The sequence below is a fragment of the Kitasatospora sp. NPDC058190 genome (assembly GCF_042883685.1).
Lineage (GTDB): Bacteria > Actinomycetota > Actinomycetes > Streptomycetales > Streptomycetaceae > Kitasatospora.
Genome location: NZ_JBHVVI010000060.1, coordinates 15,350 through 57,361, shown reverse-complemented (window position 1 = coordinate 57,361; position 42,012 = coordinate 15,350). Strand labels below are relative to the sequence as shown.

42 protein-coding genes and 1 pseudogene are annotated in these 42,012 nt (G+C 70.8%); 18 read left to right on the top strand and 25 right to left on the bottom strand.

Annotation, left to right across the window (positions count from 1 at the left end; genetic code table 11):
• Positions 1 to 160: 160 nt before the first annotated feature.
• The 4 genes from ACFVWU_RS25795 to ACFVWU_RS25780 form a co-directional block, all read right to left on the bottom strand.
• Positions 161 to 1,090, bottom strand: coding sequence for a proline dehydrogenase family protein (locus ACFVWU_RS25795; protein WP_387625225.1), 930 nt, complete (start codon positions 1,088 to 1,090; stop codon positions 161 to 163).
• Positions 1,091 to 1,248: 158 nt separating this feature from the next.
• Positions 1,249 to 2,877: an L-glutamate gamma-semialdehyde dehydrogenase gene (gene pruA / locus ACFVWU_RS25790; protein WP_380611009.1), complete on the bottom strand. Its 1,629-nt coding sequence runs from the start codon at positions 2,875 to 2,877 to the stop codon at positions 1,249 to 1,251.
• 176 nt (positions 2,878 to 3,053) lie between these two features.
• Complete coding sequence (locus ACFVWU_RS25785) at positions 3,054 to 4,307, bottom strand: FAD-dependent oxidoreductase (protein WP_387625223.1); 1,254 nt, start codon at positions 4,305 to 4,307, stop codon at positions 3,054 to 3,056.
• A complete protein-coding gene (locus tag ACFVWU_RS25780) occupies positions 4,304 to 4,900 on the bottom strand; it encodes a PadR family transcriptional regulator (RefSeq protein ID WP_387625221.1) in 597 nt (198 codons plus the stop codon). The genes ACFVWU_RS25785 and ACFVWU_RS25780 overlap by 4 nt, the downstream gene beginning before the upstream one ends.
• 146 nt (positions 4,901 to 5,046) lie before the next feature.
• Between ACFVWU_RS25780 and ACFVWU_RS25775 the strand changes: the two genes are divergently transcribed.
• Positions 5,047 to 6,648: a PucR family transcriptional regulator gene (locus tag ACFVWU_RS25775; protein WP_387625219.1), complete on the top strand. Its 1,602-nt coding sequence runs from the start codon at positions 5,047 to 5,049 to the stop codon at positions 6,646 to 6,648.
• A 36-nt stretch (positions 6,649 to 6,684) separates the two neighbouring features.
• Here the strand turns inward: ACFVWU_RS25775 and ACFVWU_RS25770 are convergent, their stop codons facing one another.
• Positions 6,685 to 7,854: a hypothetical protein gene (locus ACFVWU_RS25770; protein ID WP_387625217.1), complete on the bottom strand. Its 1,170-nt coding sequence runs from the start codon at positions 7,852 to 7,854 to the stop codon at positions 6,685 to 6,687.
• Positions 7,855 to 8,003: 149 nt separating this feature from the next.
• Between ACFVWU_RS25770 and ACFVWU_RS25765 the strand changes: the two genes are divergently transcribed.
• The gene (locus ACFVWU_RS25765; RefSeq protein ID WP_387625216.1) at positions 8,004 to 8,459 is read left to right on the top strand and encodes a VOC family protein; all 456 of its coding nucleotides are present in this window, start codon (positions 8,004 to 8,006) and stop codon (positions 8,457 to 8,459) included.
• Positions 8,460 to 8,484: 25 nt separating this feature from the next.
• On the opposite strand, the gene ACFVWU_RS25760 is transcribed toward ACFVWU_RS25765, so the two are convergent.
• A complete protein-coding gene (locus ACFVWU_RS25760) occupies positions 8,485 to 10,092 on the bottom strand; it encodes a hypothetical protein (protein WP_387625214.1) in 1,608 nt (535 codons plus the stop codon).
• 327 nt (positions 10,093 to 10,419) lie between these two features.
• On the opposite strand from ACFVWU_RS25760, the gene ACFVWU_RS25755 reads away from it, so the two are divergent.
• On the top strand, positions 10,420 to 11,751 hold the full coding sequence (locus ACFVWU_RS25755) for an MFS transporter (RefSeq protein ID WP_387625212.1): 1,332 nt from the start codon (positions 10,420 to 10,422) through the stop codon (positions 11,749 to 11,751).
• 177 nt (positions 11,752 to 11,928) lie between these two features.
• On the opposite strand, the gene ACFVWU_RS25750 is transcribed toward ACFVWU_RS25755, so the two are convergent.
• The gene (locus tag ACFVWU_RS25750; RefSeq protein ID WP_387625210.1) at positions 11,929 to 12,345 is read right to left on the bottom strand and encodes a hypothetical protein; all 417 of its coding nucleotides are present in this window, start codon (positions 12,343 to 12,345) and stop codon (positions 11,929 to 11,931) included.
• Between the two features lie 213 nt (positions 12,346 to 12,558).
• Here ACFVWU_RS25750 and ACFVWU_RS25745 point away from each other — a divergent pair, with 213 nt between their 5' ends.
• Positions 12,559 to 13,803 (top strand): MFS transporter, encoded by a 1,245-nt coding sequence (locus ACFVWU_RS25745; protein WP_387625209.1) that lies wholly within the window; start codon positions 12,559 to 12,561, stop codon positions 13,801 to 13,803.
• A 61-nt stretch (positions 13,804 to 13,864) separates the two neighbouring features.
• Here the strand turns inward: ACFVWU_RS25745 and ACFVWU_RS25740 are convergent, their stop codons facing one another.
• From ACFVWU_RS25740 to ACFVWU_RS25730, 3 genes are read right to left on the bottom strand one after another with little or no spacing between them, the layout of a single operon-like run.
• On the bottom strand, positions 13,865 to 14,296 hold the full coding sequence (locus ACFVWU_RS25740; RefSeq protein WP_387625207.1) for a hypothetical protein: 432 nt from the start codon (positions 14,294 to 14,296) through the stop codon (positions 13,865 to 13,867).
• A gap of 44 nt (positions 14,297 to 14,340) precedes the next feature.
• Positions 14,341 to 15,024 carry a phytanoyl-CoA dioxygenase family protein gene (locus tag ACFVWU_RS25735; protein ID WP_387625205.1) on the bottom strand — a complete coding sequence of 228 codons (684 nt, stop codon included), beginning with the start codon at positions 15,022 to 15,024 and terminating at the stop codon, positions 14,341 to 14,343.
• A 42-nt stretch (positions 15,025 to 15,066) separates the two neighbouring features.
• Positions 15,067 to 15,651: an ATP-binding protein gene (locus ACFVWU_RS25730; RefSeq protein ID WP_387625204.1), complete on the bottom strand. Its 585-nt coding sequence runs from the start codon at positions 15,649 to 15,651 to the stop codon at positions 15,067 to 15,069.
• 169 nt (positions 15,652 to 15,820) lie between these two features.
• Between ACFVWU_RS25730 and ACFVWU_RS25725 the strand changes: the two genes are divergently transcribed.
• Positions 15,821 to 17,164, top strand: a complete 1,344-nt coding sequence (locus tag ACFVWU_RS25725) for a tetratricopeptide repeat protein (protein ID WP_387625202.1) — start codon at positions 15,821 to 15,823, stop codon at positions 17,162 to 17,164.
• A gap of 244 nt (positions 17,165 to 17,408) precedes the next feature.
• Complete coding sequence (locus ACFVWU_RS25720; protein WP_387625200.1) at positions 17,409 to 18,308, top strand: hypothetical protein; 900 nt, start codon at positions 17,409 to 17,411, stop codon at positions 18,306 to 18,308.
• A 91-nt stretch (positions 18,309 to 18,399) separates the two neighbouring features.
• Here ACFVWU_RS25720 and ACFVWU_RS25715 read toward each other — a convergent pair whose 3' ends face one another.
• Complete coding sequence (locus tag ACFVWU_RS25715) at positions 18,400 to 19,140, bottom strand: BTAD domain-containing putative transcriptional regulator (RefSeq protein ID WP_355672575.1); 741 nt, start codon at positions 19,138 to 19,140, stop codon at positions 18,400 to 18,402.
• Between the two features lie 421 nt (positions 19,141 to 19,561).
• On the opposite strand from ACFVWU_RS25715, the gene ACFVWU_RS25710 reads away from it, so the two are divergent.
• The gene (locus ACFVWU_RS25710) at positions 19,562 to 20,065 is read left to right on the top strand and encodes a CAP domain-containing protein (protein WP_380610992.1); all 504 of its coding nucleotides are present in this window, start codon (positions 19,562 to 19,564) and stop codon (positions 20,063 to 20,065) included.
• Between the two features lie 122 nt (positions 20,066 to 20,187).
• On the opposite strand, the gene ACFVWU_RS25705 is transcribed toward ACFVWU_RS25710, so the two are convergent.
• From ACFVWU_RS25705 to ACFVWU_RS25670, 8 genes are read right to left on the bottom strand one after another with little or no spacing between them, the layout of a single operon-like run.
• Positions 20,188 to 20,583, bottom strand: coding sequence for a metal-sulfur cluster assembly factor (locus ACFVWU_RS25705; protein ID WP_380610991.1), 396 nt, complete (start codon positions 20,581 to 20,583; stop codon positions 20,188 to 20,190).
• Between the two features lie 21 nt (positions 20,584 to 20,604).
• Positions 20,605 to 21,051, bottom strand: coding sequence for a Fe-S cluster assembly sulfur transfer protein SufU (gene sufU, locus ACFVWU_RS25700; RefSeq protein WP_380610990.1), 447 nt, complete (start codon positions 21,049 to 21,051; stop codon positions 20,605 to 20,607).
• 15 nt (positions 21,052 to 21,066) lie between these two features.
• A complete protein-coding gene (locus ACFVWU_RS25695) occupies positions 21,067 to 22,326 on the bottom strand; it encodes a cysteine desulfurase (RefSeq protein ID WP_387625197.1) in 1,260 nt (419 codons plus the stop codon).
• Positions 22,323 to 23,087 carry a Fe-S cluster assembly ATPase SufC gene (gene sufC, locus ACFVWU_RS25690; RefSeq protein WP_387625195.1) on the bottom strand — a complete coding sequence of 255 codons (765 nt, stop codon included), beginning with the start codon at positions 23,085 to 23,087 and terminating at the stop codon, positions 22,323 to 22,325. The genes ACFVWU_RS25695 and sufC overlap by 4 nt, the downstream gene beginning before the upstream one ends.
• A gap of 6 nt (positions 23,088 to 23,093) precedes the next feature.
• Complete coding sequence (locus ACFVWU_RS25685; protein WP_063349526.1) at positions 23,094 to 23,411, bottom strand: bifunctional 3-phenylpropionate/cinnamic acid dioxygenase ferredoxin subunit; 318 nt, start codon at positions 23,409 to 23,411, stop codon at positions 23,094 to 23,096.
• A 5-nt stretch (positions 23,412 to 23,416) separates the two neighbouring features.
• Complete coding sequence (sufD, locus tag ACFVWU_RS25680) at positions 23,417 to 24,649, bottom strand: Fe-S cluster assembly protein SufD (protein ID WP_387625193.1); 1,233 nt, start codon at positions 24,647 to 24,649, stop codon at positions 23,417 to 23,419.
• Positions 24,650 to 24,706: 57 nt separating this feature from the next.
• Positions 24,707 to 26,122: a Fe-S cluster assembly protein SufB gene (sufB, locus tag ACFVWU_RS25675; protein WP_387625191.1), complete on the bottom strand. Its 1,416-nt coding sequence runs from the start codon at positions 26,120 to 26,122 to the stop codon at positions 24,707 to 24,709.
• 9 nt (positions 26,123 to 26,131) lie between these two features.
• A complete protein-coding gene (locus ACFVWU_RS25670; RefSeq protein ID WP_387625233.1) occupies positions 26,132 to 26,959 on the bottom strand; it encodes a helix-turn-helix transcriptional regulator in 828 nt (275 codons plus the stop codon).
• Between the two features lie 179 nt (positions 26,960 to 27,138).
• On the opposite strand from ACFVWU_RS25670, the gene ACFVWU_RS25665 reads away from it, so the two are divergent.
• The gene (locus ACFVWU_RS25665; RefSeq protein WP_387625189.1) at positions 27,139 to 28,065 is read left to right on the top strand and encodes an ABC transporter ATP-binding protein; all 927 of its coding nucleotides are present in this window, start codon (positions 27,139 to 27,141) and stop codon (positions 28,063 to 28,065) included.
• Positions 28,066 to 28,085: 20 nt separating this feature from the next.
• Complete coding sequence (locus ACFVWU_RS25660; RefSeq protein WP_387625187.1) at positions 28,086 to 28,862, top strand: ABC transporter permease; 777 nt, start codon at positions 28,086 to 28,088, stop codon at positions 28,860 to 28,862.
• Between the two features lie 75 nt (positions 28,863 to 28,937).
• Here ACFVWU_RS25660 and ACFVWU_RS25655 read toward each other — a convergent pair whose 3' ends face one another.
• On the bottom strand, positions 28,938 to 29,630 hold the full coding sequence (locus tag ACFVWU_RS25655; protein ID WP_387625185.1) for an LAETG motif-containing sortase-dependent surface protein: 693 nt from the start codon (positions 29,628 to 29,630) through the stop codon (positions 28,938 to 28,940).
• A 419-nt stretch (positions 29,631 to 30,049) separates the two neighbouring features.
• Here ACFVWU_RS25655 and ACFVWU_RS25650 point away from each other — a divergent pair, with 419 nt between their 5' ends.
• Positions 30,050 to 31,030 (top strand): heme A synthase, encoded by a 981-nt coding sequence (locus ACFVWU_RS25650; RefSeq protein WP_387625231.1) that lies wholly within the window; start codon positions 30,050 to 30,052, stop codon positions 31,028 to 31,030.
• A gap of 44 nt (positions 31,031 to 31,074) precedes the next feature.
• On the opposite strand, the pseudogene ACFVWU_RS25645 reads toward ACFVWU_RS25650, so the two are convergent.
• The 3 genes and pseudogenes from ACFVWU_RS25645 to ACFVWU_RS25635 form a co-directional block, all read right to left on the bottom strand.
• A pseudogene (locus ACFVWU_RS25645) lies at positions 31,075 to 31,272 on the bottom strand (NUDIX hydrolase); the annotation flags it as partial.
• Between the two features lie 58 nt (positions 31,273 to 31,330).
• Positions 31,331 to 31,843, bottom strand: a complete 513-nt coding sequence (locus ACFVWU_RS25640; protein WP_387625183.1) for an NUDIX domain-containing protein — start codon at positions 31,841 to 31,843, stop codon at positions 31,331 to 31,333.
• Entirely contained in the window at positions 31,840 to 33,105 is a 1,266-nt protein-coding gene (locus tag ACFVWU_RS25635) for an XRE family transcriptional regulator (protein WP_387625181.1), read from the bottom strand. The genes ACFVWU_RS25640 and ACFVWU_RS25635 overlap by 4 nt, the downstream gene beginning before the upstream one ends.
• Positions 33,106 to 33,215: 110 nt before the next feature.
• Between ACFVWU_RS25635 and ACFVWU_RS25630 the strand changes: the two genes are divergently transcribed.
• From ACFVWU_RS25630 to tgmC, 6 genes are all read left to right on the top strand, one after another.
• A complete protein-coding gene (locus tag ACFVWU_RS25630; RefSeq protein ID WP_387625179.1) occupies positions 33,216 to 33,731 on the top strand; it encodes an ATP-binding protein in 516 nt (171 codons plus the stop codon).
• Positions 33,728 to 33,886, top strand: coding sequence for a hypothetical protein (locus ACFVWU_RS25625; RefSeq protein WP_387625177.1), 159 nt, complete (start codon positions 33,728 to 33,730; stop codon positions 33,884 to 33,886). The genes ACFVWU_RS25630 and ACFVWU_RS25625 overlap by 4 nt, the downstream gene beginning before the upstream one ends.
• A gap of 205 nt (positions 33,887 to 34,091) precedes the next feature.
• Entirely contained in the window at positions 34,092 to 34,226 is a 135-nt protein-coding gene (locus ACFVWU_RS25620; protein ID WP_387625175.1) for a hypothetical protein, read from the top strand.
• Entirely contained in the window at positions 34,223 to 35,425 is a 1,203-nt protein-coding gene (locus tag ACFVWU_RS25615; protein ID WP_387625173.1) for a methyltransferase domain-containing protein, read from the top strand. Before ACFVWU_RS25620 ends, ACFVWU_RS25615 begins: the two co-directional genes overlap by 4 nt.
• Positions 35,426 to 35,686: 261 nt before the next feature.
• Entirely contained in the window at positions 35,687 to 36,040 is a 354-nt protein-coding gene (locus ACFVWU_RS25610; RefSeq protein WP_387625171.1) for a hypothetical protein, read from the top strand.
• A complete protein-coding gene (gene tgmC / locus ACFVWU_RS25605) occupies positions 36,037 to 37,179 on the top strand; it encodes an ATP-grasp peptide maturase system methyltransferase (protein WP_387625169.1) in 1,143 nt (380 codons plus the stop codon). Before ACFVWU_RS25610 ends, tgmC begins: the two co-directional genes overlap by 4 nt.
• 62 nt (positions 37,180 to 37,241) lie before the next feature.
• Here tgmC and ACFVWU_RS25600 read toward each other — a convergent pair whose 3' ends face one another.
• Positions 37,242 to 37,580, bottom strand: a complete 339-nt coding sequence (locus tag ACFVWU_RS25600; protein WP_380610967.1) for a hypothetical protein — start codon at positions 37,578 to 37,580, stop codon at positions 37,242 to 37,244.
• Between the two features lie 72 nt (positions 37,581 to 37,652).
• On the opposite strand from ACFVWU_RS25600, the gene ACFVWU_RS25595 reads away from it, so the two are divergent.
• Entirely contained in the window at positions 37,653 to 38,294 is a 642-nt protein-coding gene (locus ACFVWU_RS25595; protein WP_387625167.1) for a DUF2461 domain-containing protein, read from the top strand.
• Positions 38,295 to 38,385: 91 nt separating this feature from the next.
• Here the strand turns inward: ACFVWU_RS25595 and ACFVWU_RS25590 are convergent, their stop codons facing one another.
• Positions 38,386 to 39,336, bottom strand: a complete 951-nt coding sequence (locus ACFVWU_RS25590; RefSeq protein WP_387625165.1) for a heme o synthase — start codon at positions 39,334 to 39,336, stop codon at positions 38,386 to 38,388.
• Between the two features lie 464 nt (positions 39,337 to 39,800).
• Between ACFVWU_RS25590 and tkt the strand changes: the two genes are divergently transcribed.
• The gene (tkt, locus tag ACFVWU_RS25585) at positions 39,801 to 41,900 is read left to right on the top strand and encodes a transketolase (RefSeq protein ID WP_387625163.1); all 2,100 of its coding nucleotides are present in this window, start codon (positions 39,801 to 39,803) and stop codon (positions 41,898 to 41,900) included.
• The last annotated feature ends 112 nt before the right edge of the window (positions 41,901 to 42,012 follow it).

The following is a 42,012-nucleotide window of genomic DNA, read 5'->3' as shown; positions in this document are numbered from 1 at the left end:
CCGGAAGAAGCCCTCGACTGCGCGGGCGACCTCTACCTCAGTGGACTGGCCATCTAATCAACACCCCTCCACGAACTTCCGCGGAGCAGCACTAGACACACGAAACGGCCCGCACCCCTCCCACACAGGGGGTACGAGCCGTTCCGGCATGCGGAGCGCGCTAGTTGCGGGTGGCCATGGCGCGCAGGAAGAAGGTGAGGTTGGCCGGGCGCTCGGCGAGGCGGCGCATGAAGTAGCCGTACCACTCCTGGCCGTACGGCAGGTACACGCGCATGGTGTTGCCCTCGCCGACGAGGCGCAGCTGCTCCTCGGGGCGGATGCCGTACAGCATCTGGTACTCGAAGGAGTCCCGGGTGCGGTTGTTCCACTGGGCCAGCTGGCCGGCGATCTTGATCATGTTGGGGTCGTGCGAGGCGATCATCGGGTAGCCCTCGCCCGCCATCAGGATCTTCAGCGCGCGGACGTACGCGAGGTCGACCTCGTGCTTGCCCTGGAAGGCGACCGACTCGGGCTCCTTGTAGGCGCCCTTGCACAGCCGCACGCGCGAGCCCGGGCCGGAGAACTCGCGGCAGTCGGCCTCGGTGCGGCGCAGGTAGGCCTGGAGCACGACGCCCAGCCAGGGGAAGTCCGCCCGCAGCTCGCGCGCGATGGCGAGGGTGGAGTCGGTGGTGGTGTGGTCCTCCATGTCGAGGGTCACCGTGGTGCCGGCCTCGGCGGCGGCCTCGCAGATGCGGCGGGCGTTCTCCAGCGCGATCTTCTCGCCGTCCACCGGCAGGAACTGGCCGACGGCCGACAGCTTGACCGACACCTCGGCACCGGCGGCGAGGCCGGTCTCCTTGAGGGCCTTGAGCAGGTGCTCGTAGGCCTCGGCGGTGTCGGCGGCCTGGGCGGCGTCCTGGGTGTCCTCGCCGAGGTGGTCCAGGGTGACCTTGCGGCCGGTGGCGACCAGGTCGTCGCAGGCGGTGACGGCGTCGTCGAGGGCCTCGCCGGCGACGAAGCGCTCGACTATCGCGTGGGTCGGGGGGAACTTCTCGACCACGGTGCGGACCTGCGGGGACCGGGAGGCCGCGAGAAGGGCGGAACGGAGCATCGTGACTCCTGGAGCTGGTGTTTCCAAGGGTGGCAGAAAGGAGCCGGGGCGGCGGTACGGGGGTTGGACGCCGCCCCGGCGGGCGACGCCCGGCTGCGGGACCGGGCGTCGCGGGTGACCGATGGCTTCTACAGCGGACCGGTCGGCATCAGGACTGGTCAGCCCATGTGCGGGTAGCGGTAGTCGGTCGGCGGGACGAAGGTCTCCTTGACCGAGCGGGTCGAGGTCCAGCGCGCCAGGTTCTGCTTGGCGCCGGCCTTGTCGTTGGTGCCGGAGGCCCGGCCGCCGCCGAAGGGCTGCTGACCGACGACGGCGCCGGTCGGCTTGTCGTTGATGTAGAAGTTGCCGGCGGCGAAGCGCAGCTTGTGCATCGCGTCCTGGGCCGCCGCGCGGTCCTGGGCGATGATCGAGCCGGTCAGGCCGTAGGCCGACACGGACTCCATCTGCGCCAGCATCTCGTCGTACTTCTCGTCCTCGTAGACGTACACGGCGAGGATCGGGCCGAAGTACTCGTCGCGGAAGTACTCCGAGGCCGGGTCCTGGCAGACCAGGACGGTCGGGCGGACGAAGTAGCCGACCGAGTCGTCGTACGTGCCGCCGGCGAGGACCTCCACGGAGGCGTCCGCCTGGGCGCGGTCGATGGCGGCCTTGTTCTTGGCGAAGGCGCGCTCGTCGATGACCGCCGACATGAAGTTGGACAGGTCGGTGACGTCGCCCATGGTGAGGCCGTCGACCTCGGCGGCGAACTCGTCCTTCAGGCCGGCCCACAGCGAGGCCGGGACGTAGGCGCGGGACAGCGCCGAGCACTTCTGGCCCTGGAACTCGAAGGCGCCGCGGGTCATCGCGGTCTTCAGGACCTTGGGGTCGGCGGACGGGTGGGCGACCAGGAAGTCCTTGCCGCCGGTCTCGCCGACGATCCGCGGGTAGGTGCGGTAGCCGGCGATGTTCTCGCCCACGGAACGCCACAGGTGCTGGAAGGTGGCGGTGGAGCCGGTGAAGTGGATGCCGGCCAGCGCCGGGTGCTTGAGCGCCACGGCGGAGACGTCCAGGCCGTCACCGGTCACCATGTTGATGACGCCCTTGGGCAGGCCGGCCTCCTCCAGCAGCTGCATCAGCAGGTGCGCGGAGAACTGCTGGGTCGGGGACGGCTTCCACAGCACCACGTTGCCCATCAGCGCGGGCGCGGTCGGCAGGTTGCCGGCGATCGCGGTGAAGTTGAACGGGGTGATCGCGTAGACGAAGCCCTCCAGCGGGCGGTGGTCGCTGCGGTTCCACACGCCGTCCGAGGAGATCGGCTGCTCGGCCATGATCTGGCGGGCGAAGTGCACGTTGAAGCGCAGGAAGTCGACCAGCTCGCAGGGGGTGTCGATCTCGGCCTGCTGGGCGGTCTTGGACTGGCCGAGCATGGTGGCGGCGGCCAGGGTCTCGCGCCAGGGGCCGGCCAGCAGGTCGGCGGCCTTGAGGAAGATCGCGGCGCGGGAGTCGAAGGAGAGCGCCTGCCAGGCCGGAGCCGCGGCCAGGGCAGCGTCGATGGCGTCCTGCGCGTCGGCCTGGGTGGCGTTGCGCAGGGTACCGAGCCGAGCCGCGTGGTTGTGCGGCTGGACGACGTGGATCTCGGTGCCGCCGCCCATCCGGCGCTCACCGTTGATCGTCATGGTCAGCTGGACCGGCTCCTGGCCGCCCAGCTCCTTCAGCTTGGCCTCCAGACGGGCCCGTTCCGGGCTGCCGGGGGCGTAGCTGTGGACCGGCTCGTTCACCGGCGCGGGGACCTGGGTCACAGCGTCCATGAGGCGCACGCTCTCCTTCGTTCAGTGCGGGGGATTGCCGGCGCGGGTCGCACGCCGGCCACAGCACGAACGCTATTCCTGCCCGCCCGGCCACATGATTGGCCGGGCGGCTAAATTCCCCCGTACGGCGTTGTCCGGCCCGACGAAACCGGTCACGCGACGGTCACGACCGCCCGTCAGGCGGCCCGCCCCGCGCGCCTCACCGGCGCCACCGGCACCACCCGCCGCTCCCAGTCGATGCGGTAGCCGTGCACCGGACGGAGCATCTTCTCCGGGCTCATGAAGGTCCGCATCATGATCGGCGCGACCAGCCGGAACACCATCCGCCCCACCGCCCCGGAGGCCTTCTGGTTGTTGGTGCGCTCGGCGTCGGCGGCGATCTTCTCCACCCGGGGGCGGCGCATCGCCTCGTACGCGGCGAAGGCGGCGGTGTGGTCGGGCAGGTCACGCAGGCAGCGGGCGAGTTCGACGGCGCTCTCGACGGCCAGCGAGACGCCCTGTCCGGAGCTGTTGGACGGCGCGTGCACCGAGTCGCCGACCAGCACCATCCGGCCGCGGTACCAGTGCGGGACGGACGGCATGATCTCCAGCCGGGGGAAGGTCTCGATCGTGGCGGCGTCGGCGACCCGCAGCACCTCGCGGGCGGGCAGGTCGTCGGCGTGCAGCTCGCGGCACCGGCGCAGCCAGTCCTCCCGGCTGACCGCGCGGGCCTGCTCCTGGCTCAGCTGCTCGGGCTGCGGGATGTTGCTGAACCAGGCGGTGCCGCTGCCGTCGGCCAGGCCCCAGTAGCCGAAGAACGCCCGGGCGCCGTTGGCGAAGTGCACGGTCTCGCCGCGTCCGGCCCGGCCGGGCAGCCGGTACGGGCTGTAGCCGCCGACGCCGAACAGGCCGGTGTACCGGGCGGCGGGCGCGGCCGGGTCGATCAGGGTGCGGACGGTCGATCCGGTGCCGTCGGTGCCGATCAGCAGGTCGCCGGTGGCGCTGGTGCCGTCGGCGAAGTGCGCGGTGATGCCGTCGGCGGTCTCCTCGGCGCCCACCAGCCGTTTGCCGTACCGGACTTCGAGGCCGGTCTCGCGCAGCCGCCGCTGCAGCACCTCGTACATCTCGGCGCGGCGCATCAGCCGTCCACGCGGCAGGTCGGGGAGGCCGGCGAACTCGGCCAGCGCCCCGCCCTTGCCGTCCTCGATCACCATCGGCCCGACCGGCTGCCCGATCCGGTCGACCTCCGCCTCCAGCCCGACGACGGCCAGCGCGCCGAGCCCGTTGGGGGCGATCATGAAGGTTCCGCCGATGCCCTCGGCGGAGGTCTCGTAGGCCTCGTAGATCTCCGCCTCGATGCCGGCCCTGCGCAGCGCCAGCGCCATCACCGGACCGGCGATGCCGCCGCCGATGATCAGGGCCTTCTTCTTCGACGTACGCGTGGTGCTCATTCCAGGCTCCTCATGAACTCCCGCAGGGTCCGGTTGAACTCCGGCTCCCCGATCTGTCGGATGAGGTTCTCGGTGTAGCGGTGCTCGGCCTCCAGCAGCGCGAGGGCGTACTCCTCCTCGACGACGAACATCGGGTGGACGTCCATGTCGCCGGCCTTGCGCAGCATGGCGCGCGAGGCGTCGATCCGCGCGTCCAGCGCCTCCAGCCGACGGCCGAGCAGGTCGGCCGACTCTTCGGTCGGAAGCACCACGAGCAGGCAGAGTGCGACCCCGAAGGCCGGGTACTCCTCCTGCGGTTCGGCGATCCACTCGCGCATCCAGTCGAGGAGCTCCGCCTGGCCCTCGGGCGTGAGGGCGTAGACGGTGCGCTCCGGTCGCTGGGTGTCGCGGACGGTCTCCTGCTCGGCGACGAACCCGGCCTTCCGCAACTGCTCCACGACCATGTAGAGCGAGCTGCGGTTGTACTTGATGTTGCGGTCCTTGCCGTGCTCCTTGAGCCGACGACCCATCTCGTACGGATGCATCGGTTCGGCTCCGAGTTCGGCCAGGACCGCGAGGGCCAGCGGGTTCGAGACCTTGCGTCGCTTCGCCATGAGAACGTTCCTCATCACTTGGTCAGTACTGACTATCCATTCTCAAATAGTCAGAGTCAACTATTCAGGAGTGACGAACCAGAACTCTGTCCGTCCGGCTAAAATCAACCACACACCGTTGTCCGAGCGGATGAAGGAGGCCCGGAGTGACCACCCCCGGTCTCCCGCTCCGCCGGCTGCTGATGTCCCTGGGCGAGCCGCTGGTCGAACTCCAGGCCGCCCCACAGGGGTTGGACGTCCCCGTCCGCGACGTCGCGATCCTCGACCCGGAGGACCCGCCCACCGCCGCCCCCGGCGAACTCGTCCTCGCGATCGGCGCGCGCGGCCGCGCCGCCCTCCCCGCCCTGCGCGCCGCCGGCCGGGCCGGTGCCGCCGCCGTCGCGGTCAAGCTGGACGGCCCCGGCCAGGCCGACGCCCTGCGCGAGGCCGCCACCGACGCCGGCGTCGCCCTGCTGTCGGTCCGCCGGGAGACCCGCTGGGAGCACCTGGACTCGCTCGCCCGCGCGATCATCGCCGGCCCGGACGCCCCGGACGCGCCCGGCGCCCCCGAGCCCAACGCGGGCGACCTCTTCTCCCTCGCCCAGACCGTCGCCGTCCTCACCAACGGCATCGTCTCGATCGAGGACACCTCCAGCCGGGTGCTCGCCTACTCCCGCTCCTCCGACTCCGACGAGGTCGACGACCTGCGCCGGCTGTCCATCCTCGGCTGGCAGGGCCCGGAGCCGTACCTGTCCAAGCTGCGCGAGTGGGGCATCTTCCAGCACCTGCGCAGCTCGGACGCCCCGATCGCGGTCGAGCCGCACCCCGAGCTCGGCCTGCGCCGCCGGCTCGCGGTCGGCATCCGGGCCGGGGCGCAGCCGCTCGGCACCATCTGGGTCCAGGAGGGTGCCCAGCCGCTGGCCCCGCTCGCGGAACAGGCCCTGGTCGGCGCCGCCCGGGTGGCCGCCGCCCAACTGGTGCGCCGCCGCCGCGAGTTGTCCGCCGACGTCCGACTCACCCAGACCCTGCTGACCGGCCTGCTGGAGGGCTCCACCGGCCCCCAGTCGCTGGCCACCCACCTGGGCCTGGACCTGCGCCGCCCGGCCACCGTGCTGGCGTACGGCGCCCACACCACCGAGGCGCTGCACCGCTCCGACGTCACCGGCCTGATCTCGGTGCACACCGCCGCCCGGCACCGCACCGCACTGCTCGCCCCGATCGAGTCCCGGGTCTACGTGCTCCTGCCCGAACTCCCGCCCGGCCTGCCGATGGCGACCGTGCGCGACTGGGCGGCCGAGGTGGTCACGGCCGCCCGGGAGCACCTCGGCGTCCCCCTGCGCGCCGCGATCGGCTCCACCGTCGACGGCCTGTCCCAGGTGCCCGACTCCCGCGCCCAGGCGGACCGGATCCTGGACGCGATGGGTCGCGGCGGGGTGGACCTCGACGTCGCGGCACTGATCGACGTCCAGGCCGAGGTGCTGGTCAGCGAGATGCTGGCGCTGCTCCAGGACCGCACCGGCCTGCGCGACCCCCGGCTGACCGCGCTCACCGAGTACGACCGCCGGCACAACACCCGGCTCGCCGAGTCGGTGCTCGCCTGGCTGGACGCGCTCGGCGAGGTCCGGGTGGCCGCCGACGCCCTGCACATCCACCCCAACACCCTGCGCTACCGGGTGCGCCGCGCCGAGCAGTTGACCGGCATCGACCTCGCCCAGCCGCAGCAGCGACTGCTGGCGATGCTGCAACTGCGGCTGCCCGCCGACGAGTAGCCCGCCGCCGACCGGTTCGGGCGGGCCGTCAGGACGTCACCCGCGCCCCGCCCGCCACTGCTCCCAGGCCGACAACCACAGCTGCTCGGCCAGCAGGTGCTCCTCCCAGACGTCGGCCCCGCCACCCGGCCGCTCCCGCCACAGCTGCTCCCAGGCCCGCTGCGCCGACAGGCTGGCCACCTCGCTGGCGAACACCGTGTACCGCACGACCTCCTCCACGGCCGCCTCGCCCGCCGGTGTGCCGATCAGCCAATGCGTCTGCTGGGACAGTCGGTTGAGGTGGTTGACCATCGAGGTCACCGCCGCCACGGCCTCCTCCCGGGTCTCGGTGGCGAGCCGCATCTGCTGGCGCACCGCCGCCTCCCAGCGGACCGCGCAGGCGTCCCCGCGCAGTGCGCGCGGCAGCCTCGGCGTGCGCCCGACCCGCACCTGCGCCTCCATCGCGGCGCTCTCCGCGATGCCCTGCGCGATCAGCTCCCGGTGCGCCTCCAGCCCGGTCACGGGCGGCAGTTCGCGTTCCTCGACCGGCACCCACCGGGCCCGCCGGGAGGCGAGGTCGCGCAGCAGGTCGCTGCGCCCGCGCAGGTAGCACTCGAAGTCGCCGATACCGCCGAGCTCCACGCCGCCGGGGTCGACCCCGCGCCCACACACCGTGACGGTCAGCCCGCCGACCCGTAGCCGCCCGGCCCAGACCGGCCCGGCCGACTGCGCTCCACCCGGCTCGGCCCCGCCCAGCGCCATCGGCCGGTCCTCGTGCACCTCCACCGCGCAGGGCTCGCCGTCCACGGTGATCCACTCGCGCAGCGCCCGCACCCGGCCCGGACCGTCGCCCTCGTCGATGCCCAACTGCTCGTAGACGCGGTCCCGTTCGTCCTCGACCACGTCCTCCAGCTCGGGCAGCAGCTCGACCCGCTCGGCGCCCGGCCGGTAGGTGCGCACGGTCACGTACGGTCCGGCCGCGGAGGTCCAGTCGCCGCACTGCACCTCGACCCAGCGCAGCTCGCTGCCGCAGGTCTCGAAGGCGGCCAGCGCCTCGCCGCGGCGGGCCGGTCCGGCGGCCACGCCGTACACCGGGAAGTCGAGCGCGGCCAGGGTCCGGCGGGGGAACTCCTCCTGGTCGGCGAAACGATCCTGCCCGCCCAGCCGGGTCGGGCCAGGCCCTCCGTCGTTGCGCCCCTGGGGCCTTCCGCCGCTCTCCCGCGCCATCCTGTGCCGCACCCCCGAGTCCCTCGCGCCCGCACCGCTGACGCCACCTTACGTGCCCGGAGCTGCCGGGTCATCAGCTCGGCCACCGCTCACGGCCGGTGGTCGTGTCAGAGAGCCCGGTTGTCAGCCGCCCTCCCTACGCTGGCCGCATGACCGCACAGAGCACGCCGGAGCACGGCTTCCCCGCCCGGATCAGCATCGTCACCCTCGGGGTCTCCGACCTCGACCGCAGCGCCCGCTTCTACGAGGACCTCGGCTGGAAGCGCTCCACCGCCTCCAGCCCGGAGATCGTCTGGTTCCGCACCGCCGACTCGGTGCTCGGCCTCTTCCCCAGCGAGGAGCTGGCCGCCGATGCGGGCGTACCCGCGACCGGCGAGCCCTCCTTCCGCGGCGTCACCCTCGCGGTGAACCTGGAGTCCCCCGCGCTGGTCGACGCCGCACTGCGGACGGCGGTCGAGGCCGGCGCCGTGGTCGTCAAGCCGCCGGTCCCGACCAGCTGGGGCGGCTACTCCGGCTACTTCGAGGACCCGGACGGCCACCTGTGGGAGCTGGCCCACAACCCGTTCTTCCCCTTCACCGAGGACGGCTCGCTCGACCTCCCGTAAAAGGCCGTCGTTCCGGGAGCGCGCCCTACTTCCGGGAGCGCGCCTTGAAGGCCGCCTTGCGCGCCTCCTTGGCCAGCGCCCGGTCAGGGTGCAGCTCGCCGATCGCCTCCAGGACGTCCGCCGTGTACGGGTGGTCGACCCGCCACAGCTCGCCGAACCACGCCGCCGGATCGCCCTTCACCGGCAGGTCGGTGATCAAATCGCGCAGCAGCTCGGCGTCACCGCCGCTGTCCAGCAGCTGGGCGGCGAAGGTGTCGACCACCGTCCACAGCGCCATCGCCCGGTCCGGCACCGGCACGTCCGAGGCGCCCTGCGCGGCCAGCCAGGCCCGCGCCGCGCCGCCCAGCTCCGGGTCGTCCAGCACCTCCCGGACGGCGGGCTCGGCACCCGGCCCCAGCAGGTCGAGCGCCGAGACGGACAGCATCCGGCGCAGCGGCCCGTACCCGTCAGCGCCGCGGGCCGCCGCCAGCAGCTCGCGGGCCGCCGCGACCGGCTCCCGGCCTGCCACCCAGACCTTCAGCTCCTCCTCCGGCAGCACGTTGGCCGACTCGCACACCCCGCGCAGCAGCTCCGCCGCGTCCCCCTGGGCCAGCTCGCCGACCAGCGGCGCGTCGTAGCCGTCCTCCAGCAGCCACTGCCGGATGCCGTACTGGCCGAGCGGGGTGAGCCGGACCAGCCCGAAGCGGGCCGACTCCTCCTCGTCCAGCGGCGCCTCGCCGACGACGGCGGGCTCCTCGCCCTCCTCCTCGTCGAACAGCTCCGGGTCGATCGGGTGGTAGTCCAGCAGGCCCAGCTCGGCGAGGTCGCCCAGCATCGGGTCCAGGGCGACCATCACATCGGTGATGTCGCCGAGCAGCTCCTCGCTCGGCTCCTCGCCCTCCGGCACCACCAGCAGCGCGGCCAGCACGCCCAGCGGCACCGTCTCGTTGCCGGGCTCGGCGAAGGCGGTGGTCTCGTACAGCACCTGCAGCGCCTCGTCGAGCAGCTCGGCGGCGGCGTCCCGGGCCTCCTCGACCTCGTTCAGTCCGTCCTCGTCCTCGCCCTCCGCCTCGGTTTCGGCCTCCTCCTCCGGGAGCGAGTCCGCCTCCACCGCCAGCTCCCGGACGATCCCGGCCGCGGTCAGCCACAGCTCCAGGACGGTGTCCGGGTCCCCCTCCTCGGCGGGCTCCAGATCCGGCCCGGGCACCGCGACGTGCTCCCCGGCGGTGGTCGTCCCCAGCTCCACCAGGTCCAGGTCGCAGGCCAGCGACCAGGCCCGCAGCGCCTCGACCTCGGCCTCCTCGGGCACCTCGCCCTCGGCCGGGGCCAGGCCCAGCAGCCGCGTCGCCGCGGGGCGATCCTCTTCGACCAGGTCGCCGAACTCGTCCACCACCCGGTGCGGGGCGGCCCAGCGGGCCAGCGCCAGCGCGTAGCCGAGCATCGGCACGGCCTTCGCCTGCTCGGCCAGCTCACTCTCGGCCGGCAGCTTCACCGGCGGTACCAGGACGGCCGCGTCGTCCAGGTCCTCGTCGTCCAGACCGTGCGCGGCGAACGCCCCGTAGAGGTCCTGGAGCTCCATGTCAGCGGGCAGGACCGCCTCGGCCGCGCCCTCTCCCGCCGAAGTCCCAGCGTTCTTCCGACGTCGTCCGGCCATCGTTGTGCGCTCTCCCTCAGCCAGCGGTCCGCCCATCAGCGCCGCGTACCCGTCTACCACCTCAGCGTATAGGCCGGACACCCCCGATGCCCGGCCTCTAGGGGCGCACGCAGGGGCGCGCGCCGCAACCGTGCGCCCACCCCTTATCCTTCGCAGTGGTACCACGCACAACCCCGCGCGGGCCGTCGGGCAACGAAGCCCTCTTCTCTCAGCTCATCCGCTCCACCAGGGAGCCCCGCACCGCGGCCACCACCACAGCGCCTCAGGACGGGCGCGCCGGCACACCCCGCCGACCCCGGTGGTGCCCTGCCACAGGAGACCCCTCACATGGCGGACCTCTCCCCCGCCGGCGCCGGCCTGCGCACCGCGCAGCTCGACGGACGCCGACTGTCGGAGGCCCTGCTCCCCCTGGAGCTCGCGCCACGCGCCCAGCTCCAGCTCTCCGCGATCAGCCGCTGGAACGCGATGCGCGGCATCCGCGTCGGCCTGGTCTCGGCCGCCCTGCTGCTGATGCTGATCGGCGCCAACCTGGCGACGCCGATCTACCCGCTGCTCCAGCAGCGCCTCGGGCTCGGCCCGCTCGACACCACGATCCTTTTCACGATCTACGTGTTCGCGCTGGTTCCGGTGCTGGCCATCGTCGGCCACTGGTCCGACCACCTCGGCCGCCGCGCCCTCATCCTGCCCGCCGTCGCACTGGCCGCCGCCGGCGACGTCGTGTTCGCCACCTCCGGCAGCTTCTGGCAGCTGGCGATCGGCCGGGCCGTCCAGGGCATCGCCGTCGGCCTGTCCACTGGCGCCGCCGGGGCCGCCCTCGGCGACCTTCTGCCGGACCACCCGACGCTGGCCGCCAAGCTCACGCTGGCCTGTTCCGCCGGTGGCGTCGCGCTCGGCCCCGTGGTCGGCGCCCTGCTGTCCGGCGGCTCCGACCCGCTGCTGACGCCCTTCCTGCTGCACGCCATCGCCCTGCTGGCGCTCTGCGTGCCGCTCGCCGTGGTCCACCCCCGGATGCCCGGCCGCAACCGCCCGCCGGCCTCCCCGCCCCGGATCACCACCCCGGCCCACCTGCGCCCGCGTCGGCTCGCCCTGCCCCGCACCGGCCGCCGCGAGTTCCTGCTCGCCGCCGCTGCCGGGTTCATCTCGTACGGGGTCTTCGGCGTCTACCTGGCCCTAGCCCCGGCCTTCTCCGCCAAGCTGCTGCACACCCCCTCGCACCTGACCGGCGCGATCGTGGCCGCCCTGCTGCTCGGCTCCTCGGCCGCCGCCCAGCTGATCGTCCCGCCGACAGCCGACCGTACGGTTATCGCCCTCGGCATGACCGGCCTGGCCACCGGCCTCGGCCTGGTCGTCGCCGCTGGCTACACCGGCACCCCGGCGCTGCTCTTCATCGGCAGCGTCCTCGGCGGCATCTGCCAGGGCGTCGCCTTCCGCTCCCTGTTCACGACGGCGGTCGCCGCGATGAACCCGGAACGCCGGGGCTCCGAACTGAGCGCCCTCTGGATCATCGTCTACCTCGGCAGCTCCCTCCCCATCGTCGGTGTGGGCGCCCTGGTCCAGCAGTACGGCCTCCTCCCCGCCGTCAGCGGCTTCGCCGCCCTCGCGGCGCTCCTCTGCGCCGCCCTGGCCCTCGCCGTCGCCCGCAAGCCCAAGCAGGCCTGACCGCACCCACGCAAACGCCGCTGCCCGGGACTCCCCACGGAGTCCCGGGCAGCGGCGTTTTTCTGAAGCTACGCGTTCCAGGGATTCCATCCCTCGGTACTGATCTCAAAATCGAACGGCTTCGGCAACCGCACGAATTCGCCGAACTTCCACTCCCCAAGGACCTCGTACGTCCCCTCAGCCCTGTTCGGCTCGCCGAACAGCGTCACACCGGGCTGTCGCGGGTCGCGATCGACGAGCAGGTAATACGGAATCCCGATCCGCGCGTAGCCATTCCACTTGGTGGGCTTGACCTGCCGACCGAGAGCGGCGGGTGGTGGGGGTGTCGTCGCCGCGGTGGGCGGGTTCCAGGACGTCCCAGAGGCTGGTGCCGTCGATCCACCGCATGGTCAGCCAGGTGCCGTCTCCGTACCGGCCGTGGGCCAGGTAGTGGTCGGCTCCGAGGGCGGAGAGCACCTGGCCCTCGCGGCCTGCCATCAGCCCATCGGTGATCTTCAGGGCGGTGTCGCCGACCTTGATGAAGGTGGTGCCGCGTCGCTCGTGCAGGAGCTTCGGATCGCCGTCCAGGTCGAGCTCGGTGATCAGTGGGTGCACGGAAGTCCTTCCGGGATGGCCGCCGTCCGGGCTGTGTCCTGGCAGCCAGCCTGCCGGACTTCGAAGGCGAGTGCGAGTGGTGGATGTGGCCAACGGCGGGGTGCCACGCTCGGGGCGCTTACGTTGGTCGGGCTCCAAGTTGCCCTAGGGTGTGGGGAGTTCCCGGTGGCGGCTCGCTGCCGGGACTTCGTGCTTCCTGGGGCGGAGTGGATCATGCGATACGTGCGGTTGCTGCGGCGTGGGCCTGTGCTTCTGCTGTGGGGAGCGCAGACGGCGTCGGTGTTCGGCGACCGGCTGTACGCGATGGCCGTGATGTGGATGGCGTGGGAGCACGCGGGCGCCGGGGCGATGGGCCTGGTGGCCGTCGCCGAGTCGCTGCCGTACATCGTGCTGGGCACGGTGGGGCGGCGGGTGATGGACCGGTTCGCGTCGCTGCGGGCACTGGCGGCGGTGGACGCTGTACGGCTGGTCCTGGTCGCCGCGCTGCCGTGGGCGTGGGCCGAGTTCGGCACGGTGGGCCTGATCGCCTCGGCCGCTCTGCTGGGGGTCGGCGGGGCCCTGTTCGACCCGAACCTCGGCGCGATGGTGCCGGACTTGGTCAGGCCGGGCGAGGTCCAGGCCGTCAGCGGGCTGATGGATCTGACCAGCCGGATCGCCCGGATCGCCGGTCCTGGGGCGGCCGGGCTGATGCTGGTGGTGATGCCGCTGGCCGGGCTGTTCTGGGTGGACGCGGCGACGTTCGCCGTCTCGGCGCTCGCTCTGGTGCTGCTGGCCGCCCGCGTCCGGCCGGCCGCTGCTGCCCCGCAGACCGGGCCGCAGGCGGAGGGGTCGCGGCCGGGCGCCTGGTCGCTGGTGCGGACCCATCCGGACACGGGTGTTGTGCTGGCCGTGCACGGGATCGGGATCTTCGCCGGGGCGGTGTCGCTGGCGATGCCCGCGCTGCTGGCTGGCCGCCTCGGCGCCGGGGCCTCCGCCTACGCGGCGGTGCTGGCGTGTACCGGTGCCGGGGCCTTGGCGGGCAACCTGGTGGCCGGGAACGTGAGGCTGCCGGCGCCGCTGACGGCGGTGTACTGCGGGGCGTGGGCGGTGTCGGGACTGGTGCTGGCCGGCACCGGGCTGACCGGGTCGCTGCCGGTGCTGCTGGCGCTGTCCGTGCTGTCGGGGATGGTGTCGCCGTTCTTGCAGATCGCGTTGTCGACGCACTTCGCGCTGTTCCCTCCGGCCGCTCGCAGGCGGCTGCTGACGGTGGATCTGACCGTGATCCGTACGTGCGGGACGGTGTCGATGTTGTTCGTCCCGGCGCTGGCTGCCGCCGGCCCGAGGGCCGCGTTCCTGGCCGGCGGCCTGGCGGTGGCGGTGTGCGCCGGGGCGGGTGCCGTGCTGGTGCTGGCCCTGGCAGGGGGCCGCCCGCCGCTGCCGGAGGTCGAGCCAGTGCCGGAGCTGGCGGCCCGTGACTGAGCACGGGCATGGGCCGGGCCCCGCAGTGCGGGGCCCGGCCGATGTGCTGGTGGTGCTCAGGTCAGCTGCCGATCAGCTGCCAGTGGGTGACGGTGATGTCCTCCAGCGGAATGCCGAGCTGCTGGTAGATCCGCTGGTGCATGGCCCCGAACCAGGCGTCGCGCCGGTCGTCGAAGAACTTCTGGTCGTACCAGGCGACGCCGAGGATGACGGTGCCGCCGCCGTTGGGGTTGCCGGCCTCGGCCTCCCAGTAGGTGCACTGCCAGTCCCAGAGCATGAGCTCCTCGGGGCGGTTACGCAGGCGCTCGTCAGACTCGCGCAGGGACTGGATGCACCGCTCGGCGGTGGCCGCGTCGGGGCAGTAGTAGGTGCAGTCGGACTTGGCGATCGGGGTCTTGTCGGCGCGGCGGGCCACGTCGGCGTCCTCCCCGGTCAGGACGCGGACCCGGGTCACCAGGTCCTCACGGGTGGCGATCTCTTCGAGGATGGTCACGGCGTTGTGCTCCTCTCGCTGGGGCGTTGATCCCTTGGGTGGTGCTACCAGCCCGTCCCGGTGACCGGGTCGGGGCTGGGGCTCTGGGGGTCGCGGCGGCGGATGCCGCCGGGGGCGACGTAGCGGACGTTCAGGCCAACGCGGGCGCCGTCGCTGGTGTTGGTGCTGGAGCGGTGCAGCAGGCGGCTGTCCATGAGCAAGGCAGTGCCCGCGCGGAGGGGGAAGCCGGTGGTCTTGTCGGAGGTGAACCCGCTGGCCTGGTCGGCTCGGCCGCGTTCGGCGCCGTGCTCGTCCTCCGGGGCGAAAGGCAGGTAGCCGAAGTGGTGGGAGCCAGGAACGGCGTGCAGGCAGCCGTTGCTCACGGTGGCGTCGCTGATGGCCAGCCAGGCGGACACCGAGCGGTCGGGGTCCAGTTCGAGTCGGGCGTCGGTGCCGTCCTGGTGCCAGGGGATCTCGAAGGTACGGCCGGGCCACTTCACCACGAGGAAGGTGTTCTCCACCGCAACGTCCGGACCGATGGCCTCTTGAACGGCGGCCAGCAGCTGCGGGGCGCGCACGGCGGCGCGGGCCCACTCGGTATTCAAGTGCGGGTTACGGATGATCTCCCGCAGCTGGGATCGGTGTTCGGCGACGAGCTGGGCGGCGCGAGCGCGGGCGGCACCGAGGGTGGACCATTCGACGCCGGTCCGCAGCCCGCGGCGGCCGAGAACGCCGTTGGTCCTGGTCATGCTGGTCACTGGATCTGATCCCTTCCTCACGGGGCTTCCTGCCTAGCGAGCCGGAACGGCGGGACGGCTGCTGCCAGGGCAGTACGGAGCCCGTATCGGCGGCCGGCCACGGCGTCCGAGCGCGTTCAAGGCAGCCCGGACCGCGCGGCGTGGTCCGGCAAGGATCTGGCGCCGAGTCACCGGCTGCTCCGGCAACGCCAGCTCCGCCCAGACCCGCTTTCCCCGCTCGGTCCGCTCGGCCCCGTGCGCCAGGGCCAGGCACTCAACCAGCTCCAGCCCCCGGCCGCTCTCCGCGTCCGTGCCGGCGCGGCGGGGGCGGGGCAGAACGGTCGATCCGTCGTAGACCTCGACCAGAGCCCGCCGCAGCCGGACGCTCACGTAGACGGCGACGGTGAGCATCGGTCGGTCGGAGTGCTGCACCGCGTTGGTCACCAGCTCGGAGGTGACCGTGTCCAGCGCGAGCCGGGAGTCCTCGTCGAGCCGGACGCCCCAGTTGACGATGCGGGTCCTCACCCTGCGGCGGGCGATGGGCACGGAGACCGGCTCTCTGGTCAGGAAGAAGACATGGGAGTGCACGACCACGGTGAGGAACCCTTCGGCGCTGGCCTGGAGAGCGGCACCGGCCACCTGGGAATGGACGAATAGGTGGCGGTGCCGCCGATCGTGGAGCCGCAGCGTCCCCTTGTCGGGGGTTCTCGCTCGGCCTGACAATCAGTCAACAGGTGTGCGCTGGGCGTGAACACGGTAGAGACACACCGGATGCTTGAAACCCTTGAAACCTGGCCCGGGGGCGGCAATGGCAGCACGCGAACGGACACCCAACGGCAAGCTCGCCGCACTGGTCGATGGGTGCCGATGGGCGAGCAACGGCGAGTTCGCCCGCGCGGTCAACCGGAGCGGCACCGAGGCCGGTTACAAGCTGAGGTACGACGAGTCCGCCGTCTCGCACTGGCTCTCGGGCACCCGCCCCATGGCCAAGTACCAGAAGGTGGTGCTGGAGGCCCTGACCCGCAGGCTCGGGCGGCCCGTCACCGCGTTCGAGGCAGGCTTCGCCGATCACCCTGACGTTCAGCCCCAGTCCACGGATACGGTGGCTGGACTGATCGACCTGGGGAGCATGGACATGGACCCATCGCGCAGGGGCGTACTCGGGGCGGGCCTGTACTCGGTCGCCCTCACCATTCCGGGCTGGCCGGACGTCATCGGGCGGTTCGAGCGACTGAAGGCCGATCCGCACACCAGGATCGGCATGGCCGAGGTCCAGTCCGTGATCGCCATGACCGAACGCATCAGCGAACTGGACGACCAGTTCGGCGGTCGGACCGCACGCCCGATGGCCGCCGCGTTCATGGTCAACAACATCGCCCCGTACCTCAAGGCCACCGCCGACGACGAGGTACGCAAGGCGATGCTGTCCGCCGCCGCCGACCACCTCTACCTGACCGGCTACATGGCCGTGGACGAACGCCTCGACCTGCTCGGCCAGAGCTACTACACCAAGGCGCTGGAGCTCGCCCTCGCCGCCGGCGACCACCTCACCTACTGCACGACCCTGCGAGGCATGAGCGTTCAGGCGGTCGAACTCGGCCACGGCTCTCCTGCGTTGCGGTACGCGAATGCCGCCGCAGCCGCCTCACCCGAGGCCGGACCGCGGATGCGCGCCTTCCTCGCCGGCCAGCAGGCCCATGCCCTCGCCCAGACCGGCGACCGCTCCGGCGCGCTCGCCAAGCTCCACGAAGCCGAAGTCGCCATGGAGCAGGCCGAATCGAAGGCCAAGGCCCACGGCTCCTACGACCCGTCCTCGCTCTCGTACCACGTCGCCCAGGTCAACTACGAACTCGGCGACCGCGAGAGCGCGATCCGAGCGCTCCAGAACTCCGAGAAGGTCCGGCCTGTGGTGTATCGCAGGGCCCGCGTCCGCCACCGGGCGATGCTCGCCGAATGGCAGCTCGAAACCGGTCGGTTGGAGGAAGCCGTCCAGAACTGGCACCTCGCCCTGGACGACTTCCCCCACGTCCAATCAGGCCGCGCCGACGACCGATTCCGCACGATGCTCTCCGCAACCCGGCCACACCGCCGCAATCCTCACGTCCGCGAACTCCTCGAACGCGCGCGACTGATGGCGCCACATCCGGTCTGATCCAGCACAAACCACCCGGCAGCCGGCGTTCCTGCCCGACCTACGCGAGGAGATAAAAGCCTCCGCTGCCAATTACGGCATAAGGCGGAGCGAAGCCATCCAACTCACCCTGGCGAAGTGCAGCTATGCAAAACGCCTCACGCTGCGTCAGGCATCGTGGTACGTTCCGTAATCCAACCGAAAACAGGTGACCCCGGCAGCGCGCCAACGCTCCGGGGTCCGGCAACAGGAGTCCAACCTCCCGATGCGCATCCATCGTAGCGCCCACGTGCGCAACTTCACCGTGCTACCCAACGCCGTTCTCCAGTACCGGCGGCTGAGCTACACCGCCCGAGGCCTCCTCGCCGACCTCCTCTCCCGCCCCGACGGCTGGCGCGAGGACGGTCGACACATGGCCGACACCAGCCCCCAGGGGCGCGGCGCCGTCCGCAAGGCGCTGAAGGAGCTGACCGAGGCCGGCTTCTACCGGGTCGAGAAGATCCGCTTGCCCGACGGCACGATCATCACCGAGACCCACGTCTACGACACCCCGCAGCTCGCGGCGCCGGGTGCCACCCGTCCGGCGCCCGGTGAAGCGGCAACCGGCCGTGCTGGCAGCCCTGTTGTAAAGGACCGGCGCCAAGAACCCTCCCTCCCCACGAGTCCGGCTGACGAAAGCGATCCAGAGGTAGGGGAGGTGCCAACCGAGTCTGAACTGGTCCGCGAGGCGGTGGCCACCCTGTTCCGCGTGATCCGGCCCGAGCCCCGCCTGCGCCTGGGCGAGGCCGAAGCCCGGGAGCTGGCGCCCTTGGTGGCACAGTGGCTGGCGCGCGGCTGCACCGCAGCTGACCTCGCTCAGGCCCTGCTGCCGGGGCTGCCTGCCCCGATGCACTCGGCAGCCGCAGTGCTCCGCTACCGGCTGGAGCACAAAATGCCGCCGTCCCGCCCCCAGGAACGGCCCCTCACGGCCAGCTACTTCGAGTGCGCCAAGTGCCACGACCCGGTGCCCCAGCCAGGCATCTGCCGTGCCTGCGCGGGCCTCGGGAGAAGAACTGCGGCAGTCGGAAGCGAGGCTTCCGTGGCCGCCAGAGGTGCCGAGCGCGCACGCGCCGCCCTGCTGGCGGCGAGAGTTCCCCGTACCGCCACAGCGGCCGTCGCCCGCTGAGGCGCGGAGACACCGCTGCCGCGCGACCCCCGTCCCCGAAAGGGAAGGACGCGCGCGGCACCGAGTCGACGCCACTGCCCTCGCGGCCCGACTACCCCGCGCCGGCGACCAGCTGCCGCAACCGCGCCGGAGCCGGCAACCCCAGCTCCGCCCGCAGGCGCCGCTCGTAGCGTTCGACGTCCTGCAGGGCCTCGCCGGGGTTGCCCTCGGCGAGGTGGGCCCGGATCAGCGAGGCCTGACTGCTCTCGCGCAACGGGTCGGCGCGGACGGCGGCGCCGGCGGCGGCCACCGCCTCGGGGAAACGACGGGCGCCGACGAAGGCGCGGGCCAGGGCCTCAAGGGCGTGGACCCGCAGGCGCCGCCAGTTGTCGGCCTCCAGCAGCGTCCAGTCCTCGTACCAGCCCGGCAGCAGGTCCGCCGAGAGGTCCTCGACGGCCGCCAGCCCGAGCCCTGCCCGGGCGGGGCCCGCACCGGGCGCCAGGATCCGGTGGGCCAGCGTCCTCGCCTCGCGGATGTCCACGCCGACGCCGTCGGCCAGCCTCAGCTCGGTCGGGCCGACCTCCAGTGCCTCCCGGCCGGCCGCCGGGAGCCGGGACAGCGCCGAGCGCAGGCTCGCGTACGCGCAGCGCTCCGCGGCGTCCGGCCAGAGCGTTCCGGCCACCAGCGCGCGCGGCACCTTCCCGTTGCAACACAGCGCCACGAAGGCGAGTAAGCGCTCCGCCCCCGCGGACAGGGCCACCGACGCGTCACCGACCGAGAGGTCGAAGCCACCGAGCAGAGCGAGCCGCACGCCTGGCCCGGGAGCCGGGGAGCGCCGATCGTCGCTGGCCATCGCATCGCCGTCTCTTCGCGTACAAGATCCGCCCCTTTTCCATGCTGCGCCGCCCGCTCTGCACTGTCGACCGCAAACGCCACGTGCTCGGCGGCCCGGTCCAGCCCGTTGATCCCCGTCGGCGGCACGGGCGGCGTCACCCGTTCGTGAGCGTGGTGCTGATCGCCGGACCCACCGGGCCCGGACCTTCCGGGCACAGCGGCGTCACGGCTGCGTCACGCCCCCAGTCACGGCTGCGTCACGCCCCCATCGGAAAGATCGCAGGTACGAGGGCGGACGGGCGGACGGATCCGCTGGGCGCACGACTCATCGCCGTGGAGCAAACGGTGCCGAGAGCGCCCGCACCCCCGCCACGGGTGGCGGCACGAGGGGCATGCCTGCGCCCTCCACAGCCCCGAGCAAGCCCGAGAAAGGGACCACGATGCATATCAACATCCGCACCGCGCGGCGCCTGTCAGCCGTCCTCGCCGTCCCCGTGCTGGTACTCACCGGGGGACCGATCGCCGTGGCGGTTCCCGGCACGGCGACCGTCGCACCCGCCCTCGCCCCCACCCAGGGAGACACGGGCAGCATGCTGACCCTGGTCAACCAGGCACGGGCCACCGCGGGCTGTCCGGCCCTCACCGTGAACTCCCAGCTCGTCCAGGCGGCCCAGACCCACAGCAACGACATGGCGAAGACCGGGAAGCTGTCCCACACCGGCTCCGACGGATCCAGCGCCTCTGACCGCATCACCAAAGCCGGTTACAAGTGGAGCGCCTCGGCCGAGAACATAGCCCAGGGCTACGGCAGTGCGCAGGCCACCTTCGACGGCTGGATGAACAGCTCGGGCCACAAGGGCAACATCCTCAACTGCGGCTACAAGGACACCGGCATCGCCGACACGAACGGCTACTGGACCCAGGTCTTCGGCACACCCCAGTGACCACCCGGTACCTCCCCCGCCGCCTCCACCACGTCCTCTACGAAACGGAGAACGCCGCTGCCCGGAACGGAGAACCCGTCCCGGGCAGCGGCGTTCGTACAGAACTCGGTACAGAAAAGACCTCAGACGTTGAAGCCCAGCGCCCGCAGCTGCTCGCGGCCGTCGTCGGTGATCTTGTCCGGGCCCCACGGCGGCATCCAGACCCAGTTGATCCGCAGGTCCTGCACCAGGCCGTCGGTGGCGGTCTTGGCCTGGTCCTCGATGACGTCCGTCAGCGGGCAGGCCGCCGAGGTGAGCGTCATGTCGATGGTGGCCACGTCGGACTCGTCGATGTGGATGCCGTAGATCAGGCCCAGGTTGACGACGTCGATGCCCAGTTCGGGGTCGACGACGTCCATCAGGGCCTCGGTCAGGTCCTCGACCGACACGGTGCCGGCAGTGGTGCCGACGATGACGCCGTTCGGCTGCTCCTCCGCAGTGGAGGCCTGGGCGTCGGTGGTGGTGTTCTCGTCACTCATGGTCTGTCCTCCTTCGCGGGGTCAGTCGTTGGCGGGGTGGGCGAGGGCCTGGGCGGTGGCGTCCTTCCAGGCCATCCAGCTGAGCAGGGCGCACTTGACCCGGGCCGGGTACTTGGAGACGCCGGCGAACGCGACCGCGTCCTCCAGCACCTCCTCGTCGCCCTCGCCCTGGCCCTTGCTCTGCATCAGCTCCAGGAAGGCCTCCTGGACCGCCTGCGCCTCACCGACGGTCTTGCCGACCACCAGGTCGTTCAGCACCGAGGCGCTGGCCTGGCTGATCGAACAGCCCTGGGACTCGTACGAGACGTCGGCGACCGTCGCGCCGTCGAGCTTCACCCGCAGGGTGATCTCGTCGCCGCACGTCGGGTTGACGTGGTGCACTTCGGCGTCGCCGTCCCGCAGCCCCTTGCCGTGGGGATTGCGGTAGTGGTCCAGGATGATGTCCTGGTACATCGAGTCGAGCTTCATGTCCTGCGCGTCCCGTCAGCCGAAGAAGTTCCGGACGTGGTGCAGGCCGTCGATCAGCGCGTCGACCTCGCCCGGCGTCGAGTACAGGTAGAACGACGCCCGCGTGGTCGCCGGAATTCCGTACCGCAGGCAGACCGGCCGCGCGCAGTGGTGCCCGACGCGCACGGCGATGCCCTGCTCGTCCAGCACCTGGCCCACGTCGTGCGGGTGGATGTCGCCGAGGGTGAAGGAGATCGCGGCGCCGCGGTCCACGGCCGTGCGCGGGCCGATGATCCGCAGGTCCGGCACCTCCAGCAGGCGCTCCACCGCGTACTCGGTGATCGCGTGCTCGTGCGCCGCGATCTTCTCCATGCCGATGCCCTGGAGGTAGTCGATGGCCGCGCCGAGCCCGACCGCCTGGGCGATCGGCGGGGTGCCGGCCTCGAACTTGTGCGGCGCCGGGGCGTAGGTGGACGAGCCCATGGTGACGGTCTCGATCATCTCGCCGCCGCCCAGGAACGGCGGGAGGTCCTCCAGCAGCTCCTGGCGGCCCCACAGCACGCCGATGCCGGTCGGGGCCAGCATCTTGTGGCCGGTGAAGGCGACGAAGTCGGCCTCCAGCGCCTGCACGTCCAGCACCATGTGCGGTGCGGCCTGCGAGGCGTCGATGACGACCAGCGCGCCGACCGACTGGGCCTTGCGGACGATCGTCTCGACCGGGTTGATCGTGCCCAGCAGGTTGGAGACCAGGGTGAAGGAGACCACCTTGGTCTTCTCGGTGATCAGCTCGTCGATGTTCGACAGGTCGAGCCGGCCCTCGTCGGTCAGCCCGAACCACTTGAGCTTCGCACCGGTGCGCTGCGAGAGCAGCTGCCACGGGACGATGTTGGAGTGGTGCTCCATCTCCGTGATCACGATCTCGGAGTCGGCGTCCACCTTGTACGGCTCGTCGGCCCAACCGAGCATGTTGGCCACGAGGTTGAGCGACTCCGAGGCGTTCTTGGTGAAGATCACCTCGTTGCGGCTCGGCGCGTTGATGAACGCCGCGACCTTGTCGCGGGCGCCCTCGTACATCGCCGTGGCCTCCTCGGCGAGCACGTGCACGCCGCGGTGGACGTTGGCGTTGTGCCGCTCGTAGTAGGCGGTCAGGGCCTCCAGCACCTGGCGCGGCTTCTGCGAGGTCGCCGCGTTGTCCAGGTAGACCAGCGGCTTCTCCTCGTGCAGCACGCGCTGCAGGACCGGGAAGTCCTTGCGGATCGCGTCGGTGTCGAGCAGACCGGTCAACGGATGCGTCACTCGGATGCGCCGCCCTTCACATACGCCTCGTAGCCCTCGTTCTCCAGCTTGTCGGCCAGCTCGGCGCCGCCGGACTCGACGATGCGGCCGCCCGCGAAGACGTGGACGTAGTCGGGCTTGATGTACCGCAGGATGCGGGTGTAGTGGGTCACCAGCAGGGTGCCGACCTCGCCGGTCGAGCGGACCCGGTTGATGCCCTCGGAGACGATCCGCAGCGCGTCGACGTCCAGGCCGGAGTCGGTCTCGTCGAGGATCGCGATCTTCGGCTTGAGCAGCTCCAGCTGGAGGATCTCGTGGCGCTTCTTCTCACCGCCGGAGAAGCCCTCGTTGACGTTGCGCTCGGCGAAGGCCGGGTCCATCTGGAGGGCGGCCATCGCCTCCTTGACCTCCTTCACCCACAGCCGCAGCTTCGGGGCCTCGCCGCGGACGGCGGTGGCGGCGGTGCGCAGGAAGTTGCTGACCGAGACGCCGGGGACCTCGACCGGGTACTGCATGGCCAGGAACACGCCGGCCTTGGCGCGCTCGTCGACGGACATCTCCAGGACGTCCTCGCCGTCCAGCAGCACCGAGCCGCCGGTGACGGTGTACTTGGGGTGGCCGGCCAGCGAGTAGGCGAGGGTGGACTTGCCGGAGCCGTTCGGACCCATGATGGCGTGGGTCTCGCCCTGCTTCACGGTCAGGTCGACGCCCTTCAGGATCTCGCGCGGGCCGGTCTCGGCCTCGACGGAGACGTGCAGGTCGCGGATTTCAAGGGTTGCCATGTGTACTCAGGACTCCTGGTTGACGGAGACGAGCACATCGTCCCCTTCGATCTTTACGGGGTAGACAGCGACCGGCTTGGTGGCGGGCAGGCCGGAGGGCTTGCCGGTGCGCAGGTCGAAGCTGGAGCCGTGCAGCCAGCACTCGATCATGCAGTCCTCGACCTCGCCCTCGGAGAGCGAGACGTTCGCGTGCGAGCAGGTGTCGTTGATCGCGAACACCCCCTCGTCGGTGCGGACGACCGAGACCGGCACGCCGTTGAGGTCCACGCGCTTGGGCACGTCCTCCTGGAGGTCGCTCAGCGCACAGGCACGGAGGAAGGTCATCGTGGTCAGACCGCCGCTTCCAGCTCGGCCTCGATCTTCTCCATGAGCTGGTCCTGCACCTCGGCCACGCCGATCTGCTGCAGCAGCTCGGCGAAGAAGCCGCGGACCACCAGGCGGCGGGCCTCGTCGGCCGGGATGCCGCGCGCCATCAGGTAGAACAGCTGCTCGTCGTCGAAGCGGCCGGTCGCCGAGGCGTGGCCGGCGCCGACGATCTCGCCGGTCTCGATCTCCAGGTTCGGGATCGAGTCGACCCGGGCACCGTCGGTGAGCACCAGGTTCCGGTTGAGCTCGTAGGTGTCGGTGCCGAGCGCGGCGGCGCGGATCAGCACGTCGCCGACCCAGACCGCGTGGGCGTCCTGGCCCTGCAGCGCGCCCTTGTACGCCACGTTCGACCGGCAGTGCGGCGTGTCGTGGTCGATGACCAGGCGGTGCTCCAGGTGCTGGCCGGCGTCGGCGAAGTACAGGCCGAACAGCTCGGCCTCGCCGCCGGGGCCCGCGTAGTTGACCCGCGGGTGCAGGCGCACCAGGTCGCCGCCGAAGGTGACGACGACGGACTTGAACGAGGCGTCCCGGCCGACCAGCGCGTTGTGCTGCGCGACGTGCACGGTGTCCCGGTCCCAGTCCTGGACGGAGACGAAGGTGAGCTTGGCACCGTCGCCGACCAGCAGCTCGACGTTGGCGGCCCGGGTGCCGGTGCCCGCGTGGTTGAGCACCACGACGGCCTCGGCGAACGGCTTGACGTCGATCACCACGTGGGCGAAGCGGACCCCGCCCTCGGCGCGCACGTCGATCTTGACCGGCTCCGTCAGCACCGCATCCTTGGGGACGGTGACGACGAGCGCCTGCTCGAAGGCGCTGAAGGCCTGCGCGGCGACCCGGTCGACCGGCGTGCCGGCCTTGCCCAGGCGGGCGTCGTCCCGGCCGACGGTCTCGGCGGTGACGCCGTCCGGCAGCGTGAACTCGACCTTGTCCTCGCCGCGCTCGGCGGCGGCGGCCGTCCCGTCGTGCAGCCCGCCGAGGCGGTGCAGCGGGGTGAACCGCCAGTCCTCCTCGCGGCCGTGCGGCACCGGGAAGTCGTTCACGTCGTACGAGGGCTTGACCGCGACGCGCGCGTCGATCGGCTGCTGGACCCCGGTCCGGCCGGTGCCGGGGCCGGCGAGCTGCGCGCCCGCGCCGGCGGTGCCGACCTCGATCGAACCGGCGGTGGTGGAGCCGGTGGTGTTCTGAACCTCAGCCATGGCTGTTCGTTGTGCTCTCTTCCTCAAAAGTCGGACGGGGTCGCGTGCGGCTGGACGTCAGCCGACGGCGCCCTCCATCTGCAGCTCGATCAGCCGGTTGAGCTCCAGCGCGTACTCCATCGGCAGCTCACGCGCGATCGGCTCGACGAAGCCGCGGACGATCATCGCCATCGCCTCGGTCTCGGTCAGACCGCGGCTCATCAGGTAGAACAGCTGGTCCTCGCTGACCTTGGAGACGGTCGCCTCGTGGCCCATGGACACGTCGTCCTCGCGGACGTCCACGTACGGGTAGGTGTCCGAGCGGGAGATGGTGTCGACCAGCAGCGCGTCGCACAGCACGTTGGACTTGGCGCCGTGCGAGCCCTCGCCGATCTCGATCAGACCGCGGTAGGAGGTCCGGCCGCCGCCGCGCGCCACCGACTTGGAGACGATGTGCGAGGAGGTGTTCGGCGCCATGTGGACCATCTTGGCGCCGGCGTCCTGGTGCTGGCCCTCGCCCGCGAAGGCGATCGACAGGGTCTCGCCCTTGGCGTGCTCGCCCATCAGGTAGACGGCCGGGTACTTCATGGTGACCTTGGAGCCGATGTTGCCGTCGACCCACTCCATGGTCGCGCCCTCGTACGCCACGGCGCGCTTGGTGACCAGGTTGTAGACGTTGTTCGACCAGTTCTGGATCGTCGTGTAGCGGCAGCGGCCGCCCTTCTTGACGATGATCTCCACGACCGCCGAGTGCAGCGAGTCGGAGGAGTAGATCGGCGCGGTGCAGCCCTCGACGTAGTGGACGTAGGCGTCCTCGTCGACGATGATCAGCGTCCGCTCGAACTGGCCCATGTTCTCGGTGTTGATCCGGAAGTAGGCCTGCAGCGGGATGTCGACGTGCACGCCCTTCGGCACGTAGATGAACGAGCCGCCGGACCACACGGCCGTGTTCAGCGCGGCGAACTTGTTGTCGCCGGCCGGGATGACGGTGCCGAAGTACTCCTGGAAGATCTCCGGGTGCTCGCGCAGCGCGGTGTCGGTGTCCAGGAAGATGACGCCCTGCTCCTCCAGGTCCTCGCGGATCTGGTGGTAGACGACCTCGGACTCGTACTGGGCGGCGACACCGGCGACCAGGCGCTGCTTCTCCGCCTCCGGGATGCCGAGCTTGTCGTAGGTGGCCTTGATGTCCGCGGGCAGGTCCTCCCAGGACTCGGCCTGCTTCTCGGTGGAGCGGACGAAGTACTTGATGTTGTCGAAGTCGATGCCGGAGAGGTCGGAGCCCCAGGTCGGCATGGGCTTCTTGCCGAACAGCTTCAGGCCCTTGAGACGCAGGTTCAGCATCCACTCGGACTCGTTCTTCTTCGCGGAGATGTCGCGGACGACCTCCTCGCTGAGCCCGCGCTTGGCCGCGGCACCGGCGGTGTCCGGGTCGGCCCAGCCGTACTCGTAATTGCCCAGGCCCTCGAGCTCGGGGTGCGAAACGGTGTCAGTCATGCGAGCTTCCTAACGCGCGGACGCTGAATCTTCGGTGGACGTACCGGCAGTCGGCACTGCATCGGAGCCGCGGCCCGCCGGGGGCTGGGCAGGCGACGATGCGGCACCGGGTGCCGGCACATAGGTGGTGCAGACCCCGTCGCCGTGGGCGATGGTGGCCAGCCGTTGCACATGAGTGCCCAGGAGCTGGGAGAAGACCTCGGTCTCCGCCTCGCAGAGCTGGGGGAACTGCTCGGCGATGTGCGCGACCGGGCAGTGGTGCTGGCAGAGCTGGGCGCCCGCCGGGGCCTTGGCCACGGCCGACGGGACACGCCGCACCGTGGCAGCGTACCCGTCCGCGCTCAGCGCCTGGGCGAGGGCCTCCGGGCGCTCCTGCGCCTCGGCCCGGGCCAGGGTCTCCTGGTACTTCTCGCCCTGCTTGCCGAACCGGGCACGGGCGAAGGCGGCGACCGCCTCCTCGCCCGCCTTGCCGCCGCCGACCGCGTCCGAGATCCAGCGCAGCGCGTCGGCCGCGAGCTGGTCGTAGGCCTGGTAGAAGGCGTCCCGGCCGGCGTCGGTGAGGGCGAAGACCTTGGCCGGACGGCCGCGGCCCCGACTGCCGTAGACCCGCTGTTCGCGGGACTCGACCAGGCCGGTGGCGGTCAGCCCGTCGAGGTGGCGGCGGACGGCCGCGGCGGTGAGGCCGAGCCGGTTCGCCAGGTCGGCGGCGGAGGAGGGGCCGTGGTCCAGGATCGAGCGGGCGACCCGGTCACGGGTCGCGCGGTGGCCCTCCAGCAGCACCTCGGCCGCCGTCACGGGCACGTCGCAGTCGGGGGCCGACTCGGCCTCCCGCTGCATGTCGTGCTCGCGCGCGTTTTTCACAACACCAGTGTTGCGTAATTACTCGCGCCGGGACAAGCCGTGATCCAGGCCTCACTGGTGTCATCTATCACGCAGGTAAGGCTTACCTGACCTGCGTAAACGATCACCAAGGGTGGTGTCCGGCCTGTGTGTTCACCCCTCTTACACTCGCCGGTATGCACTCCGAACCCGCGGTCCAGATCGCCGGGCTGGTCAAGCGCTACGGCGACAAGTCGGCCGTGGACGGTCTCGACCTCACCATCGCGACCGGCGCGATCACCGCCGTCCTCGGCCCCAACGGCGCCGGCAAGACCACCACCATCGAGACCTGCGAGGGCTACCGCCGCCCCGACGCCGGCACCGTCCGCGTCCTCGGCCTCGACCCGGTCGGCCAGAACGCCCAGCTGCGCCCCCGGATCGGCGTCATGCTGCAGTCCGGCGGCGTGTACGCGGGCGCCCGCGCCGTCGAGATGCTGCGGCACACCGCCAAGCTGCACGCCCACCCGCTGGACGTGGACGCCCTGGTCGAGCGCCTCGGCCTCGGCTCCTGCGGCCGCACCACCTACCGCCGACTCTCCGGCGGCCAGCAGCAGCGGCTCGCCCTGGCGATGGCCGTGGTCGGCCGCCCCGAGCTGGTCTTCCTGGACGAGCCCACCGCCGGCCTCGACCCGCAGGCCCGCCGGGCCACCTGGGAGCTGGTCCGCGACCTGCGCCGGGACGGCGTCACCGTGGTGGTCACCACCCACCACATGGACGAGGCCGAGCAGCTCGCCGACCGCGTCGCCATCGTCGACCGCGGCAAGGTGATCGCCGACGGCACCACCGAGGAGCTGTGCCGCGGCGGCGCCGAGAACGCCCTGCGCTTCGACGGCCCGCCCGGACTCGACCTCGACCCGCTGCTCAAGGAGCTGCCCGCGGGCGCCACCGCCGTCGAGACCGCCCCGGGCAGCTACCGCGTCGAGGCGCCGGTGGACCCGAAGCTGGTCGCCACCGTCACCGGCTGGTGCGCGGCCTCCGGCGTCCTGCCCGAGCGGCTGTCCGTGCAGCGCCGCAGCCTCGAAGACGTCTTCCTCGACCTGACCGGACGGGAGCTCCGCTCGTGAGCGAACGAAGTGAGCGAACCATGAGCGCCGTGGGTACGGACTACTCCCCCAAGCCCGGCGCCGCGCCCGTCGGCCGGATGCTGCTCGCCCAGACCGCCTTCGAGACCAGGATGCTGCTGCGCAACGGCGAGCAGCTGCTGCTCACCGTGGTCATCCCGACCGTGCTGCTGGTGCTGTTCTCCGCCGTCGACATCGTCGCGGTGGAGGGCCCCGGCAAGCGGGTCGACTTCCTGGCACCCGGCCTGCTCGCGCTCGCCGTGATGTCCACCGCCTTCACCGGGCAGGCCATCGCCACCGGCTTCGAGCGCCGCTACGGCGTGCTCAAGCGGCTCGGCGCCAGCCCGCTGCCGCGTTGGGCGCTGCTGACCGCCAAGACCGGCTGCGTGCTGGTCACCGAGGCGCTGCAGGTCGCCCTGCTGTCGGTGATCGCACTGGCGCTCGGCTGGTCCCCGCAGGGCAACCCCCTGGCCGTCGCCGCACTGCTGGTCCTCGGCACCGCCGCCTTCTCCGGCCTCGGGCTGCTGATGGCCGGCACCCTGAAGGCCGAGGCCACGCTGGCCGGCGCCAACCTGGTGTTCATCCTGCTGCTGCTGGCCGGCGGGGTGATCGTGCCGCTCAGCAAGTTCCCCTCGGCCGTGCGGTCGGTGCTGGAGCTGCTGCCGATCTCGGCGCTCTCGGATGGCCTGCGGTCGGTGCTGCAGCACGGCGCCGGGGTGCCCTGGTCGGACCTCGGCATCCTGGCCGGCTGGGCCGTCCTCGGTCTGGCCGCGGCCGCCAGGTTCTTCCGCTGGGAATAGCCCGCACCAGCCAACGCACAACGCCCCCCGGCCACGTGAGGCCGGGGGGCGTTGACGCTTTCAACCGGCGGTGCGTCAGCCCTGGCTGCCGCCGCGGCGCTTGCGGGCGAGCAGCACGAGCGCGCCGCCGACCAGCAGCACGCCGCCGCCGACCGCCGCGATCATCGGGGTGGCATCGCTGCTACCGGTCTGGGCGAGCGCGGGGGCGCTGGTGGCGGGCGCCGGGGCGGCCGGGGTCCTGCTCGGGGTGGGGGTGACGGACGGGGTCGGGGTGGCCGAGGAGGTGCCCGACGGGGTGGTGCTCGGCGTCGGGGCCGGGGTCGGCGTCTGGGTGGGCGTGGGGGTGGGGGTCTGGGTGGGGGTCTGGGTGGGAGTGGGGGTCGGAGTCGGCGTGTGGCACGGCGCGATGGTCTTGGTCTCGTCGATGCTCCACCCCTTCTCGGCCGGGGTCTCGGTGGTCTTGACCACTAGGTGTGCCGTGACCGGGGCGTCGTGGTCCTTCACCGGGAAGGTGCCGTGGAACTCCTCGGGGAAGGCCTTCCCGTCGAGGACCTTCTCGCCGTCGATGGTGAGGCTGACGGTGTTCTTCACGTCAGGCTTGGGGCTGTACTTGATCAGATCGATCACGACCTTGTCGCAGGTCACCGACCACGTCGGTACGTGCGCCGAGGCATTGGTGGCCAACGCCAGGGGCAGGAGAAAACCGGCCGCCGCCGTGCCGGCGAGCGCCGTCGCGCCGATCCGAACGTGCCGCTGCTGTCGCGCCATTACCTTGTTCCCCTCCGAACGGTCTTGCGCAGCAGGCGTGTTGAAGTGGATCGCGGTGGCCCGCTACGGATGTCCGGCGGACTCTACCGGCACTCCCGCACCTCGCCACACCCCGCCGCACGACCGGATTTCGTCTGTCGGCCCGTTCCCGGATGTGCTTGACCAGCCCATCACACCCACCACCTCGTAGAACGCGGATTCGGCAAACTTGAATGAACTTCGTCACCTTCCCGACAGAACGGCGCCCCCGGTGATCGGGTTCAATCACCGAGGGCGCCTCGGCAATCAGTCGACGAACATTCGGGCTTTTCGGGTCGATTCGGCCACTCAGGCCTGACCGCCTTGCCCGAACAGTCCGCTTTTCGCCCCGGCCACCACACCCGCGCCCCGCGCCAAGATCGCCTGTAAGGGCACCTACGATTGACCGCGTGCGTACCCCCTTCTCCCTGCTCGCCGACCGCTGGCAGCCGTCCGCCGCCATGGTCCGGCGTGCCACGTTCGCCGCGCTGGTGATGAGCGTGGTGATCGTCGTCACCGGCGGCGCCGTCCGCCTCACCGCCTCCGGCCTCGGCTGTACGACCTGGCCCCGCTGCACCGGCGACAGCCTCACGCCCACCCCCGAGATGGGCTTCCACGGCATCGTCGAGTTCACCAACCGGATGCTCACCTACGTGCTGAGCGCCGCTGTCGGCTGGGCGATCCTGGCCGCCCGCTGCCACCGTCCGTGGCGGCGCGGCCTGACCAAGCTCGGCTGGGCGCAGTTCTGGCTGGTGATGAGCAATGCGGTGCTCGGCGGCATCACGGTGCTGACCGGTCTGAACCCGTACACCGTCGCGCTGCACATGATCGCCGCAATGGCCCTGGTCTGGGTCGCACTGCTGATGTGGGAGCGCAGCAAGGAGGGCGACGGCCCGGCGAAGCTGTCAGTCGCCCGCCCGATCCACCAGCTCTCGTACGTGCTGGTAGTGGTGGTCGGCCTGCTGGTCGCGGCCGGCACCCTGGTCACCGGCGCCGGCCACCACCCCGGCACCCCCCAGGACAACAAGATCGTCCCGCGCATCCCGATCGACTACGACCGTCTGGCCCAGTTCCACGCCGACTTCGCGTTCATTTCGGTCGGCCTGACCATCGCGATGATCTTCGTCTTCGCCGCGATCAAGGCCCCGCCGGCGGCCAAGGCCCGCACCAAGGAACTCCTCGCGGTACTGCTGCTCCAGGGCGTACTGGGCTTCATCCAGTACTTCACCGACGCCCCCGAGCTGATGGTCGGCCTCCACATGCTCGGCGCGACCCTGACGTGGATCGCCGCCCTGCGCATCCCGCTCGCCCTGCGCACCCGCGCGGTCGAAGAGGCCCCCGAGCAGCTGCCCGCGCAGACCTCACAGGCTGCCACCGTCTGATCCTCGGCGAAGGCCCCCCATCCGAGGATGGGGGGCCTTCGCCGTTACAGCAGGCGCCGGCCGTCGTGGCTACGAACGCTCGGTGCCGTCTGGCCCCGAAGTGCGTCCAGCACACGCACGGCATAGACCTCGGCCATGCGGTCGGACACCTCGTCCGGCGTGAGCCAGTCGACCTCAACCGACTCGTCCGAGAGCCGCGCTGCTCCACCCTCCGGTCGACAGCGGAAGATGAGGGCGACGATCATGCATGGAAGATCCCCGCTCTCCGCCATGCTCGTCCCTTCTCCTGCGGCAGTTCCATCACCATGCCTCTACCCCGTCACGCAGATACCGTGTGCCGCCGTCTGCGATTGCCCTGACAGCGGCGTTCAGCCGGTTCCGCTGGCGGATCCGCAACCGGTCGGCGACCTCCGATGCAGGCAGGAAGACGGCCTCGGACAGTTCGTCGTCGTGTGGGCGAACCCTCTCAGCCCGAGCGGGTGGGAGGGTGCCCGCATCGAAGATGAACGCGATCTGGTCGTCCCACGGGCCGTGCGGCGCCACCCAGTCCACGACCAGCAGGCGGCGGATGGTGATCTCCAGGCCCAATTCCTCGCGCAGTTCCCGCACTGCGGCCTCATCCGGTGACTCGTTGGCCTCAGCCATCCCGCCCGGGAGGTCCCAACCCTCCTTGTAGGTCGGGTTGACGGTCAGGATGCGACCAGCCCGGTCGCGCAGGATCACGTCGGCTGAGACGCGTTTCCGGGCTTGCCTGGCGTTCCCCTCTGCAAGGTAGGCGTTCCAGGCTTCGGTATCGGTAGGTGCAGGCCTCACGTCGGACCTCCCCGAGGCAGCGGGATGATGTCAGCGAGCAAGAGTTGCCGGGCTCTGCGCGCCTCATCAAATCGTGCCAGGTACTCACAGACCGGGCCGTAGTCGCGGTGCCTTTCGAGGAGCTCACGGAGGTCATCCATCTGATGAACGACCCGGACGGACCCGAGCGTCGGACTGGTGTCGAGAAGATCGGTCCCGACGCCGATTGCCGCATCCAAGTCGCCGCTATCGGCGTGGATACGGGCAAGGGTGATGCGGCTGAAGGTCAGCGAACGTGCACGACCTTCCTCCCTCAGTGCGACAGCTTTTTCTCCATAGCGAAGAGCCTCCTTGGGTCGGCCGAGGTCGCTGAACGCCAGTGCCGACTCGCTGGCAAGGGTGGCGTCGTCGAACGGGCTCAACCACGGATGCTCGTCATCCGCTCCGCCCACAAGAGCCGCGTAAGCATGATCGAGCGCCTGCGATGCCGGACCGTAGTGCTGCGAGGCTGCCAACGCTCGGGCCAGCATGGTGTTCAGCCGAGCCATGAGACCTGGCAAGTGCGGGCCCCGGCTGACCAATTCAATACCGACAGTCGCCCAGTGCACTGCCTTCGCCGGATCGCCGGTCTGGAGGGACAGATGGCTGCTGCTGGCTGCCACGTGCGCCGACAACGGCAGATCACCGGAGGCACGCGCGAGAGGAAGCGCACGAGCGAAATGCCGAGCGGCAAGGTCGTCACGGCCGGAGTCGTGGGCCATCCAACCGGCCATCTCAGTGAGCGCAGCAGCGGCAGCGAAGATGTGCGGGCTACTCGCAACATCAACCAGACGCGGCGCTACCTGGCCCGAGAGATGGTGAACCACAGCCGAGTACAGGCGTCCACCTCCCGTCTGCCGATCTGCACGGCGGAAGGCCTCCACAGTGGCCAGGTCGCCGCCGCCCTCAGCCTCCGGAGGAGCCGGTGAAATCGTCGGGGACTCGGCAGCGAGATCTGGTTCCCAGGGTCTGCGGGCAAGACCAAGCAACTCTCCGGGGATGTGGAAGGCATCGGCGATCTGCTCGAACAGCGCCAACTTCTCGACCCTGGTCTTGCCATTCATGTACTCGTACAGCCGCCCTTGGCTGATCTCCACGGCTGCGGCAATTCGCCGTGTACTGACACCGCGCGCGTTGAGGAGACGGAACACGGCACCCATGTCGCGGGCCTCACATGCTCTCAGCAGACGCTGGTCCTGGAGCAAACCTGCGACCACCTCATGCAGGCCCGACTGAACACCCATCGCGCATCTCCCTTCACAATGCGTATCGATCGTAGGCTCATGGAGCCTTCCCTGACTCCGTTTTGGAGTCACCTGCTCGGAGTCTTCTGGAGCCATCGACACGGCCTTGAATGAGGATCAGCCGCCCTGATCCATCTACGGGAGCCAGTCCGATGCCTCAACCCACTGCAGTGCCAACCCGCGTGATCGACAACGCCGGGGAAGCATCAGCGCCTGCTGCCGGTCGACTTACCACGTCGGCAACCATCTGCCTGCCGTACCGGCCCGAGTCGGTGGGCGCTGCTCGGCGCTTCGTGTCCGCGAAGCTTCGAGAGTGGGAGCTGGACGACTTGATGAACGACGCCGCCTTGATCGTCAGCGAGTTGACCACCAACTCGGTCGAGACCTGCTGCCAGACCCGCATGCTCGTCGGCGTCCGCCGTCCGAGCACCCGGATCGTCCGAATCCTCGTCGGTGACGGTTCCCGCTCGATGCCCGTGATGGTCCAGGCCGGGCCCGACGCCACGTCCGGCCGGGGCCTGGCGATGGTCCACCGACTCACTCACGGCCGCTGGGGCGTCACGCCCCTCCCGTTCGGGAAGGTCGTCCACGCCGACCTCGCGGTGCCCGCGCCGATCTCCCCGTGAACTGGCAACCGCCAGAGGACGGTTACGACTCCGACGATGCGCCGCCGTCACCCATCCCTGATCCCGCGCGGGTCTGGGATGCCTACGGGGTATCCGCCGCTGCCGGGCTGCACGTCGTCGTCGCGGCCCTGGTGTTGATCAACCGCTCCCGCTGAACTCCCGCCCGCGCCGCCCACCCGGCGGCGCGGGCGGATCACCAACACTCATCCCGCTCGTTTTGAAAGGAGCACCGCCGTGTCCAGGCCCGAGCCGAAACCGCCCCCGCCGAAGCCGGAGAGCCCGCCCACGCCCCGGCCGGCGGACCGATAGCAACCACGGAAACCACACCACGACCCGACAGCCAACACGCAGGAGGAACCCATGGGTTGGGGAAGCGACAAGCCCAGCGGCGGCAAGCACGGCGGCAAGAAGGACCCCGGCACGAGCAAGCCGCCCCCCGACGGATCTCGGCCCGCGCCCGAGCCGAAGCACAAGAAGGACGAGGGCAAGAAGTGACGGACCCCGCGCATCAACCGGAGCAGGCCGCCGTGCGCGGCCTGCTCCGGGCCGTCGATGAAGCGCTCGGCGGCCCCGTTCCTCCGGAATGGAAGGAGGCGATCAAGGCGGTTCCGCGCCATCGCTTCCTCCCTGACCGGATCTGGCTGGAGGACAACCGGGGCGGCTACCAACCGTGCGCCCTCTCGACCGACCACAAGCGCTGGTTCGAGGCGGCCTACACCGACGCGCCCCTCGTCACCCAGGTCAACGACGGCCAGGCATCGGCCGATCCGGCCGATGCCTGGCCGTCCTCCTCCGCCTCGGCTCCCTCGATCGTCGTCCGCATGCTCCGCGACCTTGACGTCCGGCCCGGAATGAACGTCCTGGAGATCGGCACCGGCACCGGCTGGAACGCGGCCCTCCTCGCTCACCGCCTCGGCTCCGGACACATCGCCTCGATCGAGATCGACTCCGAGGTCTCCGAACAGGCGTGGGCCTCACTGAACGCGGCAGGCATGGACGCGGACCTGATCTGCGGAGACGGCTCCCTGGGCTGGTCCCTCCGTCAGCCGTACGACCGGATCATCTCCACCTGTTCGGTCCGCCGCGTGCCCTGGGCGTGGATCGAGCAGACCCGGCCCGGCGGCATCGTCCTCACCCCCTGGGACACTCCCATGCTCTGCTGGGGGCTGCTCAAGCTCACCGTCGAGCGCGACCGGGCCCAAGGGCGCTTCAGCCCGCACTCCGCGTTCATGCTGATGCGCAACCACCGGCAGGATCTGCGGATCTTCCGCGATGTCATTCGGGACGAACACGTTCCAGAAGAGTCCGAAACCGTGCTGCCGCCATGGAAGATCACGGGCGACCGCTGGGAGGCCCGGTTCGCCCTCGGGCTACGGCTGGGCGACGTGTGGACCGCTTGGGAGGACGAGCCGGGCGTCGACGGTGTCGACGCCCGGCTCTGGGCCGCGACCACCGATGCCCGTTCCTGGGCGGCCGTCGACTACGACGGCGAACAACACGAACGCTTCACCGTCTGGCAGCACGGCCCGCGCCGACTCTGGGACGAGGTCGAGGCCGCCCACCGCTGGTGGGAGGAACACGACCGCCCGGCACCAGAACGCTTCGGGCTCACCGTCACCGAGAACAGGCAGTGGGCCTGGCTGGACCGGCCCGACCAACCCGTCCGGGTGCTCGACCACAAGGAGTTGCTGTAGCCGTTACCTCCCCCGGCTCCTCCTCCGTCGAACCAGTCGGCGGCTTCCCCGAGCCAGCACGGCCTGCAAGACCGGCCACCTCACACACATGACCGTGCCGCTCCAGCGCCTCACACTCCGGGCGATCCGCGTCACGATCCCAAATCCCCCGTCGCGGAGCTCGGTTGAGATCCGTTCCGTCCAGGCGGGCCGCAACTCAGCCAACCTGCCAGGCGGTTGATCTTGTCCTCAACCACCAATACCCAAGGAGGCGCAGTACAGATGACCACCGCACCAAGCCAAGGTGGACAAGGCTTCGACGTACGGGTCACCGCCGTCGGCGACAGACTGGTCGCGGTCCGGATCGACAGCCCGGATCTCGACTGGCGCCACCGGCAGAACCTACTGACCCGCACACCGATCGAGGTGCCCAAGCCGGTCGCCCGCACGATTACCGCCTACCTCACCGAACTCCGTTTGACCTTCGGTGCGTTCGACTTCGCCGTGACCGCCGGCGGTGACTGGTACTTCCTTGAGTGCAACCCCAACGGCCAGTGGGCGTGGCAGCCCGCCGAGACCACCGCCGCGATCGCCCAGGCCATTGCCGACCAGTTGGAGAGAGGTCCCGACTCATGAGCACATCGGCTCAGCTCCGCGCATCCCTGGTGGACAGCCTCACCGGGGACGACAAGATCACCGACCCCGCTTGGGAGGACGCTGCCAGAGCGGTCCCCCGGGAGCTGTTCGTCGGAGCGTTCTTCGTGCCGGTTCCGGGAAGCAACCCGACTGCCTACCGACCCGTGCACAAGGACGAGCCCGGATGGCTGGAGCACGTCTACACCAACGAAACGCTGATCACTCAGCTCGACGGGCGGACCCGCCCCGAGGACGTGCTCGACGGGACCGCGACCGGCACCCCGTCCTCGTCGTCCACCCTGCCGTCGCTGGTCCTGCGCATGTGGCACCAGCTCGGTGCCGAGCCTGGGCACCGGGTGCTGGAGATCGGCACCGGAACCGGCTACTCGACCGCCCTCGGCGCGCACCGCCTCGGGGACGCCAACGTCACCAGTGTCGAGTACGACCCGACGGTGGGCGCGAAAGCGGCTGCAGCCATCACAGCAGCGGGCTACACCCCCCGGCTGGTCATCGGTGACGGACTGCTCGGTGATCCGGACGGCAGCGGCTACGACCGACTCATCGCCACCTGCTCGGTCCGCTACGTTCCACCCCCATGGCTGCACCAGGTGAAGCCCGGCGGTCGGATCCTGGTCACGCTGTCCGGCTGGTCCTTCGGCTTCGGTCTCGCCCTGCTCGTCGTGACCGGCCCCGGAGAAGCCACCGGCCGCTTTCTGCCCGGTTACACCAGTTTCATGATCGCCCGCCCGCACGACCGACCGCCCCGCCAGAGCCTGTCCCTCCTCCCCGGAGACGAACGCCCGACCCGGATCGACCCCGAGATCATCAGCACGTGGACGGGCAGCTGGGTCGCACAACTCGCAGCGCCCTCGGCCGAGCGAATGGGAGTGGGCGGACAACAGATCCTCACGGACGTGGCCACCGGCTCCCAGGCCCGGACCGCACCCAACCCGGCCGGTGGGTGGACCGTGATCCAGCGCGGCCCGCTCCGACTCTGGGACCAGGTGGAAAGCGCCGTCGAAGCCTGGCAGGAGGCGGGCGAGCCACACCAGGAGGGCTTCGGGATCACCGTCTCGGAATCGGGACAACGCGTCTGGATCGGAACCGAGGACGGACCGAGCTGGAACCTCCCCATCTGAAGACAACGGCCCGGCTCCCCCAGGTGAGGGAGCCGGGCCGTCGCCGTTCAAACCAGGCGCAATCAACCGCCGAGCTGGATCCCGGCCATCCGCTTCCACTCGTACGCGCCGGTCTTGACCTTGAGGCCCAGCTCGCCCTCGAAGTCGTCGTGCAGGGTCAGTCCGGCCAGCTCGGCGGCCCGCCTGCCGACGGCGTAGCTCGGGGCCACCTGGTCGCCCCAGGCGCCGTCCGCGCCGACCACCACGATCCGGGTGGCCGCGGCGCCGACGTACTCGACGACCGCGTCGGCGCTGCCGCCGTGCTGCTGGGCGAAGCTGGTCAGGTGCTTGGCGATGCGCTTGGCGCGGCGCTCGGTGCGGGCGTCCGGCGCGGCGGCGGTGGCGGTCTCTGCGCTGCTCATGCCCGCATGCTACCCACCGGTAGACGCCCTGGCGACGGGAGCGGCCTGTGCACCGGGCCACATACTGAAGACGTGACGTTCCAAGGCTGGCCGGACGAGGCGCTCGACTTCTACGAGCACCTGGAGGCCGACAATTCGAAGACCTTCTGGCAGACCCACAAGGAGCAGTACGACGACGCCGTACGGGCCCCGATGGAGCTGCTGCTCGCCGAGCTGGAGCCCGAGTTCGGGCCGGGGAAGATCTTCCGCCCGAACCGCGACATCCGCTTCAGCGCCGACAAGACCCCGTACAAGACGCACATCGGCGCGCACCTGGAGACCGGCGGCTACATCCAGCTCTCCGCCGACGGACTGGCCTGCGGCAACGGCATGTACCGGCTCGCCCCGGACCAGCTGGAGCGCTACCGCGCCGCCGTCGCCGAGGACGTCAGCGGCGCCGAGCTGGAGCGGGTGATCACCGCGGTGGAGAAGGACGGCCCCCAGGTGTCCGGCCGGGACTCCCTCAAGTCCACCCCGCGCGGCTTCCCCAAGGACCACCCGAGGATCGAGCTGCTGCGCCACAAGGGCCTGGTGGCCTGGCAGGAGTGGGAGCCCGCGAAGTGGCTGGGCACCCGGACGGCCTACACCCGGATCACCGCCTTCCTACGCGCCTCCCAGCCGCTCAGGGACTGGCTGGACGGCCACGTCGGCCCCTCCGAACTGCCCGCCCGCTGAGACGCTTCAAGAACTCGAATCAAGAACTCGAACGCACCCCGGAACGCAAAGGAGCCCCGGTCCACCGGACCGGGGCTCCCTGCGTCAGCCTCTACTTCACGAACGGGTCGATCGCGCACACCACGAACAGCAGCGACAGGTAGGTGATCGACCAGTGGAACAGCCGCATCTCCTTCAGCTTCGCGCCCACGACCCCGGCCTTGGCCCGCGCGTACAGCGCGTGCGCCTCGCGCAGCCAGGCCGCGCCCAGCACCACCGCGGCGACCGGGTACAGCCAGCTCATGTGCCCCAGCGGCCAGACCGCCAGCGAGGTCGCCACCATCACCCAGGAATAGGCGACGACCTGCTTGCCGACCGCGACGTTGCCCTTGATGACCGGCAGCATCGGCACGCCCGCGCGCAGGTAGTCGTCGCGCACCTTCATCGACAGCACCCAGGTGTGCGGCGGGGTCCAGAAGAACACCACCAGGAACAGCGCGACCGCCGCCCAGGACACCGAGTTGGTGACCGAGGACCAGCCGACCAGCACCGGCATGCAGCCGGCGATGCCGCCCCAGACGATGTTCTGCGAGGTGCGCCGCTTGAGCCCCAGCGTGTAGACGAACACGTAGAACAGCAGTGCGCCCAGCGCCAGCCCGGACGAGAGCCAGTTGACGCCGAAGCCCAGCAGCAGGGTCGAGACGACCGCCAGCACGATGCCGAACACCAGCGCCTCGCGCGGCGACACCATCCCGGTGACGATCGGCCGCCGCTCGGTGCGGGACATCAGCGCGTCGATGTCGCGGTCGATGTACATGTTGAGGGCGTTCGCGCCGCCCGCCGAGAGGTAGCCGCCGACCACGACCTTCAGCACCAGCAGCATGTTCGGCACGCCCTGTTGCGCCAGGAACATCACCGGCACGGTGCTCATCAGCAGCAGCTCGATGATCCGAGGCTTGGTCAGTGCGACGAAGGCGCCGACCCGGGCCCCGATCGGCCGGTGATGCGCAGGCGTCGCCCCGGTGACCCCGGCGGGACGGGTTTCGACGGCGGTCACTAACACCCCAACTGAAGATGAATCTTCGCAGGCGTCCACAGGAACGAAGGGTCCCGAAATAGTCCGCTCTGCGCGTACCACGACACCATAGACGCTCCATACATCCCATCCGGCTCCGGGGTCCCCCGGCGAGGCGGATGGCGCACCCCCGGGTGAACCGACTGGGTGAAGCCACGAACCGCTTCCGGCGCGTCCTCGCGACCCGCCGCGACCACCCGAGCGGCGCGGGGCGGCAAACCGGGGGAGGCTGGGACAAAATCAGTCAGAACGCCCTAGTGGGAATCACCATGCGGAAATCCCGGTTGTCCCGGCACGGAGGGTGAGCCCCGGGCCGGACGGTAGGCTCGCACGCAGAAGCGGGATCTACCCTCCGTGACCGGCACCACCCACAGTCGGGACCACAGCGCCGTGGCCGACCCGGTCCCCATTCACGGGGTCACTCTTCACAATGGAAGGAGCCCTGAGACAGGGTGAGCACTGCGCCGACGAACGCATTCGAGTGGACCGAACTGGACGAGCGCACGGTTGACACGGCGCGCGTCCTGGCCATGGACGCTGTCCAGAAGGTCGGCAACGGACACCCCGGGACGGCCATGTCGCTGGCCCCCGCGGCGTACCTGATCTTCCAGCGTTTCCTGCGCCACGACCCGACCGACCCGGCCTGGGTCGGCCGCGACCGCTTCGTCCTCTCCCCCGGGCACACCAGCCTGACCCTCTACACCCAGCTCTACCTCTCCGGCTACGGCCTGGAGCTGGACGACCTGAAGGCCTTCCGCGTCGCCGGCAGCCGCACCCCCGGCCACCCCGAGCACGGCCACACCGCCGGCGTCGAGACCACCACCGGCCCGCTCGGCCAGGGCATCGCCAACGCGATCGGCATGGCGATGGCCGCCCGCTACGAGCGCGGCCTGTTCGACCCGGAGGCCCCGGCCGGCGAGTCCCCCTTCGACCACACCATCTGGGCCATCGTCTCCGACGGCGACCTGGAGGAGGGCATCTCCGCCGAGGCCTCCTCGCTGGCCGGCCACCAGAAGCTGGGCAACCTGGTCGCCCTGTACGACGACAACCACATCTCGATCGAGGGCGACACCGAGACCGCCTTCTCCGAGGACGTCCTCAAGCGCTACGAGGCCTACGGCTGGCACGTGCAGCGGGTGACCCCGAAGGCCAACGGCGACATCGACGTCGAGGCCCTCGCCGGGGCGCTGGCCGCCGCCAAGGCCGAGACCTCCCGCCCGTCGATCATCGCGATGCGCACCATCATCGCCTGGCCGGCCCCGAACGCCCAGGACACCGCCAAGGCGCACGGCTCCGCGCTCGGCGCCGAGGAGATCGCCGCCACCAAGAAGGTCCTGGGCTTCGACCCGGAGAAGACCTTCGAGGTCAGCGACCAGGTCATCGAGCACGCCCGCCTGGTCATCAAGCGCGGCAAGGCCGCCCGCGACCAGTGGCAGCAGTCCTTCGACGCCTGGCACGCCGCCAACCCGCAGCGCGGCGCCGACTTCGACCGCATCCAGGCCGGCGAGCTGCCCGAGGGCTGGAAGAAGGCCGTCCCCTCCTTCCCGGCCGGCAAGGACGTCGCCACCCGCAAGGCCTCCGGCGAGACCCTGAAGGCGCTCGGCGCGGTGATCCCGGAGCTGTGGGGCGGTTCGGCCGACCTCGCGGAGTCCAACCTCACCACCATCGACGAGGAGAGCTCCTTCCTCCCCGAGGGCAACCCGCTGAAGTCCGCCAGCCCGTACGGCCGGACGATCCACTTCGGCATCCGCGAGCACGCCATGGGCTCGACCATGAACGGCATCGCGCTGCACGGCAAGACCCGTGTCTACGGCGGCACCTTCCTGGTCTTCGCCGACTACATGCGCCCGGCCGTCCGCCTGGCCGCGCTGATGAAGCTGCCGGTCACCTACGTCTGGACGCACGACTCGATCGGCCTCGGCGAGGACGGCCCGACCCACCAGCCGGTCGAGCACATGGCCTCGCTGCGCGCCATCCCGGGCCTGGCCATGGTCCGCCCGGCCGACGCCAACGAGACCGCCGTCGCCTGGCGCACCGTCATCGAGCGCCAGACCACCCACCCCGGCCCGGTCGGCCTGGCGCTCACCCGCCAGAACGTCCCGACCTTCGACCGCGAGGTCTACGCCTCCGCCGAGGGCACCGCGAAGGGCGGCTACATCCTGGCCGAGGCCTCCAACGGCGACCCGCAGGTGATCCTGCTGGGCACCGGCTCCGAGGTCCAGCTGGCCGTCCAGGCCCGCGAGGTCCTGGAGGCCGAGGGCATCGCCACCCGCGTGGTCTCGGTCCCGTCCTTCGAGTGGTTCCAGGAGCAGGACCAGGCCTACCGCGACAGCGTGCTGCCGCCGTCCGTCAAGGCCCGCGTCTCGGTCGAGGCCGGCATCGCCCAGGGCTGGCGCGAGCTGGTCGGCGACCACGGCCGGATCGTCTCGCTGGAGCACTTCGGTGCCTCCGCCGACTACAAGGTGCTGTTCGAGGAGTTCGGCCTGACCGCCGAGCGCGTGGTGGCCGAGGCCCACAACGCCCTGCGCTCCCTCGAAGCCGTCAACCGCTGACCCACCTCCGGGGCGCGGGGCCCCCCCCCCCCCCGCCCCCCGCCCCCCCCGTCGGACCCCCCAAACACCAGAAAAAATGACAGAAAACCCAAAAAAGAAACACAAAAGAGCC

Bases quoted from the DNA above. Each gene is read 5' to 3' on its own strand.
- ACFVWU_RS25795 (WP_387625225.1), bottom strand. From the start codon at position 1,090: ATGCTCCGTTCCGCCCTTCTCGCGGCCTCCCGGTCCCCGCAGGTCCGC.
- ACFVWU_RS25785 (WP_387625223.1), bottom strand. From the start codon at position 4,307: ATGAGCACCACGCGTACGTCGAAGAAGAAGGCCCTGATCATCGGCGGC.
- ACFVWU_RS25655 (WP_387625185.1), bottom strand. From the start codon at position 29,630: ATGGCGCGACAGCAGCGGCACGTTCGGATCGGCGCGACGGCGCTCGCC.
- ACFVWU_RS25720 (WP_387625200.1), top strand. From the start codon at position 17,409: ATGCGCATCCATCGTAGCGCCCACGTGCGCAACTTCACCGTGCTACCC.
- ACFVWU_RS25755 (WP_387625212.1), top strand. From the start codon at position 10,420: ATGGCGGACCTCTCCCCCGCCGGCGCCGGCCTGCGCACCGCGCAGCTC.
- ACFVWU_RS25665 (WP_387625189.1), top strand. From the start codon at position 27,139: ATGCACTCCGAACCCGCGGTCCAGATCGCCGGGCTGGTCAAGCGCTAC.
- ACFVWU_RS25715 (WP_355672575.1), bottom strand. From the start codon at position 19,140: ATGGCCAGCGACGATCGGCGCTCCCCGGCTCCCGGGCCAGGCGTGCGG.
- ACFVWU_RS25660 (WP_387625187.1), top strand. From the start codon at position 28,086: ATGAGCGCCGTGGGTACGGACTACTCCCCCAAGCCCGGCGCCGCGCCC.
- ACFVWU_RS25770 (WP_387625217.1), bottom strand. From the start codon at position 7,854: ATGGCGCGGGAGAGCGGCGGAAGGCCCCAGGGGCGCAACGACGGAGGG.
- ACFVWU_RS25630 (WP_387625179.1), top strand. From the start codon at position 33,216: ATGAGGATCAGCCGCCCTGATCCATCTACGGGAGCCAGTCCGATGCCT.
- ACFVWU_RS25600 (WP_380610967.1), bottom strand. From the start codon at position 37,580: ATGAGCAGCGCAGAGACCGCCACCGCCGCCGCGCCGGACGCCCGCACC.
- pruA (WP_380611009.1), bottom strand. From the start codon at position 2,877: ATGGACGCTGTGACCCAGGTCCCCGCGCCGGTGAACGAGCCGGTCCAC.
- ACFVWU_RS25620 (WP_387625175.1), top strand. From the start codon at position 34,092: ATGGGTTGGGGAAGCGACAAGCCCAGCGGCGGCAAGCACGGCGGCAAG.
- ACFVWU_RS25745 (WP_387625209.1), top strand. From the start codon at position 12,559: ATGCGATACGTGCGGTTGCTGCGGCGTGGGCCTGTGCTTCTGCTGTGG.
- ACFVWU_RS25705 (WP_380610991.1), bottom strand. From the start codon at position 20,583: ATGAGTGACGAGAACACCACCACCGACGCCCAGGCCTCCACTGCGGAG.
- ACFVWU_RS25610 (WP_387625171.1), top strand. From the start codon at position 35,687: ATGACCACCGCACCAAGCCAAGGTGGACAAGGCTTCGACGTACGGGTC.
- ACFVWU_RS25635 (WP_387625181.1), bottom strand. From the start codon at position 33,105: ATGGGTGTTCAGTCGGGCCTGCATGAGGTGGTCGCAGGTTTGCTCCAG.
- ACFVWU_RS25735 (WP_387625205.1), bottom strand. From the start codon at position 15,024: ATGACCAGGACCAACGGCGTTCTCGGCCGCCGCGGGCTGCGGACCGGC.
- sufD (WP_387625193.1), bottom strand. From the start codon at position 24,649: ATGGCTGAGGTTCAGAACACCACCGGCTCCACCACCGCCGGTTCGATC.
- sufU (WP_380610990.1), bottom strand. From the start codon at position 21,051: ATGAAGCTCGACTCGATGTACCAGGACATCATCCTGGACCACTACCGC.
- ACFVWU_RS25760 (WP_387625214.1), bottom strand. From the start codon at position 10,092: ATGGCCGGACGACGTCGGAAGAACGCTGGGACTTCGGCGGGAGAGGGC.
- sufC (WP_387625195.1), bottom strand. From the start codon at position 23,087: ATGGCAACCCTTGAAATCCGCGACCTGCACGTCTCCGTCGAGGCCGAG.
- ACFVWU_RS25670 (WP_387625233.1), bottom strand. From the start codon at position 26,959: ATGCAGCGGGAGGCCGAGTCGGCCCCCGACTGCGACGTGCCCGTGACG.
- ACFVWU_RS25710 (WP_380610992.1), top strand. From the start codon at position 19,562: ATGCATATCAACATCCGCACCGCGCGGCGCCTGTCAGCCGTCCTCGCC.
- sufB (WP_387625191.1), bottom strand. From the start codon at position 26,122: ATGACTGACACCGTTTCGCACCCCGAGCTCGAGGGCCTGGGCAATTAC.
- ACFVWU_RS25725 (WP_387625202.1), top strand. From the start codon at position 15,821: ATGGCAGCACGCGAACGGACACCCAACGGCAAGCTCGCCGCACTGGTC.
- ACFVWU_RS25765 (WP_387625216.1), top strand. From the start codon at position 8,004: ATGACCGCACAGAGCACGCCGGAGCACGGCTTCCCCGCCCGGATCAGC.
- tgmC (WP_387625169.1), top strand. From the start codon at position 36,037: ATGAGCACATCGGCTCAGCTCCGCGCATCCCTGGTGGACAGCCTCACC.
- ACFVWU_RS25685 (WP_063349526.1), bottom strand. From the start codon at position 23,411: ATGACCTTCCTCCGTGCCTGTGCGCTGAGCGACCTCCAGGAGGACGTG.
- ACFVWU_RS25780 (WP_387625221.1), bottom strand. From the start codon at position 4,900: ATGGCGAAGCGACGCAAGGTCTCGAACCCGCTGGCCCTCGCGGTCCTG.